The organism is Streptomyces griseoflavus (assembly GCF_014649995.1).
In the GTDB taxonomy this organism is placed as follows: Bacteria; Actinomycetota; Actinomycetes; order Streptomycetales; family Streptomycetaceae; genus Streptomyces; species Streptomyces griseoflavus.
The window spans coordinates 57,484-111,494 of record NZ_BMUC01000010.1 but is presented as its reverse complement, the minus strand read 5'-3'; the positions used below and the strand labels follow the sequence as shown (position 1 = coordinate 111,494).

The following is a 54,011-nucleotide window of genomic DNA, read 5'->3' as shown; positions in this document are numbered from 1 at the left end:
GGCAGGTCAGGGCAGGATCTTGTCCAGGGCGGCGGGCCCTTCCTCGGCCAGCTTCCGCTTGGCCCACTCGAGGTTCTGCGGGGTGAGGTCCTTGCCGGAGGCGAGAACCAGGTCCTCCGGTGACACCTCGGTGCCGGTGCGGGCGTGGAGCATGCTGTCCGGGGTGGCGCTGTCCTCGGGCTGCCGGGACGCGTCGGGCTGGGACGTCGACATCTTCTGGCTCCTCGGGTCCGGATCGCTGTTGCGGCCCCGGTGCTGTCATCGGGTCCGATACTCACCATTCATCGCGGATGCCCGCCGTGCATCCGGAAGCGCTCGCGGCATCGCGGTGAAGGGCCGCCTCCTGGATGCCGGAGTACCTTCCCGGCCCCGGGGGAAACCCCCGCCCCGCGCGCGGTCCTAGAAGGGCGTGAGGGTCAGCCGCAGGCCCGTCGGCGCGGTGTCCTGGATGTACGAGGCGAAGTCGGCCACGTCGTCGAAGGCGAAGCCGTAGGCCCGGCCGTCCTCGGTGGCGGTGTGGACGGCCCGGGAGTAGTGGTTGGTGAGTTCTGTCCGGTAGAAGACCGAGGCGTCGGCGGTCGGCTGGTCGGGGTGGCTGAGCAGCGTCGACCGGTTGAAGCCGGCGCCCAGCACCGCGGCGACCGGACCGGTGGTGCCGTCGTTGGGGGCGGCCAGCGCCCCGTCGCAGAAGAGGACGTCCCGGGTGGACGGCTTGGCGAAGGAGACCTGGGCGGGCCCGTCGAAGGTGAACCGCTCCCCGCGGACCCGGCCGGTGAAGGTCCCGGCGTTGGTGGTGACCCTGAGATCCCGGCCGGTGTACGTGCTCCACACCTCGTCGATGTACGGGGCGAGGTAGTCACCGGCGAACAGACCGGCGTCCAGTCCGTGGCCGGGGGCGATGATCCGGGTGTCGTCCACGACCAGCCGGGAGAACGCCTCGACCTCCCTGAGGGCGGCGAACGCCGCCGCGCGGCCGCCCGCGCGCACCGTGCCCGTCGTCCGGTCGGCGGAGCCGGTGAGCCGGATGCTCAGCGGCACGCTGAACATGTCGACCATCGTGGTGTTGCAGAACATGCCGGCGGAGTTGTGGGTGAACTCCGCGCAGTCGTGCAGCACGCCGTAGTTGGGGTCGGAGGTGACCCAGCCGGCCGGGTACTGCAACGCCGCGTCGCCGTTGCCGTCGGTGACGGCCTTGAACTTCAGCTTGGCGCCCAGGGAGACGTAGATCCGGCCGGACATGTGGGGCAGGGACAGCCTGGTCTCGCCGCCGGACAGGCTGATCGCGTAGTCGGTGAACCCGTCGGGGCCGTTGTCCGAGGCGGAGATCGGGACGACGTTCCCCTCGGGGGTGAGCCGGACCTGCCGGCCGTCCGCGTTGCCGACGACGTACAGGTGCACGTTGGCGTTGTCGAAGGCACCGCTGTTGTTGACGATCGTCAGCGGCAGCGAGGCCGCCGCCGGGCCGGCCTCCCGCCCGGCGGACTGGTCCGCGAGGGCGTGCGGGGCGATGACCGCCGCCGCGGGCAGGGCCACGGCGGCTCCACCGAGGGCGAAGAGGACCTTGCGGCGGCCGAGGGTGCGCTGATGACGAGGAGTCATGTGGGGGTCTCCAGGGTGCTCGTGCGGGTTCCTGACCGCACCGGCCGACGCGGGGGGGAGGAGCGGAGAGAGCGCTCTCAGGCTGGACGTCGGGACCGGCGCGCGACATCGATGCTAGGGACACCGACGCCCCCCGCCAACGGTCCGACTTGTCCGCCGACACCCGCTGACCTGCGATGACGTGAAGTGCAGGCTGTCTCCCCACGATCGCTTAACCGGCCTTTAAGGGCCGCTTAAGCCGCCCCGGGCACCCGCGGCACACAGCGCGTCCGGAGCGTTCCGCTGCGCAGTCGCCGGACACGTCACGACGGGCGGCTCCCGCTGTGCAACAAGGTCTCCGCCGTGGCCAGCACCCGCGTCACCCGGAGGGCGAACTCCGCGTCGCAGACGTGCGGAACGCCGGTGCGGGCCGCGGTGAGCAGGGCGTCCACGGCCCGGCCGAGGACCGGGACGATGCCCTCCGAGGACTGCGGGAGCACCGTGACCCCCGCCTCGCCCCGCAGTTCGACCATGGCGCCCGCGGCGGCCGGGGGCGCGGTCAGGCTCAGGGTGAGACTGCTCGACGCGCCGCTCGCGTGGTCGAGGACGAGATGGACGGTGTCGCCGGGCCCGTAGGCGGCCGCCGTCACCTGCCGCGGCTCGCCGAGCACCGGGAGGAGTACGGACAGGGCGTGCGGGCCGACGTCCCACAGCGCGCCCTTCTCCCGCCGCCACGGTGAGGCGGCGAATGGACTGGCCGCGTCGCCGAACACCGCCCCGAGCCACTGCGCCCGCCCGGTGAACCAGCCTCCCGCGCGCGCCTGTTCGGTGATCCACGTTTCCGGCTCCGGCTGGAAACGGGTGGTGAAGAAGACCACCGAGGCGACCCGGGCCTCCTCGACCGCCGCGACCACCGCCAGCCCTTCCTCGACCGTCGGCGCGAGCGGCTTGTCGAGCAGCAGGTGGCAGCCCGCCCGTGCGGCGCGCACCGCCAGCCCCGCCTGCACCGCCGGCGGCAGGGCGACGGCGACCGCGTCCACGTCGGCCAACAGCGCGTCCACGTCGTCGTAGGCCCGGGTGCCGTGCAGGGCGGCCAGTTCCCCGGCGGCGTCGGCGCGACGGCCCCATATCCCGGCGAAGTCGAGGTCTCGGTGCCCGCTCAGCGCGGGCGCGTGTGCCGCCCGGGCCCAGGGTCCGGTGCCGAGCAGTCCGATCCGCATGCCGCCGCCTCTCCCGTGGCCCGCCGCCGGGCCGGTGCCCCTCGCGCCCTGCCGACGCGTCACTCCGGGTCAGAACGATGATCCCTGCCGAAATGACCTGTCAACAGCCCGGTCGCCGGGAGAGGTGCCTGCGGTCGCCGCCCTCCACCGGGCCGGCGCCGGTCGGGCCGGGGCCCGGCTCAGTCCCCGGGCTTGTTGATGTTGACCATCCACGGGACGCCGAAGCGGTCGGTGCACATGCCGAACACATCGCCCCACATCTGCCGCTCCAGCGGCACGGACACCGAGCCGCCGCCGGAGAGCCGCTCCCAGTAGCCCCGCAGGGAGTCCTCGTCCTCGCCGCTGATGCTCACGGCGAAGTTGTTCCCGGCGGCGTACTCCATGCCCGGCGGTGTGTCCGCGCCCATGAGGGTGAAGCCGTCGGTGGTCGTCAGCATGCCGTGCATGATCTTGTCGGAGCCCTCGGCGCCGGGGTGCCCCGCGTCACCGAAGGTGTTGAGGCGCAGCTCACCTCCGAAGACCTCCTGATAGAACTCCATCGCCTGCCGGGCGTCCCCGTCGAAGCTCAGATACGGGTTGAGGAGTGAACCCATCGATACCTCCTGAAGCGCTGCGAACGGTCGGCTGCGCGCAGGCTAACGCCGGGGGCCGCCCTCCGCGCGTCGGACCGGACCCGATTCAGTGCCCCGTCCGCTGAATGCGTTCACGTTCTTCTATTGGATTTCCGGCCGCTCCGCGACCAGGCTGGTACGCGCTTTCTACGAACGCCGAACAGACGTCCCCCAGGGGAGGGCCACCGCCGATGGCGACCACGCCGGAACGACCGCTCGACCACCGGTACCGGGGCGAGCACCCGATCCGCACCCTCGCCTACCTGTTCCGGGCGGACCGCGGCCGCCTGGCCGGCGCCGTGGTCGTCTTCACGGTCAAGCACAGCCCCGTGTGGCTGCTGCCGCTGATCACCGCCTCCATCATCGACACCGTCGTCCAGCACCAGCCGGTCTCCCGGCTGTGGACCAGCACCGGCGTCATCATGGTCATCCTGCTGGTCAACTACCCGCTGCACGTGCTGTACGTCCGCCTGCTGTACGGCAGCGTCCGCCGCATGGGCACCGCCCTGCGCTCCGCCCTGTGCACGCGCATGCAGCAGCTCTCCCTCGGCTACCACTCGCGCGTCAGCGCGGGCGTGCTCCAGGCCAAGGTCGTCCGGGACGTGGAGACGGTCGAGCAGATGGTCCAGCAGACCGCGGAGACCGGCCTCGGCGCGCTCACCGTCCTCACCGGCGGGTTCGTCATCATCGCCGTCCGCACCCCGGAGTTCCTCCCCGTCTTCCTCATCGTGGTGCCGGCGGCGGCACTGCTCGTCGCCAGGCTGAGGGCCCGGCTGCGCACGCACAACGAGCAGTTCCGCCACGAGGTGGAGACCCTCTCCTCCCGGGTGACCGAGATGACCCGGCTGATCCCGGTCACCCGCGCCCACGGCCTGGAGGGCAAGGCGCTGCGCCGGATGGACGGCACGCTGGACCGGCTGCTCACCTCCGGAATGCGCCTGGACCTGGTCAACGGCCGGTTCGGGTCGCTGGCCTGGGTGGTGCTCAACGTGGTCGGCGTGAGCGTACTGGCGGGCGCCGCGCTCATCTCGTACTACGACGTGTGGGGCGTCACCGCGGGCGACGTCGTGATGCTCAGCGCGTTCCTCACCACGCTCACCAACTCGACGACCACACTCGCCGGGCTGGCCCCGGTCATCACCAAGGGACTGGAGTCCGTCCGCTCGGTGGGCGAGGTCCTGCAGGCGCCGGAGCTGGAGGACAACGAGGGCAAGACGGAACTCACCGCGCTGCGCGGCGCGATCACCTTCGAAGGCGTCGGCCACGCGTACGAGAGCGACGGGCGCCCCGCCGTGCGGGACTTCACCCTCGACGTCGCCCCGGGGGAGACCATCGCGCTCGTGGGGGCGTCGGGGGCGGGCAAGTCCACGGTGCTCAACCTCGTCATCGGTTTCATCCGGCCGACCTCCGGCCGGCTGCTGCTCGACGGCACCGACATGAACGGTCTCGACCTGCGCACCTACCGGCGCTTCCTGTCGGTGGTGCCCCAGGAGTCCATCCTGTTCGACGGCACCGTCCGGGAGAACGTCGCCTACGGCATAGACGACGCCGACGAGGAGACGGTACGGTCCGCGCTGCGCGACGCCAACGCGCTGGAGTTCGTCGACCGGCTGCCCCGGGGCCTCGACACCCTGGTCGGGGAACGCGGCGCCCGGTTGTCCGGCGGTCAGCGCCAGCGCCTCGCCATCGCCCGTGCCCTGATCCGGGACCCCAAGGTGCTGGTGCTGGACGAGGCGACCTCCGCGCTGGACACCCGCTCGGAGGCGCTGGTGCAGGAGGCCCTCGCCCGGCTGCTGCGCGGGCGCACCACGTTCGTGGTGGCGCACCGGCTGTCCACCGTGCGCGGCGCCGACCGGATCGTGGTGATGGGGGACGGCCGGATCCGGGAGGTCGGCACCCACGAGGAACTGCTGCGCCGCGGCGGGGCCTACACGGACCTGCACAGCGGCCAGGCGGCCTGACCTCCTCCGCCTTCCCGCGCCGAGGGGCGGTGCGGGGTGGAGCCCTTCGTCTGCGCGCCGACGCGATCGGTCGGGATGCGAGTGTTTTCGGTCAATTGCGGTCACATGGGTGCGAGGGGTGAGTGCTTCCGCCCGATGCGGGCATACGCAGCGGAAACCAGAAAGGGGCGCTTCGTGCTCGTACCGGACCCGAAGGTCGTCAGGCAGTTGCTGACGCGGTATGCGACGCTGCGGATCGCGCAGGCGGAGCGGCACTCGCCGGCGGCGGCGCGTGAACTGGAGGACGTCAGCTACACGCTCTGCGTGATGATGGCGACGTCCGGCATCGACGAGGCCATAGCGCGGGCGGACGCCCTGCTGGTCCGTCCCGTGGCCGGGCCCGCGCCCGGCCGGACCCCGGAGGCGGACGGCGGGACCGGCCTGTCCCTGGCCGTCTGAGTTTCCGGCCGCCGACCGGCTACGGGGCGCTCGCGCCGGCGGCGGACCGCCCGTTGAACGACGAGCGGTAGGCGTGCGGAGTGGTGCCCACCACCTTGCGGAACCGCTCACGGAACGCCGTGGGCGAGCCGAAACCGGACTGCTGGGCGATGCGTTCGATCGTGTGGTCGCTGTTCTCCAGCAGGTACTGGGCGCGCCGCACCCGGGCCCGCAGCAGCCACTGCAACGGCGTGGTGCCCGTCTGCTCCCGGAACCGGCGGCTGAAGGTGCGCTCGCTCATACCGGCGCGCGCCGCCAGCGCCCCGAGCGTGACCTCGTGCGCCAGATTGTCCTCGATCCACTCCAGCAACGGTTCCAGGGCGGATCCGCGGGGCACGGGCGGATGGTCGTGCACGATGAACTGGGCCTGCCCGCCCTCTCGTTCGAGGGGCATCACCGACATCCGGGCCGCGTTCGCGGCCACGGCCGAGCCCAGGTCCCGGCGGATCATGTGCAGGCACATGTCCAACGCGGCGGCGGCGCCGGCCGAGGTGAGGATCTGGCCGTTGTCGACGTAGAGCACGTCCGGCTCCACGTCGATCAGCGGATGGTCGCGGGCCAGCCGGCCGGCGGCCACCCAGTGCGTGGTGGCGCGCAGACCGTCCAGCAGGCCGGCCTCCGCCAGCACGAAGGCGCCCACGCACACCGAGGCGATCCGGGTATCCGCTTCGGCCGCCCGCCGCAGCGCGGCGACGACCGCGGGGGAGAGCGGGGCGTCCTCCGTGCGGCCCGGCACGATGACCGTGTCGGCGTCCGCCAGTGCCTCCAGGCCGCGGTCGACGCGCAGGGCGAAACCGCCGTCCGCGGCCACCTCGGGCCGCTCGGCACACAGCCGGACCCGGTAGGGACGCCGGCCGTCGGGCAGCCGGGTCCAGTCGAACACCTGGAGGGGGGCCGCCATGTCGAACGGCACGACCCCATCGAGAACCAGAACCGCCACGGAGTGCATGAAGGCCACGATAGGCGGATCCCCGCCACGCCCCGGAACCGGTGCGTCGATGTGGCGGCACGCCGACACCGTGGTGGGGGCGTTGGCGAGAACCCGTGGAAACCTGTCGTTCCAGCCTCTGGGTGATCATCGGGCGCACTCCTAGCGTGGGCCGGGCACCGCCGACCACACCAAGGAAAGAGCCCCGGTGACGAAGCTCCTGCTGTCCCTCCACGTCCTGGCCGCGATCATCGCCATCGGTCCCGTGACCGTCGCCGCCAGCATGTTCCCGCCCGCCGTGCGCCGGGCCGCCCCCGGGGAGGGCGAGGGGCCGGACCGGAGGGAGGTCACCACCCTCGCGCTGCTCCACCGCATCTGCCGGGTCTACGCCCGCATGGGGATCGCCGTGCCCCTGCTCGGCCTCGCCACCGCCCTGGCGATGGGCGTCCTGGGCGACGGCTGGCTCATCGCGTCGATCACCCTGACCGCGGTGGCCGCCGGAACGCTCCTCGCCTTCGTGCTGCCCCGTCAGGACGAACTCCTCGGACAGGTGAGCGAACGCCGGCCCGTCGACCGGCGGAGCACCGTCCAACTCGCGATGTTCACCGGGGTGTTCAACCTGCTCTGGGCCACCGTCACCGTCCTGATGATCGTCCGCCCCGGTTCCACGACGGGCGCCTGACCGCCCCGAACGCCCCCTTCACCCCGAACGGGCGCCTACACTCGGCAGTCGCGACCCCGCACCGGGGCCGCCGGGAAGAAAGGCACGTTGACGGGTGTTCCAGGATTCTCCCATCTACGACCGACTCATCGCGGAGTGCGGCGACGTGCCCGCACAGGTCCGCCGCGAAGCCGAACGCGTGAGCAGGGAACTGGAGCTGGTCATGCGGCCCCTGCAGTCCCCCGGTCACGGCCCCGGCCTCGACCGGCCGCACGCCCCGGGCAACGGCTGGCAGCGCACCGCCCTGCTGCCCGGGCCGCGACCGCACTGACCGTCCCCCACTGACGCCCCCTCAGCGCACCCCGGTGCTCGCCCCGTCGAGCTCCGCGGGCTCGTCGGGAACGGGACGGGACAGCCACTCGGCGATGCTCCGCGCGATCGGCTGTTCCGTCTCCACTTCGACGAACCCGAACTGCCCCGACTGGTTGCACTCCAGGAACCACCACGTCCCGTCCGCGTCCTCGGCGAAGTCAAAGGCGCCGTAAGCCAGTTCGGCCCGACGCACATAGGTGCGAACGGCGTCGGCGGTGCGCACGGGGACCTCGACCGGCTCCCAGGGCGAACCGGGCGCGGCGAAACGCACGTCCACCTCCCGCGGGTCCGCGTCCGGGGCCGTGGCCTTGCGCGCGGCCAGCAACCGCTCACCCACCACGGTCAGCCGGATGTCCGCCCGTTTGGCGATCCGCCGCTGAAGCAGCGTCGGGCCGTACGCGACCGCCGAGAAGTCCGTGTCCGGAGCCACCCTGCTGGTCGGCACCGCGCGCGGCGGATCCTGCGGATGCGCCCCCGACACCGGCTTGACCACCAGGTCCGGGAAACGCTCGGCGAACTCCCGCGCGGCCCTCGGGAACGTGGTGATCACGGTGGCCGGCACGGGCAGACCGCAGCGCTGCGCCAACCGCAGCTGCCACGGCTTGTGACGCGCCTGCCGGGCCGCGTCCGGATGGTTCATCCACCGCGCGTCGCAGCCCCGCAGCAAGCCGTAGAGCGCCTGCGAGGCCTCCTCGGACAGCCACGCCGACGGCTGCGGCGCACGCCCGGCGGGGGTCCCGGGCCGGCGCACCCACACGGACCGCAGTCCTCCGAGGCTCACCAGCCGCCCGCCGGCCGACAGATGGCCGCGGAAGCGGCCGTGGACGAACTCGCCGGACAGCGAGACGCCGCCGGTGAGGTCCGCGGGATCGAGGCGCACCACCGGCACGCCCGAGCCGTTCAGATGCACCACCACCATGTCGGCGGTCACATCCTCCTCGCAGGTGAGGATCAGCACGGTCATGGTCTACGGTCCGCGTTCAGTCGTCGAAGTGGGTCTTGGAGCCCGCGGTGGACGTCGTCGTCCCCACCTCGCGCAACAGCGCGTGGTCGCAGGCCGCGATCCGACCGTCACCGAGGACGTTCAACTGCATTCCGGAGTCATACGCGTACGGAGTGGCAACGGCCAACTCAACTGCCGGACGTGCGTAGTTGAGCGCGAACGGTTGCATCGTCTCTCCCTCGTCGGTGCTGCGCCGACCGAGCAACGGCCCCCTGTGCGCCGCCGCTTGGTCCGCCGACTTCTTTTGGCTTCCAGAGACTTATACGAATCGAACGGGTGGTTGGTTTCCTTACGGAGCGTAGTCACCGGCGGGTCGCCGTTCCTGCCGCCGCGAGGGCGCCGGCGACAGGGCCTTGCCGGAGGAGCCACGCATGGTGCGCAGTGCGAGAAGGAGGACGCCCACGTCATCCAGGTAGACCGGGTCGGGCAGCAGGTCGGCCGGCAGCACCAGGTAGAGGACCGCGCCCCAGAACACCCAGCGCGGACCCGTGGGCAGTCCCGCCCGCCGCAACTCCCGCCGCGTACGGACCAGACGGACCAGGACGGCGACGGCGCCGGCCAGCACCGCGGCCGCGAGGACCGCGGCGACGGTCAGCAGTACGGTGGTCGACTCCAACGCCACTGCCCTCCTGCGGGTGAACCGGAGTGCCGCGGCCCGTCGCCGCGGCACAGCCTTCTTTGACCGGATGCCCGCTGACGGCCCCGGTATGGCGGCGGGGACCAGCCATGCGCGCACGCGTCCGATGCCCCGTCGCGATCCTGTGAAACACGGAATCCCCGCAGGTCATCCCCGTGGAGCAGTCGAGTGGCAACGAGATGCGGGGACGCCTAGTAATGGTCATCAGCCTTCCCAGGGAGCCGATCATGACCACTTCCCCCTCCTCGCCTCGCCCGAACCAGCCGGTCATACCCCCCGAGGCGGCCGGGACCCGGCCCGCCGCCCCCACGGTCACCGCGACCGGCACGCGCCATCCGGACCAGCCCCGCCCCCGGCCCCTGGCGGGGGACCGGGCGGATCCGGCGGTGCACCCCCGCGATCCGGTCGCCACGGTCGATCTCGTCGACCCCCTCGACAGCGCACCGCCCCCGGAAGCACCGGACCCGGCGCGCGCCGACGCCGTCGCGACCGGGAAGCCGTACGGCGATCCGGTCAGCGACCTCGTGCACGCCGCCGTGGCGGACCGGCCGCTCGAAGAGGTCGCCGACCTGATCACCGCGCTGGAACGGTCGCCCGAGCACACCAGGGCCGTGGTCGACGCGCTGCGCGCCGCGGGGATCGACCGGTCCGTGGAGGACGTCACCCGTCTCGTGGCCCTCCTCACCCGGCCGCCCCGCGACGCCGCGAGCGCCGACGAGACCATCCGCGCGGCAGCGGCGCACCGGTCCGTCGACGACGTCACCCTCCTGGTGGCACTGCTGCACAACGAGCCTGTGGCACCCCACTGCCGTGAGGAGGCGCTGCGCGCCGCCGCGACCGGACGCTCCGTCGACGAACTGGTCGAGCTGATCGACCGCCTGGCCCTCCACCGGCCCCCCGAACACCTCCGCCGGCCCGAGGCGCCGACGCCCGGGCCGGAAGCCGAGGACCGGCCGGCCGCGGCGGAGGAGCACCGGCCCGGCACGCGCGCGGCCGTCCCGCACGGCGGCTTCCGGCTCGGTCGCCTGCGCCCCGCCGGCCGCCGGACGCGGCCCCCGCGCCGCAGCGCCCCGCGCGAGCGCACGCCCCGGCCGGTCGCCCTCCCCGTGATCTGGTCGAGCTGGCTGGCCGCGGTGGCCCTCGCCGTGTGCGCCGTGACCCACTTCCCGCTGCGCAGCGACGGTGTCCCCCTCGGCCTGCACGCCTTCACCGTCGGCCTGTCGGTGCTGTGCACGGTGCTGGCGCTGGTCCTGGTCGTGCGTCCCGGCGCGCTGGTGCTGACGGGAGCGGTCACCGTCCCCGCCGTCCTGGCCGGCAGCCACGCCTACGGCGGTTCCTACCCGTCGTCGACCCTCTCCCGTGCGGTGGACCTCGCCCTGGCGCCGGCCTGGCTCGCCACCTCCGCCGCCGTCGCGGCTGCCCTGCTGGCCCTGGCGGCCCTGGTCGTCCGAGTGGCCTCTCCCCTCCCCGGCACCCGCTGGTCCCCCTGGCCCCCTCCCAGTCCCACCGAGTGAGTGGCGGGCCGGTCCCCAGCCGGACGCCGACCGGCGGGGGAGCGGCCCTCGGGGCAGCCCCGGTGCGTGCGGCGCCGCACCGGGGAGGCGGACCTCAGAGATCGGACGTCGACGGCTCCCGTTCCGGCGCCGGCTCCCCGGGGCGGCGGGGTTTGGCGGCCCCGCCCTTCAGGCGCTCCAGCGTGCGGGTCAGGTGCTGGAGCGGGGAGGAGGGGGCCGTACGGGGCGACGGCGGCTTCCCGGTGGAAGGAGACGCCAAGGCCGCGTCCTGGTACGCGGCCAGAGCCTCGTGGGCGCGTTCGGCCGCCTCCCGGTACAGGTCCCGGGACTTCGTCATCGCCTCGAGGGCCTCCGCGTACATGGCCACCAGCGCGCGCTCACGCTCGAGTTCCTCCGCGAGGGTCAGCAGGTGCCAGTCCTCCCGCAGCGCGGTCAGCGCCTCCCGCGCACCGTCCGGCAGCGTGCGCGGCAGCGCGTCGAAGCGGTTCACCGCGTCCACCAGGCCGGCCGGTTCCGTACCGTCCAGGAACACCGCCCGCACGGCGAAGGCGTCGGCGTCGTAGCCCTCGCGGACCGGGGCACCCGGCAGCACCACGGCGCCCCCGCGGGGAACCTGCACCCCGTGCTCCCGCAGCGCCCAGTTCGCCACCCGGAACTGCTGCGGGGTGGCCCGGTGTTCCACGACCCGGTGCCGCAGTCCGGGGGGCAGCCAGTGCGCCAGCGGCACCCGGCCGCGTTCGTCCGTGGTCATCGCCTCGTGCACGACGACATGGACGTGCCACGGGTCGCGGGCGCAGTCGCGCAGCAGCCGTCGTACGGCCTTGTCGTCCTCCGGGAGCGGATTGATCTCCCCAGGGCGCAGTCCCGTCGACGCGTCCCGGTGCCACTCGGTGTCCTGCTCCGGCTGCCAGAACATGCCGGCCGGGGACGGCCAGCCCTGCTCCCAGGGCCGCTCCGCCTCCGCGACCAGGATCCAGTCCCGTCCCTCGGCCGTGCCGGGGGCGAGGCTCAGCCGGGCGCGCACGGTGACCTCACCGGCCACCCGGGTCCGGGACTCGAACACCCGGTCGTCAGTGGTGTCGGTGGCCGGGACCTCGAGGAAGTCGTCGATGTCCCGGCTCTCCTTGAGGCGGAGCAGGGCGCGCCGGAGCGTTTCCTCCGCCCGGCCACCGGTGTGGCGGCCGCGGGCCAGCCAGACCGTGGGAGGGACGGCGGCGGGGGGTGTGGGAGAGGTCGGCATGGGTCCAGTGGTGAGCGGGGGCACGTGCTCCTGCCAGTATCGTCGCCGGCGGCCGGCGAAGTGACGCGGGGTTCCGCCGGGCGGCGGTCCAGGCCTGCGCCTACCCGCCCCGGACGGCCCGCATGTGGGGGGAGAACTCCGGCGTGTCGCGCGCGGGGTGTGTGCGACGCACACCTGATGACCCCGCCTCACCCGTGGTCCCGGCGGTGCGGGCCTCACCACAATGACCCGGCGGGCGGGACCGGCCCGCCATCCGCACCGGGGCCGGTCCCGCCCGCGCCGGCGCCGGTCGGGACGGCCCGCGCCGGCGAAGCGGAAGCGCGGACCCTACCAGCGGCCCGTCACCCCTGTCGCATATTCCCCCGGAAAACACCGAAGCCCTCACCTCGGCCGAGCACACACCGTAGCGTCGACGTCACGTTCGCGGTACAGCCGTGCGAGGAGGGGGATCCGGCGTGCCCGGAATCGACGAGAGCCTGCTGGAAGCCATGCGACTGCCCGGGGCGCGCGGTGCCCTGGTGGTCGACTGGATCAGCGGGCTCGCCCTGGGCGCGGTGGGCGAGGCGCCGGGCGGCGACGCGGAGGCCACGGCCGCGGAGACCGCCGAACTCGCCCGCCAGGCCATGGAGAGCAGCACGCTCGCACCGGCCGTCGACGGTGCCGGCTCCGCCGGGAAGGACCGCCCCGCCGAGGACCTGATCCTCACCAGCGCCGACTCCTACCACCTGCTGAGATTCGTCGTCACGACGTTCGACAGCACGGTGTTCCTCTACCTGTGGCTCGACCGCGCCGACGGCAACCTCGCCCTGGCCCGCATCAGACTCGCCGACATGGCGGACCGGCTGGTGCTCGGATGACCACAGCGCCCTGCACCGACGGATCCGCCCCCGACCTGCTCGGCACCCTCGCCGCCGACCACGCCACCGGTGCCCTCTCCACGCACTCCGGCATCTTCTACCTCGCGGCGGGACACGTCGTGCACGTCGAGTCCGCCCACAGCCCCGATCTCGGCGACCTGCTCACCCGCAGCGGCGCCGTCGCCCCGGCCGGCTGGTGGGAGGCCGTCCAGCGGGCGGGCGCCCTGCACCGCGTCGGCCGCCAGCTGGTGGACAGCGGGCGGCTCAGCACCGGCGCCCTGGAACTGTGCCACCTGGGCGCCCTGTTCGACGCCGCGTACTTCGCGCTCGCCCATGACGGCACCGCGCTCCGCTTCCGCCCCGGGGTCGCCCACTGGCTCGGCGCGGTCCGCCCCGTACCGGTGGCGACGGTGCTGCGCGAGTCGCGCCGCCGCCGCGACCTGCTGCACCGCATCTGGCCCGACCCGGCCGTCGACACCGCGCCGCTCCGCCGCGCGGCCGGCGCCGATCCCGCCGAACTGCCACCCCGCCGCGGCCGCACCCTCGCCCTGGTCGACGGCGGCCGCACCGCCGCGCAGATCGCCTCGGCCCTCGCCTGCCGTACCTTCCACACCCTCGTCGAACTACGCCGCCTGGCCGCCGACGGGCTGGTCACGCCCGCGCCACCCCCGCCCGCCACGCCCGTCCACTCCGTCCCCGAGACGGACGGTGCGGCGTGGGACGAGCCCGACACAGCGCTGCTGAGACGGCTCCTGGACGCCTTGGAGGCACTGTGATCCGCGCGCGCCGGCAGCGTGCCGAAAGGAGACTGCTCATGGCCGTCGAGACCGACGTGCTGGACGAACTGCGTCGGCTCCGCACCCGCGTACCCCGACTGGCGGGCACCCTCGCGGCCACCGTCGACGGACTCGTCCTGGCCCACGACGTCCCCGGCACCGAACCGGAGGGGCTGGCCGCGCTCACCGCCGCCGCGCTCGGCGTCGCGCACCGCATGACGGACGCCGCCGCACGGGGCGACTTCCGCGAACTCCTGGTCCGCGGCAGTCAGGGCTACATCGCGACCTACGCGGCCGGCACCACCGCCGTCCTCACCCTGCTCGCCGACGACCGGGTCAACGTCGGCCGGCTGCACCTGGAGGGACGGCGCAGCGGGGCCCGGATCGCGGAACTGGTCGAGACCCACATCGGCCCGGGCGGGGGGAGGCACGCCGACCGGCTCGCGCCCCGGGAACTGCCCGCGCGCCCCCAGGACCCCGACCGCCCCATCGGCACCCTCCCGGTGCGGACCCCGCAACTGCCCGCACACCGGCCCCGGACCCAGCCCGGCGGCTGACCCGGAACCACCCCTTCCCCGGCCGGACGCCCGCGCACCACCCGGCGGCCGGCCCCGAACCGCTCAAACCCTGCAGGAAAGGACACCACTCATGGCCAACACCGAGACCTCGCTCAAGGAGTGCCTCGCCTCCATCGACGGAGCGACGGCCGCCGCGCTCGTCGACTACACCAGCGGCATGGCCCTCGGCACGCTCGGCGGCGGCAAGGACTTCAACCTGGAGGTCGCCGCCGCCGGCAACACCGACGTCGTACGGTCCAAGCTGCGCACCATGGAACACCTCGGGCTCAACGAGGAGATCGAGGACATCCTCATCACCCTGAACAGCCAGTACCACCTGATCCGCCTGCTCAAGGGGCGCGGCGGCAACGGCCTCTTCCTGTACCTGGTGCTCGACGGGGCCCGGGCCAACCTCGCCATGGCACGGCACCAGTTGCGCCGCATCGAGGCGGAACTGGAGGTCTGATCCGGGCCGGGGCCGCGCACCCCGCTCGGGCGCGCGGCCCCGGCCCGGACGGTTCAGGCGGCCTCGGGCAGCCAGAGGTCGGGACCGAACACCTCGTAGTGGACGGACCGGGCGGGCACACCGGCGGCCAGCAGTTCGCCGCGCACGGCACGCATGAACGGCAGCGGACCGCACAGGTACACCGTGGCGTCCGCCGGGACGTCGATCCCCTCGAGACTCATCAGACCACCGCGGGCGTCCGGCTCCTCGGCACCGGGACGCTCGTACCAGAACACCGCCTCCGCGTCGGGCAGAGCCTCCACCGCGTCGCGGGTCTCGGCCCGCAGGGCGTGCTCGGCCGGCGAGCCGTCGGCGTGCAGGACGAGCACCCGCCGGGCCGAACCGGTGGCCTCCAGCCGGGCGAGCATGCCCAGCATCGGGGTGCAGCCGATGCCGGCCGACACCAGGACCAGCGGGGTGTCCGCCTCGTCGAGGGCGACATCGCCGGCCGGCACGGACAGGCTGAGCTCGTCCCCCGTGCCGATCCGCTCGAACAGCAGGTTGGACACCTCGCCGTCGGGGGCGCCCTCCGCTCCCGCGACCCGCTTGACGGTGATGCGGCGCAGCTCGCCACCGGGGTCGGACGAGAGACTGTACTGGCGCAGCTGCCGCACACCGTCCGGCATGCGCATCCGCACGCTGACGTACTGGCCCGCCCGGGCCCGCGGGGCCGGTCCGCCGTCGGCCGGACGCAGCAGGAACGACACCACGTCGTCCGTCTCCTCGTGCCGCTCCACGACCGTCCACGGCCGCCAGATGTCGCCCGGCTCCACTCCGGCCTCCTGGTACAGCCGGGCCTCCCGTGCGATGAGCGCGCCCGCCATCAGCCAGTACACCTCGTCCCAGGCGGCCGCCACGTCCGCGGTCACCGCGTCGCCGAGCACCTCCGCGATCGCGCCGAACAGGTACTTGTGCACGATCGTGTACTGGTCGTCGGTGATCCCGACCGCGACGTGCTTGTGGGCGATCCGGGCCAGCAGGGCGTCCGGCCGGCTGTCCGGGTCGGCGAGCAGTGCCTGGGCGAATCCGGCGATGGAGCCGGCGAGCGCCCGGCGCTGCGCCCCGCTGGCCTGGTTGCCCCGGTTGAACAGGCCGTCCAGGAGCTCGGGCCGGTCACGGAACATCGCACCGTAGAAACGCGTGGTGATCTCGTCGAGGGCTCCGGCCACGGCGGGCAGGGTGGCCCGCACCACTGCGGCGGACTCTTCGGACAGCATGGGGTCTCCCAAAGGCGGGACGTCACGGGAAGGTGGGACCGCGGGTCCGGACCGGCGGCAGCACCTGTATAGCAATCAGGAACACCTGTTCCCATGGGTAACGGGGGCTCCGGCGGCAACGGGGGACCGTCGTCCCGCCCGAAGGGGACCAACGGCCCCCGGGCGGGCCCGGGCGGGAGGGCCGGTCGGCCCCCGAGCCCGGGCGGCGGTTCCCGCCCGGCCCGCGGTCCGGCACATGCCGTACCGTCACCTTTACTGGCCCGTTACCGGGACGCCGGTGGGGAGGCAACCGGCGGCGGTGCGCGGGCGATGGGGACAGGAGGCGCACGGGTGGAAGGCTCCGAGCGGGACGAGGACGCCCGCGTACGGCTCCCGCAACTGAGGCTGGACGAACTGCTGGAGGAGCTCCAGGCCCGTATCGACGCGGCCCGCGGCACCCGCGACCGGGTGCACAGCCTGCTGGAGGCCGTCCTGTCGGTCGGCCGCGAGCTGGATCTGGAGCAGGTGCTGCACAGCATCGTGGAGGCCGCCGCGGCGGTGGTCGACGCGCGGTACGCCGCCCTGGGCGTGATCGGCCCCGACGGCAAGCGGCTGTCCGCCTTCCACACCGTGGGGGTCGGTGAGGAGGAGATCGCCCGCATCGGCCACTACCCCGAGGGCCACGGCATCCTGGGAGAGCTGATCCGCCACCCGGAGCCGCTGCGGGTACCGAAACTCTCCGACCACCCCAGCTCCTACGGGTTCCCCCCGCACCACCCGCCGATGAACACCTTCCTCGGTGTCCCCATCCGCGTCCGCGACCAGGTCTTCGGCAACCTGTACCTGACCGAGAAGAGGGGCGGGGCGCAGTTCGACGAGGAGGACGAGTCGGTCCTGTCCACCCTCGCCGTCGCGGCCGGTGTCGCCATCGACAACGCCCGCCTCTACGAGGAGTCCCGCCGGCGCGAGCGCTGGCTGCGGGCCAACGCCGAGATCACCCACGGCCTGATGTCCGGCAGTGAGCGCGGCACGGCCCTGCAGCTCATCGCCGAGCGCGCCCGGGAGATCACCGGCGCCGCCCTCGCCGTGGTCGCGGTGCCCATGGCCGGAACCGACTCGCTCACTGTGGAACTGGCCATCGGACAGGGCGCGGACACCCACCGCGGACTCGTCGTGCCCGTCGACGACAGCCTGCTCGGCCGGGCCTTCACCACTGCCGCACCGGTCACCAGCCCGGACATCACGAGCGACGACCGGGTCTTTCCCGGCCCCCAGCGCCTCGACGAACTCGGTCCGGCCGCCGCCGTGCCCGTCGGGTCGGGCGCGAGCGTGCGCGGCATCGTCCTGCTGGTGCGGGCCGCCGGCCGCAGCCCGTTCACCGACAAGGAGATCGAACCGCTGCAGGGGTTCGCCGCCCAGGCCGCGGTGGCGATGGAGCTGGCGGAGCGCCGCCGGGACGCCGAGCAGATCGCCGTGCTCGAGGACCGCGACCGCATCGCCCGCGACCTGCACGACCTGGCCATCCAGCGGCTGTTCGCCACCGGCATGACCCTGCAGAGCGCCGGCCGGTTCATCGACCACAAGGAGGCCTCGGAGCGGGTGCTGCGGGCCGTGGACGACCTCGACGAGACCATCAAGATCATCAGGTCGACCATCTTCGGTCTGCGCTCGCCCGCCGGAGAGGGACTGGACGGCCCCGGCCTGCGCGCCCGCGTGGTCCGGGTGGTCGGCGAGGCCGTACCGGTGCTCGGCTTCCCTCCGAGCGTGCGGATGGAGGGCCTGATCGACACCCATGTCTCCAAGGAGGCCGCCGACCACCTGGTGGCCGTGCTCTCCGAGGCCCTGACCAACGTCGCCCGGCACGCCCGCGCCGACCGGGTCCAGGTGTCGCTGGAGACCGACGGGCGCGAGGTGCGGCTCACCGTCGAGGACAACGGCGTGGGCGTCCCGGCCGGGGGCCGCCGCAGCGGGCTGCGCAACATGGCCGAACGGGCGGAGCGGCTCGGCGGCACGTTCGACGTCGCCGGCCCTCCGGGCGGGGGCACCACCCTGGTGTGGCGGGTGCCGGTGGGGGACGCGTAGCGCGCTCCGGGGGCCCGGTGTGTGCCGCACGCCCCGCGGGGGTACTCGTGGACGGCCTTCGGCCGCAGCGGCCGGTTCCGCGGCGGCGGGAGGAGCGTGGCGGTGACGGGCTGGACCTGGGAGTACGAGGGCTACGACCCCGGCGGCGCGCGACTGCGGGAGTCGCTGTGCACCCTGGGCAACGGTTACTTCGCCACCCGGGGAGCGCTGGCGGAGTGCTCCGCGGACGACGTGCACTACCCGGGGACGTACGCGGCCGGTGTCTACAACCGGCTCGCCTCCCACGTCGCCGGGCGGCAGGTCGAGAACGAGGACATGGTCAACCTGCCCAACTGGCTCCCGCTCCGCTTCCGGCTGCCCGGGGAGCGGTGGCTGACCCCCGACACGGCGACGGTGCTCGACCACGCGGTGACCATGCACCTGTCCTCCGGGCTGATGGAGCGCAGGACGCGCTACGGCCTCGGCGCGGGCCGGGCGCTGCTCGTGCGTCAGCTCCGGTTCGTCCACATGGCGGACCCCCACCTCGCGGGACTGCGCACCGAGTTCACCGCCGAGGGGTTCTCCGGCCCGCTGGAGGCGGAGGCGGCGCTCGACGGGGGTGTGACCAACGCCGGCGTGCCGCGCTACGCGGCGCTGGACGGCCGTCACCTGACCGACGTGCTCACCGGGACGACCGCCGCGGACAGGGTGTGGCTGTCCTGTCGCACCCGCACCTCCAGCGTGCGGATCGCGCTCGCCGCCCGGTTCACGTCACCCGCGTCCGTCGCCACCCGGCACGACCGCCCGCGCGCCGTCCAGTCGACCCGGCTGGACCTGGCCGACGGCCGCACCGTCACCGTCGACAAGGTCGTCGCCCTCCACACCTCCCGCGACCCGGCGATCAGCGACCCGCTGCACGCCGCCGTCGACCGGGTGAGCCGGGCGGGCGACTTCGACGCGCTGCTTCAGCCGCACCTGACGGCCTGGGCACAGCTGTGGCGCCGGGCGGAGCTGGACGTGGCCGACGAGGCGGGCCGCATCCTGCGGCTGCACCTCTTCCACGTGCTGCAGACCCTCTCCCCGCACACCGCCGACCTGGACGTCGGGGTCCCCGCACGGGGACTGCACGGCGAGGCCTACCGGGGGCACGTCTTCTGGGACGAGCTGTTCGTCCTGCCGTACCTCAACCTGCACTTCCCCGAGGTCTCGCGCGCGCTGCTGCACTACCGGCACCGGCGCATGGAACGCGCCCGCACCGCGGCCCACGACGCGGGGCTCAGGGGCGCGATGTTCCCCTGGCAGAGCGGCAGCGACGGACGGGAGGAGACCCAGCAGCTGCACCTCAACCCCCGCTCGGGCCGCTGGCTGCCCGACCACTCCCGGCTCCAGCACCACGTGGGCTCGGCCATCGCGTACAACGTGTGGCAGTACTGCGAGGCCAGCGGCGACCAGGAGTTCCTGCACACCAAGGGCGCCGAGACGCTGCTGCAGATCTCCCGGTTCTGGGCGGACACGGCGGAGTTCGACGAGGGGATGGGCCGGTACCGCATCAAGGGGGTGGTCGGCCCCGACGAGTACCACGACGCCTACCCGGACGCCCCGGGACCCGGCCTGGACGACAACGCGTACACCAACGTCACGGCCGCGTGGGTGCTGACCCGCACCCTCCAGGTGCTGCGCGGCCTGCCCGAGCCCAGACGCCGGGAACTCGCCGAGCGGACCGGACTGGACGCCGGTGAGCTCGAGGAGTGGGAGGAGGTCTCCCGCATGCTCCACGTCCCCTTCCACAACGGTGTCATCAGCCAGTTCGAGGGCTACGGCGAACTGGCCGAGCTCGACTGGCGGGGCTACCGGCGCCGGTACGGGGACATCCGGCGCCTGGACCGGATCCTGGAGGCCGAGGGCGACAGCGTCAACCGCTACCAGGCCTCCAAGCAGGCGGACGTGCTGATGCTCGGCTACCTCTTCTCACCCGCCGAACTGCAGGGCGTCTTCCACCGGCTGGGCCTGAGCCTGGACGACCGGACCTGGCGGCACACGGTGGACCACTACCTGCACCGCACCAGCCACGGTTCCACCCTCAGCGGCCTGGTCCACGGCTGGGTCCTGGCCCGGGCCCGCCGCGCGGACGCCTGGACGTTCTGCCAGGAGGCCCTCCAGGCGGACATCGCCGACATCCAGGGCGGCACCACCGGAGAGGGCATCCACCTCGGCGCCATGGCCGGCACCCTCGACCTGGTGCAGCGCGGCCTGACCGGTCTGGAGACCCGCGGCGGGGCCCTGTGGCTCGACCCGGTACCCCTGCCGGAGCTGTCCTCCTACGGCTTCACCCTGCGCTACCACGGCCACTGGGGCGTGCGGCTGCGGCTGGAGCACGGCCTGCTGGAGATCACCGTGCCTTCCTCCGGCCGCTCCCCGATCGACGTGCACCTCCCGGACCGGCGTTCGGTCCGGGTCGAGCCGGGCGAGACCGGCCGGCTGCTGCTGCCGGAGTGACCGGCACGAAGCGCCCGCCCGGTCGTGGACCGGACGGGCGCTCGGGGAGGTGGCCGCGCCGTGCGGGCGGCCGGGGCAACGACGGCCGGAGACGCGGTACCCGGCGGGAAGCGCCGTCCGGCCCCGCGGGCAGCGGGGGAGGACCGCCGGACGCCGCCCCGCCCCGCTCGGCCGGGCCACGCGGCGCCGGGCGCCTCCTTCGCCGGTCGGACGCTACGCCCCGCTCTCCCGCAGCATGTCCTCGCGCTCGACGATCTTCACGCGCGCGCGGCCCTGGGGCTCGCCCAGCGCCTTCTCCGCGGCGTCCAGGCGGTACCAGCCGTCCCAGGTGGTGAAACGGATGCCGCGCTCGGCGAGGAAGGCGTCCACCGCCTCCGGCTCCGGCGCCCCGGGCGCCGGCAGCCGCCCGCCCGCGTAGTCCTCCAGCAGGTTCGCCACCGTCTCGTTGGCGTCGCCCTTGGTGTGACCGATCAGGCCCACCGGACCGCGCCGGATCCAGCCGGTGACGTACGTCGACGGCAGGTGCTCGCCGGTCTCCTGCAGCACCCGGCCGCCCTGGTCCGGGACCGTGCCGGAGTCGAGGTCCCAGGGCAGCTTGGGCAGCTTGTCGGAGAGGTAGCCGACGGCCCGGTAGACCGCGTCGACGTCCCAGTCCTTGAACGCGCCGGTGCCCTTGACGTTGCCGGTGCCGTCGAGCTCGGTGCGCTCGGTGCGCAGGCCCACGACCTTCCCGTCCTCGCCGAGGATCTCCACCGGCGACTCGAAGAAGTGCAGGAACAGCTTGTGCGGACGCTCGCCGACGTCCCGGATCGCCCAGTTCTCCAGGGTCTTGGCGACCATGTCGGCCTGCTTGTTGCCGCGCCGGGTGGCGATCGAGCCCTCGTCGTAGTCGATGTCCTCGGGGTCGACGATCACCTCGATGTTGGGGGAGTGGTCCAGTTCCCGCAGCTCCATCGGGCTGAACTTCGCCTGCGCCGGGCCACGGCGCCCGAACACGTGCACCTCCATGGCCTTGTTCCGCTTCAGGCCCTCGTACACGTTGGCCGGGATCTCCGTCGGCAGCAGCTCGTCGGCCGTCTTGGCGAGGACCCGGGCGATGTCGAGGGCGACGTTGCCGACACCGAGCACGGCGACCTTCTCGGCCTCCAGCGGCCAGGTGCGCGGGACGTCGGGGTGGCCGTCGTACCAGGACACGAAGTCGGCCGCGCCGTAGGAGCCGTCGAGGTCGATGCCGGGGATCGGCAGCGCGCGGTCGGCGGTGGCGCCCGTGGCGAAGATCACGCCGTCGTAGAACGTGCGCAGGTCGTCGAGGTGGAGGTCGGTGCCGTAGTCCACGTTGCCGAACAGACGGATCTGCGGCTTGTCGAGCACCTGGTGGAGGGCCGTGATGATGCCCTTGATCCGCGGGTGGTCGGGCGCGACGCCGTACCGGATCAGACCGAACGGCGCGGGCATCCGCTCGAAGATGTCGATGGACACGCCCGGTTCGGCGGCCACGTCGGACTTGAGCAGGGCGTCGGCGGCGTAGATCCCGGCGGGGCCGGATCCGACGATGGCTACCCGCAGGGGGCGGGGCATGGTCAGGTTCCCTTCGAGCGATGACAAGCGTCTCGTGGGAAAGCCTAAGTTAAGGCATGCCTAACCTGGTACGCGGGTCCGGTCTATGGGCTCATAAGCGTCCCTTATGGCTACTCCCCGGGTCCCCTTATGTGTCAGGGGAGGGGCTGCTCCGCCCAGATGACCTTCCCGGCGGGGAGGTAGCGGGTGCCCCAGCGTTCGGCGAGCTGGGCGACGAGGAACAGCCCCCGCCCGCCCTCGTCCGTCATGGTCGCGTAGCGCAGGTGGGGCGAGGTGCTGCTGCTGTCGTACACCTCGCAGATCAGATTGCGGTCGTACAGCATGCGCACCTGGATCGGGGTGCCGCCGTAGCGGAGCGCGTTGGTGACGAGCTCGCTCAGGATCAGCTCCGTGCCGAACGTCAGCTCCTCCAGCCCCCACTCGGCCAGCTTCCGGGTGACCGCGGCCCGCACCTCGCCGACGGCCGCCGGATCCGACGGCACCGGCCACTCGGCGATCCGGTCGGACGGCAGCGCCCGCGTCCGCGCCACGATGAGCGCGATGTCGTCCCCGGCCCGGGCCGGACGCCGGGACTCCAGAACGGTCCTGCAGGTGTCCTCGGGGGAGTCTCCGGCCCGGGACAGCGCCTCCCGCAGCTGCTCCAGGCCGACGTCGATGTCGTGCTCCCGGTCCTCGACCAGACCGTCGGTGTAGAGGACCAGCCGGCTGCCCTCCGGCAGTTCCAGATCGGCCGCGTCGAACGGCAGACCGCCGAGCCCCAGCGGGGGTCCGGCGGGCACGTCCGCGAACTCCACGCTGCCGTCCGGCCGGACCACGGCCGGCGGGGGATGGCCCGCGCGGGCCACGGAGCAGCGCCGCGAGACGGGGTCGTACACCGCGTACAGACAGGTGGCCCCGGTCACCGGCGCGCTGTGCTCGTCCTGTGCCTCGTCCTGGTCGATGCGGCCGACCATCTCGTCGAGCAGGGCGAGCAGCTCGTCCGGCGGCAGGTCCAGGGCGGAGAAGTTGTGCACGGCGGTGCGCAGCCGCCCCATCGTGGCCGCGGCGTGCAGGCCGTGCCCGACGACGTCGCCGACCACCAGCGCGACCCGCCCCCCGGACAGCGGCAGGACGTCGAACCAGTCGCCGCCCACCCCGGCCTGCGCCGGAAGGTAGCGGTAGGCGATCTCCAGGGCGCTCTGCTCGGGCAGGCTGCGCGGCAGCAGGCTCTGCTGGAGCGTCACCGCCATGCTGTGCTCACGCGTGTAGCGGCGGGCGTTGTCGATGGACACCGCCGCCCGGGTCACCAGCTCCTCCGCGAGCGCCAGCTCCTCGGTGTCGAACGGCTCCGGCTTCCCCGAGCGCCAGAAGCTGACCACGCCCAGCATCAGCGCGCCGGCCCGCAACGGCACGGTGATCAGCGAATGGATGCCGTAGTCCACGACCTGTCCGGAACGCTCCACGTCCTGGGCCTGCCAGCCCGGCGCCTCGCCCAGCCGGGGCTCCAGGACCGCCCGGCCGGTGGTGAGGCTCCGGCCCTGCGGGGAGGACGCGACGAACCGGATCTTCTCGTCCTTCGGGTACAGCGGCGCGTCCTCGGCGATCCCCGTCACGGCCGTGCGCCGCAGCGCCCCGGCCGCGTCCGGGTGGCCGCCGTCCAGCACCTGCTCGAACAGGTCCACCGTGACGAAGTCGGCGAACCGCGGCACGGCCAGCTCGGCGAGCTCCTCGGCCGTGCGGGTGACGTCCAGACTGGTCCCGATCCCCACTCCGGCCTGGTACAGCATGTCGAGCCGCTCGCGCGAGGCCTCGGCCCGGCCGGACAGGGCCCGCAGTTCGGTGGAGTCACGGACCGTGGCGACGCTTCCCGGCGGGCCGCCCGTGCGATCGGTGGGCCGCTGGTTCAGCGCGAGCAGCCGGCCGCCCACCCGGTGCACCTCGTCCGTGGCCACCCTGCCCGACGACAGCAGGTCGGCGGTGGCCGGATCCAGGCCGATGTCCAGCACATGCCGGCCCTCGGCGTCCTCGGGCAGGTCGAACAGCCGGTGCGCCTCGTCGTTGGCGAGCATCAGGGTGCCGTCGCCGTCGACGATGATCACCCCTTCGCGCACCGCGTGCAGCACCGCGTCGTGGTGTTCGTACATCCGGGTCATCTCGTGCGGGCCCAGGCCGTGGGTCTGGCGCAGCAGCCGTCTGCTGACCAGGGCCGCGCCCCCGATGGCCAGGGCGAGCGCGGCGAGCGCCGCGCCCAGCACGAGCGGCAGCTGGTCCTCCGCGGCCCCGCCGACGTTCTCGGTCGTGATGCCCGCCGACACCAGGCCCACCACCGTGCCGTCGGTGTCCTTGACCGGCACCACGGCCTGCACCAGCTCCCCGATGGTGCCGTTGACCTCCTCCACGACCGGTTCGCCGGCGAGCGCGGGCTCGATGGTGCCCACGAACCGCTTGCCGATGCGGTCCGGCTTGGGGTGGGTGTAGCGGATGCCGTCGGTGTTCATCACGACGACGAAGTCGACGTCCGCCAGCTTGCGGGCCGCCTCGGCGCGGGGCTGGAGCACGGCCGTGGGGTCGGGGGACCGGAGCGCCTCGACCACGCCCGGCGCGCTGGCGAAGGTCTCCGCGACGGCGAGCGAACGGTTGCGGGCCTCCTGCGTGCTGTCCCGCTGCACCTGGAGCACCAGGGCCACCACGGCGGCCACCACGAGCAGCAGCACGATCACCAGGTGCAGTACGAACACCTGTCCGGCGACGCTGCGCCCGCTCAGCACCGACCGCAGCCCCGCCACCGGACGCCACCGGGCGCGGCCGCCCCTCCGCTGCCGGCGCCGCGCCGACGCCGCGGCGCCGGGCCGCTGGGGCGACCGGGTCCGGGATCGACCCATGAGTCGGACCATGTGCCATGTCTACACTGCCGGGCCACGTGAGGCGAGGGGCGCCCCCACCCGAGCGGCGGGTCGCCGTGGGGCTTCGCGGGTCGCCGTGGGGCTTCGCGGGTCGCGCGCGGCCTTCCCCCTCGGCCGCGCGCGACCCTCCCCCCGGCGCGCGACTCGTCCCCCGAAGGTCGCGCGCGCTCCCGGCGGGGCCGCCGTCGGCGGGGCGGCCCATGGCTTCAGTCGGCCAGCGCCCGGGCCAGTTCCGTGGTCGCCCGGGCGATCTCGGTGTCCGGTTCGGTCAGCAGCCGGTTCAGGTCGCCGCGCCGGGCGCGCACCGCCTGGCGGGCGGCCCGTTCCCACACCACGGGGTTCTCCCGGCGGCTGAGCAGCTTCGGGTACAGGGCGGCCGTGCTCTCCCACTGCCGGGCGTCGGCGATCGCCTTCAGGAGCTGGATGATCCGGGCCCGGCAGGTGACGTGGGGCAGCTGGGCCAGCTCCCAGAGGAAGGGGACCGTGGCCGCGGTCGCCTGTTCCGTGACGAAGCCGTACTGGCAGATCCGCTTCCGCAGATCCTCCAGGGCTGCCAGGGCGGTGGCGGGGTCTCCCCAGGCGATGCCGTTGAGCAGCAGGGGGATGGCGGCCGCCGATCCGGTGGAGTCCTGCATGTCGGCCCACGGCACGCGGGACACCGCCGTGAGGGGCGTGGTCCGTGCCACGCCGGTGGGGGACGTGTGGCGCACCGGGCGCTCGCTGCCCGGCTGTGTCGAAGCGCTGCGCATGGCGTGGGTGCCTTTCCGCGGCAGTCGTGTCAGATGGGGGGGTGGGCCGACGACCGGGCCCGCGCCGTCTTCCCGGCCGGGACGGTGGGGGTCCGGCCCCACGCCTCGGACAGGGCGTCGACGGTGCCCGGCCCTGGGCCGTGCTCCTGGAGAGCGGCACCGGGCGCCGGGACGGGCGGGTGGCCGTCGGGGACGGTGAGCGGTACGCGCGCCGGTCCCGGCCGGAACACCGGCCGCACGTCCGGCACACCCGCGCACCGCGGTGCCGTACGGGTCGTGGCACCGGCGGCGGGCTCGGTCGTCACCGGCGTGGCGGCCGCCGCGCGGACCGTCCCCGGCGCCGGACGGGATTGCCCGCGCCGCACCGCCGGGAGCGGGGTGTGGGGGAAGGGCGGGGCCGTGCCGGAGCCGCCCGCCGGTTCCACCGTCGGGGCCGGTGGTCGCCGGAGCACGGGAAGCGCAGGTGATGACACGGCATCTCCTCGATGCGACGTCAGGACGGGGCGCCCACACGGGGGTTGACGCCGCGGCTATTATCCACGCTGACAGCGGTCGCGTGCAATTGCACGAGAAATTGCGCGAGATTTTTCGCCACGCACGGAGGGAAGCCGGGCGCGGTGGGACGTGGACAGCAAGGAGACAGCGGTGCCAGGAGTGCGCAACGGAGTGCGGGCCAGCCAGTTGGACGTTCGCTGGATCAAGAGCCGGCACAGCAACGCCGAGGGCAACTGCGTCGAGATGGCCCCCCTGGCCGGCGGGGACGTCGCGATGCGCAACTCCCGTGACCCCGACGGCCCCGCCCTCGTCTACACCGCCGCGGAGCTGGCGGCCTTCCTGGCCGGCGCCAAGGACGGCGAGTTCGACCACCTCGTCTGACCGGCCCGGACGGGCGGCGCGGGCCGCCGGCGCGGCACCGGGGGGAACGGAGCCGGCCCACCCACTTCCGCGGGGCTTGTCCCGCGCCGATGCGGTGAGGCACTGTCAGATGCGATAGTGTGAATCGCCCTTGTGCCCGGTCTGCTGGGAGTCAGGATGTCCGCCGCGTCGCCTCGAATCTCCCGCCTGGAACCCTATCTGGACCGGGCCGAGCCCGCCCCGACCCTGCTGAAGATGCTGGTCGGCGTGCAGCTGTCGGGCTTCCGGGAGGACGCCGGGCTGTCCCAGGACCAGGCGGCGCGCACCGTCGGTTTCAGTGGGGCGAAGCTGTCCCGCATCGAGTCGGGCAAGGGCCGCCGCCCGCCCACCGAGCAGGACGTCCGGGCGCTGCTGAAGCTGTACGGCACCGACGACTACGAGGCCTCGGTGCTGCTCAAACTGCTCAAGCGGGCCGGGGAACCGGGCTGGTGGCAGCGGTACGACAAGCGGCTGATGCCCGAGTGGTTCGACCGGCTGGTCGGTCTGCAGGAAGCCGCCGCGACCATCCGCACCTTCGAGATCCAGTACGTCCCCGGACTGCTGCAGACCGCCGCCTACACGCGCGCCGTGGTCGAGCGGGGCCTGCCCAACGCTCCGGCCGGCGAGGTGCGCCGGCGGGTGGAACTGCGCATGCGGCGCGCCGAACTGCTGCGGCGCGAGGCGGCGCCGCAGCTGTGGGCCATCATCGACGAGTCGGTCCTGTGGCGCGTGCTGGGCTCACCCGCGGTGATGCGGGAGCAGCTCGAGCACCTGGTGACGATGGCCGAGCGGTCCAATGTGACGCTGCAGATCGTGCCGCTGGACGTGACCAACGCGTCCGCCCCCGCGATCCCGGTCACCTATCTGCGCTTCGGCGGGCTCGATCTGCCCGACGTGGTCTACCTGGAGCACATCAGGAGCGCCAACTTCCTCGAGGACCGCGACGAGACCGAGGAGTACCGGATCGCGCTGGACCGTCTCGCCGACGAGGCCCTCCAGCCCCGCGACTCGGTGGCACTGCTGCGCAGGACGATCAGGGAACGCTACGCCACCACCTGAACGGCGGCGGGTCGGCAGCACCGGCCGGGACGCCGGTGCTGCCGGGGGCGCTACAGCGGGAGCCGGCCCACTCCACCGAACTCGATCCACTCCTTGGTGAGCTGACGGGGCGCCACCTCGGTGTCCGGACGCCAGGTGGACACCTCCACCAGACCCGGATCCAGTATCTCCAGACCCTCGAAGTAGGTCTCGACGTCCTTCGGCTCACGCACCCGGCCCCAGTGCCCCTGGGTCGCCTGATCCATGAAGTCGGTGACGAACTCGCGGACCTCCGGGTCCTCGCTCACCAGCTGGCACATCACCATGAAGCTGCCGGGGGCCAGGCGCTCACGGACCCGGCGGGCCACGGCGAGAGGTCCGTCGGTGTCGCTGTCCGGAATGCAGTGGAAGACCGAGTTGAACAGGACGCAGACCGGCTCCGAGAAGTCGATCAGGCGCTGGGTCTCCGGGTGGCCGAGTATCCCGTCGGTGTCCCGCATGTCGGCCTGGATGACCACGGTGCGCTCGTCCTGCTCCAGCAGCGCCCGGCCGTGCACCAGCACCATCGGGTCGTTGTCGGTGTAGACCACGTGGGTGCTGGGATCGATGCGCTGGGCGACCTGGTGGACGTTGTCCTGGGTGGGCAGACCGGAACCGTGGTCCAGGTACTGGCGGATGCCGTACTCCTGGGTGAGGGTGCGCACCACCCGCTGGAGGAAGCGCCGGTTGTTGAGGGCGAGCCGGCGGGTGCTGGGCACCACCTTGTCCAGTTCCTCGACGGCCGCGCGGTCCGCGGCGTAGTTGTCCTTGCCGCCCAGGTAGTAGTCGTACATGCGCGCGGCCGTCGGCACCGTCGCGTCGATCTCGGTGGACAGCTGCTTACCGGTGTGCATCGTTCCCCCTGCGGAGTACCGCGCCAACTGGGCTGGCTGGACAGGGAATACATCCTAGGGAGCGCCGCGCGGCCGCTGCCAGTCCGTCGGCGAAAGCGCTCGAAGGAATGGCGGACGACGGCATCCATTACTGCGTAAGGTGCTTGTTCGGTGACGTTGCGTGAGGGTCTGGCGGTGCGGGGAAGGGGTACCCGCGGGGGTCGACGTCGTCACCCGTGGGAGGCCGGACCTTGGACAGCACGCCGGAGCGGATCGCCGACCCCTGGGGCGCACGCACCCCTTACGCGCCCGGCGCCCCGTGGCCGGCCCGCACCGACATGCATCTGGCGGACGGGGTCGGGGAGGAGGACGTGGAGCGATGGGTGCGCTCCGCCTCGATCCTGCACTCCAACGGCGACGCGCTGGACATCGCGGTGCGCGACGGCCGCATCGTGGGCGTCCGCGGCCGCGCGGTCGACCGCGTCAACCGCGGCCGGCTCGGCCCCAAGGACCTCTACGGGTGGCAGGCCAACCACTCACCGGACCGCCTCACCCGGCCCCTCGTCCGGGAGAACGGACACCTGGTGGAGTCCGACTGGGACACCGCCATGGACCGCGTCACCTCCCGCACCAGGAGCCTGCTGGACGAACGGGGCCCCGGGGCCGTCGGCTTCTACACCTCCGGCCAGCTCTTCCTGGAGGAGTACTACACCCTCGCCGTCCTCGCCCACGCCGGCATCCGCACCAACCACCTCGACGGCAACACCCGGCTGTGCACGGCGACGGCCGCCGAAGCCCTCAAGGAGACCTTCGGCTCCGACGGCCAGCCCGGCTCCTACGAGGACGTCGACCACGCCGACACCATCGCCCTGTTCGGACACAACGTCGCGGAGACCCAGACCGTGCTGTGGATGCGGATCCTGGACCGCCTGGAGGGCTCCGACCCGCCCCGGCTGCTGTGCGTCGACCCCCGGTACACGCCCGTGGCCCAGCGCGCCGAGGTGCACCTGGCGCCCCGCCCCGGCACCAACGTGGCGCTGCTCAACGCCCTGCTGCACGAGATCATCCGCACCGGCCGCACCGACCGCGCCTACATCGACGCGCACACCGTCGGCTTCGACGAGCTCGCCTCCCGCGTCGAACCGTGCACCCCCCGGTGGGCCGCGGCGATCTGTGACGTCCCCGCCGCGCAGATCGAACGGGCGGCGGAGCTCCTCGGCGGGGCCCGGCGGCTGCTGTCCACCGTCCTGCAGGGCGTCTACCAGTCCCACCAGGCGTCCTCCGCCGCCGTCCAGGTCAACAACCTGCATCTCATCCGGGGGATGCTGGGCCGCCCCGGCTGCGGGCTGCTCCAGATGAACGGCCAGCCCACGGCCGAGAACACCCGGGAATGCGGAGCCGACGGCGACCTGCCGGGTTTCCGCAACTGGCAGAACGACCAGCACGTGGCCGAGCTCGCCGCACTCTGGAACGTGGAGCCGGACGCCATCCCGCACTACGGTCCGCCCACCCACGCGATGCAGATCTTCCGCTACGCCGAGCAGGGCTCGCTCGGCATGCTGTGGATCACCGGCACCAACCCGGCCGTCTCCCTGCCCGAACTGGCCAGGATCCGCTCGATCCTCGCCCAAGAGCGGCTGTTCGTGGTGGTGCAGGACCTGTTCCTCACCGAGACCGCCCAGCTCGCCGACGTCGTCCTGCCGGCCGCGACCTGGGGCGAGAAGACCGGCACCTTCACCAACACCGACCGCACCGTGCACCTGTCGGAGAAGGCCGTCGAACCGCCCGGCGAGGCCCGGCCCGACCTCGACATCCTCCTCGACTTCGCCGCCCGTATGGACTTCCGTGACAAGGACGGCGGTCCGCTGATCGGCTGGCGCGACGCCGAGGGCGCGTTCGCCGCCTGGCAGCGGTGCAGCGCCGGCCGCCCCTGTGACTACACCGGCCTCAGCTACGACAAGCTGCGGCACGGCAGCGGCATCCAGTGGCCCTGCACCGAGGACGCCCCCGACGGCACGGCCCGCCTCTACACCGACGGCTTCACCCACGCCCACCCCGACCGCTGCGAGAGCTACGGCAAGGACATGGTGACCGGCGCGACGGTCACCCCGGTCGAGTACCGCTCCCTCAACCCGGACGGAAAGGCCGTGATCAAGGCCGCCGAGTACCTGCCGCCCCACGAGGACAGTTCGCCCGAGTACCCCCTCCAGCTGATCACCGGCCGTACGGTGTACCACTTCCACACCCGCACCAAGACCGGCCGCGTGCCCGAGCTCGACGCCGCCGCCCCCGACGTGTGGGCGGAGATCTCCCCGGCGGAGGCCGCCGCGCAGGGGCTCGCCGACGGCGACCTCGTCCAGGTCACCACCCCGCGCGGGGCGATGCGGGCCCGGCTGCGGACCACCGCGATCCGCGACGGCGTGGTGTTCGTCCCGTTCCACTACGGCTACTGGGACACGCCGGAGGGACACCGGCCGCCCGGTGACCGCCCCGGCCGGGCCGTCAACGAGACGACCGTCACCGACTGGGACCCCCTGTCCAAACAACCCTTGTTCAAGACCTCCGCTGCCCGCATGACGCTGGTCTCCCGCCGCGGCACCGGAACGGACGGCACCGACCGCACGGGGAGCACGGCATGAACGGCGTCGACCTCACCCTGCGCACCCTGCACGACGACGAACGCGACCTGGAACAGGACCTGCTCGCCGCCGCGGAACGCCATCGCGTCGAACACGAGTTCCACCATGTCGCCACCGACGTCGCCCGCTGGTCCAGGGAACACACCACCCGGCTCGCCGCCCTCGGCCGCGACCGCGGCCTCGACCTGTCCGGACCCCGCGAGCACCCCTCTCCCGGCGCGCTCGCCGCGCTGCGGGAGAAGGCCTCGCAGGCCCTCGGACGCCGCCCCCAGGCCGGTCTGCTCCTCCTGCACGACCTGCGGGACCTGCACCTGGCCGCCGTACGCAGCTCCCTGCACTGGGAGATGCTCGCCCAGGCGGCACAGGCCACCCGGGACCGGGACCTCCTGGAGCTGGTCACCTCCTGCCACCCGCAGACCCTGCGCCAGATGCGCTGGACCAACACGATGATCAAGGTGCTGTCCCCGCAGCTCCTCGTGAACGCCTGAGCGCCCGAGCCCACGGCGCCCGGATCCGCGCCGGCGCCTGCGCGAGCGCTTGTGCCCCGCTATCGTCGGTTTCGTCCCACGGGACGTTTCGCCGCCGGCGCGGCAGCGGCCGGCCCATCCGCTTCCCCGGGAGGCAGGCACCCATGGACGACTACTACGACCTCGGCCCCTACGGCCGGCCCGTGACGACGTCCTCCGCCGACGCCCAACTCTGGTTCGACCGCGGGCTGATGTGGACGTACGGCTTCAACCACGAGGAGGCGGTCGCCTGTTTCGAGAAGGCCGCCGACGCCGACCCGGACTGCGCCATGGCCCACTGGGGCATCGCCTACGCCCTCGGCCCCAACTACAACAAGCCCTGGGAAGCGTTCGACGGCGAGGAACTCGCCCACACCGTCGAACGCACCCACCGGGCGGTGGAACGCGCGCACGAGAAGGCCGCCCGCGCCACCCCCGTCGAACGGGCACTCGTCGAAGCCCTGCGCGCCCGCTACCCCCAGGCGCGGCCCACCGACGACTGCTCGGTGTGGAACGAGCCGTACGCCGACCGGATGCTCGCCGTGTACGAGAGCGCCCCCGGCGACCTCGACGTGGCCACCCTGTGCGCCGACGCCCTGATGAACCTCACCCCCTGGCGGCTGTGGGACCTCGGGACCGGGCGCCCGGCCGACGGCGCCCGCACCCTGGAGGCCAAGGCCGTCCTCGACGGCGCGCTCTCCACCGACGCCGGCTCCCGGCATCCGGGCGTCCTGCACCTGTACATCCACCTGATGGAGATGTCCCCCACGCCGGAAGCGGCCCTCACCGTCGCCGACCGGCTGCGCGGAGCCGTGCCCGACGCCGGGCACCTGCGCCACATGCCCTCACACCTGGAAGTCCTGTGCGGCGACTACCGCCGGGTCGTCTCGGACAACACCCTGGCCATCGCCGCCGACGACAAGTACCTCCGGCGGGCCGGCGCCATGAACTTCTACACGCTCTACCGCGCCCACAACCATCACTTCAGAATCTACGGCGCCATGTTCGCCGGTCAGTCGAAGGTGGCCCTGGACGCCGCGGCCCGGCTCGAGGAGGCCGTCCCGGAGAAGCTGCTCCGGGTGCAGAGCCCGCCGATGGCCGACTGGCTCGAGGGGTTCCTGGCGATGCGTGTCCACGTCCTGATCCGCTTCGGCCGCTGGGAGGACATCCTGGCGCTGCCGTTCCCCGACGACCCGGAGCTGTACTGCGTGACCACCGCCATGCTGCACTACGCCCGGGGCGTGGCCCTCTCCGCGACCGGCGCCACCGACCGGGCCGAGGCCGAACGAGAGAACTTCCGCGCCGCCGTGGGCCGCGTCCCCGGGACCCGGATGCTCTTCAACAACACCTGCCACGACATCCTCGCCGTCGCGTCGGCCATGCTGGACGGCGAACTCGCCTACCGCAAGGGCGAGTACGACACCGCGTTCGCCGCGCTGGAACGCTCCGTCGAACTGGACGACAACCTGCCCTACGACGAGCCCTGGGGCTGGATGCAGCCCACCCGGCACGCCTACGGGGCGCTGCTGCTGGAGCAGGGCCGCGTCGCCGAGGCCGAGGCCGTCTACCGCGCGGACCTGGGACTGGACGCCACCCTGCCCCGGCCGCTGCAACACCCGAACAACGTCTGGGCGCTGCACGGGTTCCACGAGTGCCTGCTGCGCACCGGCAGGACGGGCGAGGCCCGCATCGTCGCCCGGCAGCTCACGCACGCGGCCGCGCTGGCGGACGTCCCGATCGAGGCGTCCTGCTTCTGCCGCACGCGGACCCGCCGGCCGGCGGACCCCGGGGACGGGCGTCCCTGTCACTGAGCGGTCCGGCCGGCCTTCACGGCCGGCCGGACCGGGGCACTCCGTACCGGGCGGCGAGCCGGTCCGGTGCCGCACCGGCACGCCGTGGGCCCCTCAGTGGGACGCCACGACGGCCTGGAACGACTGCATGCAGGAGAGGCAGTGCCGGTCCGTGGTGTCACGTCGCGGCGACTCCTCCTCCTTGTCCACTCCGCACAGGGTCGAGGTCTTGTCCGGAGTGAGGACATGCCACACCGGCTCCCCCGAAGTGTCTGCACCGCACCACATCTCGTGCATTCCCAGCTCCCTCCGGGTAGGCATGGAGGCCGCTTCCATACGAGCACGGCGCGTTCCCGGATCGCTCGTCCGGCGGGGCAGTCGGGTGACATGCGGTGCCGGGATGCATACCGGAGGCCGCCCCCCGATGCTGGAAGGATGAGGAAGGCGCCGATCGTGGTGCACCCGCCGCTCGGCTCGGGCGGACGCCGGGTGACGGTACGCGGTGAGATCGTCGGCCTCGCGCTCTGCGACCGCGACGTGGTGGAGTTCCTGCGGCGTGCGGGACTGCCCGACGGCGAACGGCTGCTGGACGATCCCGCCTGGGTGAGGTGGGCGGGCGGCCGGGCCCACGTCTACGACGCGGCCTGACCGGACGCCCGCGAGCCACCCCCCGGCTTCTTCCCCGGACCGGAGCGGCGCCGCGTCCCCGCGCCCGGCGGCCACCGTCGGCGCCGACTCCGACGGTGACCGCACCTGCCCGGGTACCCCCGCTTCCTCCCGCCATGCCCTGACGCGGCCGCCTTCGCCCGCGCACGGACGGTGCGGCGCACGAGACCGGTGACATTGCCGGTCCGCACCGGCCACCTCCTCTCCGACAGTGGCACCGCCAGTCCATCGGCGGCGCCCCCGGCCGGGGCACGGTCCCCAACCACGCCACGATCCCGTGCCCCGGCCGGCCGGGCGGTTCGCCGCGACAGAGAGGACCACTCGTCGTGCAGCAGCACCCCCACACCCGCGGACGCACGTCCGGCCGCTTCGCCGGACTGACCGCGGCCCTCGCCGCCGTCGTCGCCCTGACCACCCTCGGCGGCCCCGGCGCCCACGCGGCGGACAACCCCTACGAGCGCGGCCCGGCACCGACCGAATCGAGCATCGAGGCACTGCGCGGCCCCTACGCCGTGTCGGACGTCTCCGTCTCCTCGCTCTCCGTCAGCGGCTTCGGCGGGGGCACGATCTACTACCCGACCAGCACCGCCGACGGCACCTTCGGCGCGATCGCCGTCTCACCCGGCTTCACCGCCTACCAGTCCTCCATCTCCTGGCTGGGTCCGCGCCTCGCCTCCCAGGGCTTCGTGGTCTTCACCATCGACACCAACACCACCCTCGACCAGCCCGCCTCCCGCGGCGACCAGCTCCTCGCCGCGCTGGACTACCTCACCCAGCGCAGCTCGGTGCGCGGCCGCATCGACAGCAGCCGCCTCGGCGTCATGGGCCACTCGATGGGCGGCGGCGGAAGCCTCGAAGCCGCCAAGGACCGGCCCTCGCTCCAGGCCGCCATCCCGCTGACGCCCTGGAACCTCGACAAGACCTGGCCGGAGGTGCGCACGCCCACGCTGATCTTCGGCGCCGACGGCGACACGGTCGCCCCGGTCTCCACCCACGCCGAACCCCTCTACACCGGCCTGCCGTCCTCGCTGGACCGGGCCTACCTCGAACTGAACGGCGCCACCCACTTCACGCCCAACTCGTCGAACACGACGATCGCGAAGTACAGCATTTCCTGGCTCAAGCGGTTCATCGACAACGACACCCGCTACGAGCGGTTCCTGTGCCCGCTGCCGCAGCGGAGCCTGACGATCGAGGAGAGCCGGGGCAACTGCCCGCACACCTCCTGATGCCGTGACACCCGGTGGCGGTCCGCGCGACGGCGCGGGCCGCCACCGGCGTTGTGCCGGTGCACCGCGGGGCGGCGGGCTCCTTGGGCCGCGGCACACTCCGCCGCCCGCCGGACCGGAGAAGACCCGCTGGTGACAGGGCAGTTGAGCCTTCACCCAGAGGGGACGCGTTCCTTCCGCACGACCTTACGCGTCAGTAAGGTCCCGGGAATGACCGGACAGACGACCCTGCGGCAGCGGGTGATCTCCGAGCTGCTGGACACCCTCCGCGCCGACGGCGGCGTCCGTGTCGTGACCGGTGACCCCGGTTGCGGCCGCACGACGTTCCTCGAACACGCCGCACGCCTCTTCCGCGCCGGACCCGTGCGGCACGTACGGCCCCCTGGCGGTCGCGCGGGGGAGGTCCTGTCCGACGCCCTCGCGACGGCCGGCACGGTGCCGCTCCTGGTGTGCGTGGACGACGCCCACCTGTGGGACGCGGCCTCCCGGGCGGCGCTCGGGCAGGCCGCCGCGCGAGCCCGCTCCGCGCGCGTGGGACTGCTTCTCACCGTTCCCGGGCACCGGCCCGTCGACCCGGAGCTGGCGGCACTGCCCGTGCTGCGGCTCGGCCCGCTCACGGCCGGGGACGCGGCGCGGCTGGTGGACGACGCGACGGACGGCGTCGTCCACCCCGCCGTGCGCGAGGACGTGGTGTCGGCGGCGGAGGGCAACCCCGCGCTGCTGCTGGCACTGGTCCACCGGCTCTCGCCCGCCCAGCTCGCCGGCCACCGGGCCCTGCCGCGGCCCCTGGCCGACGGTGAGGTGCTGGCCGCGGTCGCCCGCGGAGGACTTGCCGGGGTACCGCCCGAGCGCGCCGGTCTGCTGCTGACCGCGGCGGCCGCGCTGCGGGCGACGGGGGAGCCGGACGCCGACGCGGACCTCGTCCTGCGGGCCGACGGGACCGGCGCGACGGAGCCGTTGCCCGAGGTGCTGGTCCGGGCCGGGGACCGCATCCGCTTCCGCAGCCCGCTGCTGGGGCGGGCGGTGTACGCGGGCGCTCCCGCCGAGCGACGCCGTGCCGCTCACCGCGCGCTGGCCGGGGCGCTGCCGGACCCCGACGGCGTCCTCGCGCTGCTGCACCGCTCATGGGCCGTCACCCGCGACGCCCCCGCCCTGGCGGACGCCCTGGCCCGCGCGGCGGCGGCCCCGGCTCTCCCACCCGTCCTGCGCCACCGGGCGCTCACCAGGGCGGCCGCTCTCACTCCGGACGACGCGGCGCGGGTCCACCGCTGCACCGCCGCCGCCGGGCAGGCCGTCCTCGCCGGCCACCCGTCCGAGGCCCTGCGCCTGCTCGACACCGCCCGCAGCCGTCCGGCGCCCCCCTCGGCCCGTGGCGGGGCGGAACTCCTGCGCGGCACGGTGCTCCTGGCCGACGGACCGGTGGACGACGCCCGCGAATCCTTCCTGCTCGCCGCGGCACTGCTGGCCGCCACCGACCCGGAGGCCGCCGCCACGGCCACCCTCGGCGCGGCCGACGCGGCCTGGTCCGCCGGCGACCCCGTCACCTGCCTGGATGTCCTCACCCCCGTACCGGTGGCCCCGGTACCGGGCGCCGGTGCCGCCCCGTCCCACGGGGCCGTGCTGCGTGACCACCGGGACGGGATGCGGGCCGTGCTGCTGGGACGGTTCGACCGGGCCGCCGAACCGTTGCGCCGCGTCGTCGGGCGAGGACTGAGCGGCGACGAGCCGGAGCGGCTGCTGCGGTCCGCCTCCGCCGCCCTCATGCTCGGGGACGTGACCACCGCCCGCCGGGCCGGCGCACGGGCCCTCGCGGCGGCCCGCACCCACGGTCGTACCGCCCTCGAACCGAGGGCGCTGGAGTACCTCGCCTACGCCGAACTGCGGGCCGGACACCACCAGCTCGCCCGCACCCACGCCGAGGAGGGCCTGCGCACCGCCGCGCGGACCGGGCAGCGGAACACGGCCGCCCACCACCACGCCGCCCTCGCGCTCGCCGCGTCGATCGAGGGGGAGAAGGAGGTCGTCGCCGAGCACGTCACCGCCGCGCTGCGCACCGCCCGCCGGCACGGCCTCGCACAGGCGGCCGCCCTCGCCCAGTGGGCCGCCGCCCGCGCCGACCTCGGCGCCGGCCGCCCCCGCGAGGCCGCGGACCGGCTCGGCCCCCTGGTGCGGCCCGGTGCGCGGCGCGGCCACTTCGCGGTGTGGATGCTGGCCGTCCCCTGCTTCGTGGAGGCCGCGGCCGTCGCCGGACGGCCCGAGCACGCACGGGCGGTCGTCGAGGACTTCGCCCTGTGGGCCGCCTGCGGGGCCGACCCGCAGGCTCCCGCCCAACTCCTGCGCTGCCGCGCCCTGCTGGCCGCACCGGAAGCGGCCGACGCGCTGTACCGGCGCGCCCTGGAGCGCCACGAGGACACGGCCGGCGACTTCGAACGGGCGCGCACCGAGCTGCTCTACGGCAAATGGCTGCGGCGCAGACGGCGGCTGCGTGAGGCACGGGCCCGCCTCGGCGAGGCGCTGATGGGCTTCGAACGGTGCGGTGCGCACCCGTGGGTGCGGCAGACCGCCGCCGAGCTGCGGGCGGGAGGCGCGGCCCCGGCCGGGGGCGAGGCCGGGACCCTGTCCCGGCTGACGCCGCAGCAACTGCGTATCGCACGGTGCGTCGCCGAGGGCGCCACCAACCGGGAGGTGGCGCTGAGCCTGTCCGTGAGCACCCGCACCGTCGACTACCACCTGCGGAACGTGTTCGCGACGCTGGGCCTGCGATCCCGGGTCGAGCTTGTCCGGCTGGTCGAACACGCGGAAAAGACCGGTGCACAGCTCTAGGGACCGACCGGACGGTATGCCATCCTTCACGGCAGGACGAGTCCGGTGGCGGCCGGTCCATCCGCTCTCCGGCCGGCCGGGCGCCGGCAGGGAGACCGCCGCACGGGCACCGCCGGGAAGCCGACCCTGGGGGAGATGCGCGATGCCACACGCCGTACGGCCACGTACCCTGCTTCGCCCCGGACCCGTGCCGGCTCCGCGTCAGCGGACGCCGCGCATGCGGTCGCTGATCGACGCCGACGCGCTGCGCGTGCTGCACCGGGCGTCGCGCGTCCTGCTGGAGGACCTGCCGCAGCTCACCGACCGGCTGGTCGCGGTACTGCAGGAACAGGAGCCCGCCTACCGCACCGCGGTGGAGGCGGACGCCACCGCGACCTGGCAGGAGGTGCACCGTTCCCTGCGGCACAGCATCTCCTCCCTGCTCGACCCGAGGGGCGCCCGGGACGGGGCGCGCCGATGCTCCTGGCGGATCGGTGCCACGCGTGCCGAACAGGGGCTGCCGCTGGACGCGGTGCTGCACGCCTTCCGGCTGGGCGGCTCCCTGGTGTGGCAGGGCCTGGTCGACGAGACCTCCAGGGCGGCACCGGAGGACGTGCGGCTGCTGGTGCACGTGGCGTCCGACGTGTGGGACTTCGTCGACGAGCACTGCACGCTCGTCGCGGACGCCTACCGGCAGACCGAGCGGCAGCTGGCGTGGCGCAGGGAGAACAGGGTGCGTCTGCTGGCGGCGGCGCTGCTGGACGGCACGAGCAGGATCGCCGACCTGCCCGAGGCCGCGTCGGCGCTGGGCCTGCCGGAGCACGGGCGCTACCTGGTCGTCGCGGCCGCCGGCGGCAGGCTCGCCGGTTGTCCGGGTGCCCAAGCGGCGCTCGCCCCGGATGTGCGCGTGCACTGGCACACCGGCGCGGACGCCGATTACGGCATCGTTCTGGTCGAGGACGGTGAGGAGTCGATCGTGACGGAGGAACAGCCGCCCGGTACACGGGTGGGGATCGGCAGCGCGGTGGAGGGACTGGCCGCCGTGGGGGAGGCGCGGCGGCTGGCGGACACCGCGCTGACCCTGTGCCCGGAGCCGGGCGGCACCGTCCGGCTGACCGAGCACCTCCCGGCGGCGCTGGTGGCGTCGAGCCCCGAACTCGGCGCCGCGCTCACCGAGCGTCTCCTCGGCCCGCTGGCCCACCTCGAACCCGCCGACGCGGAGGTCCTGCTGGACACCCTGGCCACCTGGCTGGCCTGCGACGGCTCGGCGCAGCGGGCGAGCCGTCGCCTGTACTGCCACCGCAACACCGTCCTCAACCGCCTGCGCCGCTACGAACAGCTGACGGGCCGCTCCCTCTCCCGCCCCTCCGACCTCGTCGAGGTCAGCCTCGCCCTCACCGCCCGCACCCTCCTCAACCGCTGACCACCCCCCTCCAGGGGCGCGGGGAACTGCGCAAGCGGGGTCCGGGGGCGCAGCCCCCGCGGACGGGACGGGAAGGGGCGGCGGGGGCGACAACCTCCTACGACGCCCCCACCACAGAACCCCCGTCGACCGCCGCCACCCCGGCCGCCCACCTGGCCCTGACGCGCAGCCGTACCGCCCCCGCCCTGACGCGCAGCCGTACCGCCCCCGCCCTGACGCGCAGCCGTACCGCCCCCGCCCCCCGCCTGGGCACCCGCACAACCCCCACCCACCCCCGTTGGTACGCCGCAGCGAGCCCCCGCCGAACGCTGTACCGGCCGCTCGCGCCCGTGCTGTCGTGGGCTCCCCTTCCCCCGAAACCGTGCCGCCGCCCGCGGCGCGGTCCCGAGGAGCCGTGATGCCCGAAGCACCACCGGACGGCCTGCCCGCGCTGCACGTCGAGAACGTCGACGTGACGTACGGGCGCGCGCTGTCCGCTCTCCGTTCCGTGTCCCTGACCGTGCCGCCCGGCGCCGTGGTGGCGCTGCTCGGCGCCAACGGCGCGGGCAAGACGACCCTGCTGCGGGCGGTCTCCGGCACGTTGCGCCTGCACCGCGGCGCGGTCACGGCCGGCCGCATCCGCTACGGCGGGACGGTGCTCGACGGCAAGGACCCCGTCGCCGCGGTGCGCGCCGGGGTCGTCCAGGTCCCCGAGGGACGGCGGGTGTTCGCCGGACTCTCGGTCGACGAGAACCTCCGCTCCGGGGGTCTCGGCCTCGGCCGGCGCGGACGCGCCCAGGTCCAGGAGGCCCGCGACCGCGTGTTCGCGCTGTTCCCCCGCCTCGCCGAACGCACCCACCAGGCGGCCGGCCTGCTCTCCGGCGGCGAGCAGCAGATGCTCGCCATCGGCCGCGCCCTGATGGCCGCCCCCCGCCTGCTCCTCCTCGACGAGCCCTCCCTCGGACTCGCCCCGCAGATGGTGTACCGGATCGCCGAGGTCATCCGCGAGATCAACGCCCAGGGCACCGCCGTACTCCTCGTCGAGCAGAACGCCGGGATGGCGCTCTCCCTCGCCGACCACGCGCACGTCCTGGAGGTCGGCGAGACCCGTCTGTCCGGCCCCGCCGACGAACTCGCCCGCACCGACGCCGTCCGCCGCCTGTACCTGGGCGAGTCGGCCGAGGAGCAGGGGGCCGCGTGAACGACCGCACCACCACCGCACCGCCCGTGCTCGAGGTACGGGACGTCACCGTGCGCTTCGCCGGACTCACCGCCCTCGACGGCGTCTCCTTCACCGTCACCCCCGGCTCGGTGCACGCGCTCATCGGGCCCAACGGCGCCGGCAAGTCCACCTGCTTCAACGTCCTGTCCGGCCTGTGCCGCCCGGCCGAGGGCACGGTGACCCTCGGCGGCACCGAACTCTCCCGGCTCGCCCCGCACCGCATTGCCGCACTCGGAGTGGCCCGCACCTTCCAGAACATCGTCACCACCCACGGCACGGTCGCCGACAACCTCATGCTCGGCCGCCACGCCCTGACCCGCGCGGGATTCGCCGCGAGCGCACTGCGCCTGCCGAGCGCCCGGCGCGAACAGCGCGAGCACCTCGACCGGGCCCGCGAGATCGCCGAACTCACCGGACTCGGCCGGCACTTCGACAGCCCGGTCGCCCTGTTGTCGTACGGCGACCGCAAGCGCGTCGAACTCGCCCGTGCCCTCTGCCTGGAGCCGCGCGTGCTGCTCCTGGACGAGCCCGTGGCCGGCATGAACGCCTCCGAACGCGCCCGCACCGCCCAGGTCGTGGGCGAACTCCGCGCCGAACTCGGCCTGTCCGTCGTCCTTGTCGAACACGACATGGGTCTCGTCATGCGTCTGGCCGACGACGTCACCGTGCTCGACTTCGGCCGGCGCATCGCCCACGGCACCCCCGACGAGGTCCGCCAGGACCCCGAGGTGCTGCGCGCCTACCTCGGCACCGACGCGACCGGGGAGGACGCGGCATGACGGTACTTCTCGACAACATCCTCGGCGGACTGGCACTCGGCGCGGTCTACGCGCTGGTCGCCCTCGGCTTCGTCGTCATCTTCAAGGCCTCCGGCGTCCTCAACTTCGCCCACGGCTCCCTGCTGCTGTTCGGCGGCTACCTCGTCGCCGTCCTCCACGACGACCTGGGCTTCGCCGGAGCGCTCGCCCTGGCGGTCCTGACCACGGCCGCCCTCGCCGGCGCGCTCGACCGCTTCCTGCTGCAACGCGGCGGCCAGGACGCCCACTCGGCGCACGTGCAGACCATCGTCACCATCGGCATCGACATCGTCCTGCTCACCGACCTCGCCCGGCGCATCGGCGGCGACCTGCTGACACTCGGCGACCCGTGGGGCGACGCGGTGACCGAACTGGGGCCGCTCACCGTCGCCGACAGCCGGCTCGCCGCGATCGTGGTGTCGGCCGTGGTCATCGGCGGGGTGTTCGCGCTGTTCCGGTTCACCTCCTGGGGGCTGTCCCTGCGGGCCGCGGCCGAGGACCTGGAGGCCGCCGCGCTCATGGGCGTACGGCTCGGCCGGGTCCGCGCGGGCGCCTGGTGCCTGGCGGGCGCGCTCGCCGCCCTCGCGGCGGTGTTCCTCGCCGCGTTCCCCGCACCGGGCCTGGAACGCACCACCGGTCAGATCGCCCTCAACGCCTTCCCCGCCGCGATCCTCGGCGGACTCGCCTCACCGGCCGGCGCCCTCGCGGGCAGCCTGATCATCGGCCTCACCGAGGCGCTCGTCGTCGGCTACCAGTCCGAACTGCACGTCCTCGGCGAGGGATTCGGCGACGTCGCCCCCTACGCCGTGATGCTGCTGGTGCTTCTCGTGCGGCCCACCGGGCTGTTCGGAGCGAAGGGAGCGGCCCGTGTCTGACCGACTCCTCAAAGCCCTGACCCGCCGGCGGGGCAGGCTGCTGCTGCTCGCCGTCGTGCTGTGCCTGCCTCCCTTCTACCTGGACGCCTTCTGGCTGCGCATCGGCCTGTTCTCCATGGCCGCCGCCATCGGCGCCGTCGGGCTGGCCCTGCTCAGCGGCACCGCCGGCCAGCTCTCCCTCGGTCATGCCTTCTTCCTCGCCGTCGGCGCGTACGGCTACGCCTGGTTCGCGGGCGAACCCGGGCCCGGACTGCCACCGGCTCTCGCCGCGCTCCTCGCGGTGCTGCTCGCCGGGGCGGCCGGTGGGCTGTTCAGCCCCGTCGCCGCCCGGGTCAAGGGCATCTACCTCGGGATCGCGACGCTCGCCCTGGTGTTCCTGGGACACCACGTCCTGCTGACCGCGGACTCCGTCACCGGCGGCTTCAACGGCCGCTCCGTGCCCCCGCTCACCCTCGGCGGGTTCGCCTTCGCGGAGAGCGATTCCGAACTGACCGTCCTCGGGGTGCCGTTCGGCGCGGAGGAACGGCTGTGGTTCCTGGGCCTGGCGCTGTTCGCGTTCACCTGGTTCACCGCACGCGGCCTGCTGCGCTCACGCCCCGGCCGTGCGCTGGCCGCCCTGCGCGACAGCGAGACCGCGGCCGCCGTGATGGGCGTCGACGTCGCCCGCCACCGGTCAGCGGCCTTCGTGGTGTCGTCGATGTACGCCGGTCTCGCGGGCGTGCTCCTCGCGCTCGTCTTCCGCCGGGTCGTCCCGGACTACTTCTCCCTGGTGCTCTCCGTCGACTACCTCGCCATGATCGTCATCGGCGGTCTCGGTTCGGTCGCCGGAGCCACCGCCGGCGCCGTCTTCGTCACCGCGCTGCCCCTGCTGATGACCCGCTACGCCGACCAGCTCCCGCTGGTCGCCGCCCCCGGCTCGGCCGAGGGCGCCGTGGGCCCCACCGAGGCCGCCCGCTACCTCTACGGCGCGGCCATCGTCCTGGTACTGCTGTACGCCCCCGACGGTCTGCACGGCCTGGCACGCCGGGCCGGCGACCGCGTACGGCGCCGCCGATCCCGTACTCCCGCCGACCCGACCGACGTCCCCTCGCCCCCGCAGCCGACCGCAGCCGCACGACCCAAGGAGCACACCCCGTGAACACCACGCACCACAGGCCCCGCACCCGGCGCCGCACCGCCGGCACCGTCCTCGCCGGCGCCCTCGTCCTGCTGCTCGCGGCCACCGGATGCAGTTCCAAGGCGGAGGACGGCAAGGGCGGCGGCGAAGCCGCCGACGGTGTCCGCACCGGCCCCGGAATCGGCGCCGACACCATCAGACTGGGCGCCCTCACCGACCTCACCGGCCCCTACGCCACCCTCGGCAAGAGCATCGTGCAGGCCCAGCAGATGTGGGCCGACGAGGTCAACGCCGACGGCGGCATCTGCGACCGCGAGATCGAGATCGTCGTCAAGGACCACGGCTACGACGTGCAGAAGGCCGTCACCGCCTACGCCGACATCGCCCCCGACGTCGTCGCGCTGCCCCAGGTCATCGGCTCCCCGGTGGTCGCGGCGCTCCTCGACGACATCCAGCAGGACAAGGTGCTCACCTTCCCGCAGGCGTGGGCCGCCTCCCTGCTCGGCAAGGAAGCCATCCAGGTGCTCGGCACCACCTACGACGTCGACATGATCGCCGCGGTCGAGTTCCTCACCCGCACCAAGGGCCTGAAGAAGGGCGACACCATCGGCCACGTCTACTTCGAGGGCGACTACGGCGCCAACGCCCTGGAGGGCTCCACCTGGGCGGCCGGACAGGCCGGCCTGAAGGTGACCGGACAGAAGATCAAGGCGACGGACACCGACCTGTCCGCCCAGGTCTCCGCCCTGAGCAAGGAGGGCGTCAAGGCCGTCCTGATCAGCGCCGGCCCCGCCCAGACCGCCTCCCTCGTCGGCGTCGCCGCCTCCCGCGGACTGAAGGTCCCCGTCGTCAGCAGCGCCCCCGGCTTCGCGCCCCAGCTGATGAAGACGCCCGCCGCGCCCGCCCTGGCCGCGATGCTCAGCATCGTGAGCGCCGCGCCCGCCGTCAGCTCCGACCTTCCCGGCGTGCGGCGCATGGTGGCCTCGTACCAGAAGAAGTACCCGGGCTCGCCGGTCGACTCCGGCGTGCTGTCCGGGTACAACGCCGCCCAGCTGATGGGCGCCGACCTGAAGAAGGCCTGCGAGGCGGGCGGCCTCAGCCGCGAGGACGTCGTCAAGGCGCACCGTGCGCAGACGAACGCCGACACCGGCCTCGGCACCCCGCAGAACTTCTCCGACGTCGACCGTCCGGCGAGCGTCAGGACCTATGTGCTCAAGCCCGACGCCAAGGCGGTCGGCGGCGTGGTGAACGCCGAGGACGCGCACGAGGCACCGGGCGTGGAGGACTACCTGTCCGGGCGGTGACGGACGGCGGCCCGGCCGGCCCCGGCGGACCTCAGGGGAGGGGGCCGCCGGGGTCAGTCACCGGCCGCCTCCGGATCGCGGTCGGACGACGGCCACACGTACGGCAGGTCGTCCGGCTCGCCCGGGAACCGCTCCCGGTAGACGTCCGGATCCTTGCGCAGCAGTGCCGAGCGGTGGCTGCGGTGCACGGCTTCCTGCCCGAGCCAGGGCGGCAGCTCACCCGCCTCGGCCAGCTCCCGCTGACCGCGCACCGGCGCACCGGGCCGCACGCCCGCCAGGTCGGCCACGAGGGTGGCGGCGCAGCTGTCCTGGTGGCCCAGGTCGCGCCACACCCGGCAGATGTCCAGGCCGTAGCGGACCAGAGCCTCCTCGTAGCCGGTCCACATGCGCACCGCGGGATGGCGGCGCCACCCGTACCCCGGGACGATCAGACCGCGCAGCACCTGGATCGCCTCGACCCGCTGCTTGCCGAGCCGGCGCCGGTCGAGGACGAGCGCCGACTCCTGGAAGCCGGGGTACGGCAGAAAGGTCTGCATACGTCCGTCCCTGCGGGGCCGGGGGCCGCCGCGCCGTCCGGGCGCGGCTCACCGCACCGCAGTTCCCCGTCCCCGGCGTCCCACACCCCGAGGGCCCGGGCGGATCAGCCCATCGTGCCCAGGCGCGCCTCGCGCCACAGGTCGACGCCGCCCTCGGTGGCGTAGGTGTCGATCTCGGCCAGCTCCTCGGCGGAGAAGTCGAGGTTCTCCAGCGCGGCCACGTTCTGCTCCAGCTGCTCGGTGCGGGAGGCACCGATCACCAGCGAGGTGACCCGCCGGTCCCGCAGCGCCCAGGCGAGCGCCATCTGCGCGAGGGTCTGCCCGCGCCGGGCCGCGATGCCGTTCAGGGCGCGCAGCCGGTCCAGCATCTCCTCGGTCAGCCACCCGCTGTCGAACGACTTGCCCGCCGCCGCCCGGGAGTCGCCCGGCACACCGTCCAGGTAGCGCCCGGTCAGCAGCCCCTGGGCGAGCGCCGTGAACCCGATGACCCCGAAGCCCTCCTCCTGGGCCGCGTCCAGCAGACCGTCCGTCTCGATCCAGCGATTCAGCATGTTGTACGACGGCTGGTGGATCAGCAGGGGAGTGCCGAGGTCGCGGAGGACGGCCGCGGCCTCCCGGGTGCGCTCGGCGTCGTACGAGGAGATGCCCACGTAGAGCGCCTTGCCCTGGCGGACCGCGGTGTCCAGGGCACCCATGGTCTCCTCCAGGGGCGTGGTGGCGTCGAGGCGGTGCGAGTAGAAGATGTCGACGTACTCCAGGCCCATGCGCTTCAGCGACTGGTCCAGGGAGGCCAGCATGTACTTGCGGGAGCCGCCGCCCTGGCCGTACGGGCCGGGCCACATGTCCCAGCCGGCCTTGGTGGAGATCACCAGCTCGTCCCGGTACGGCGCGAGGTCCTCTCGCATCAGCCGGCCGAAGTTGATCTCGGCGGAGCCGTAGGGCGGACCGTAGTTGTTCGCCAGGTCGTGGTGGGTGATCCCCAGGTCGAAGGCGCGCAGGGCGATCTCGCGCTGCGACGCGAAGGACCGGTCGTCGCCGAAGTTGTGCCAGTAGCCCAGGGACAGCAGGGGGAGGTCGAGTCCCGAGCGGCCGGTGCGCCGGTAGCGCATGGTGCCGTCGTAGCGCTCGGGGCGGGCGACGTGGTTCATCGGTGTGTCTCCGGTGGTGCGAGAGGTGGCGTCCCGTGGGATGGTGTGGATCCTTGCCCACACTGCCCCCGAGTGATCCGGAAGTCCAACCGATCCCTTCCATGGAATTCAGCAGTACCGTTTCTGAATCCCCAGGAGGTTCCATGCGCATCCGTACGCTGACCGCCGGTCTGGCCGCGGCACTCGCGGTGTCCGCTCCCGCACTGACCGCACCGTCCGCGGCCGTCCCCTCCGCCCGGGCCGCCCAGCCGCATGCCGCCGACCGGGTGCTCACCTACGACGCGAGGGCCGCCGCGGAGTTCCGGGCCGCCGTCGACCGGGGCGCGGCGATCTGGAACGCGGGCGTCGACGGCGTCGAGCTGCGCCCGGCGGGGGCCGGGCAGCGGGCCGACATCCGGATCGTGACGGACGACGGCTGGCCGCGCTCCCTCCCGGACTCCCTGGGGCAGGGCACCGTCTACATCGGGCGCCAGGCCATCGACCAGGGCCACTCCACGGTCCGCGTCACGGCCCACGAACTGGGCCACATGCTGGGCCTGCCGGACCGCAAGCCCGGCCCCTGCTCCAGCCTGATGTCGGGCGCCAGCGCGGGGACCTCGTGCACGAACGCGTACCCCAGCGCCGCGGAGAAGGCGCAGGTGGAGAAGAACTTCGCGGGAGCCCGCACCGGTGCGTTGATGTGACGATGTGACAACTGAGGCGATCGCCGCTACGGTTGTCACAGGTCAGGGCGAGGGAATCCTCCCGAGCCGGATCGTGCGTTGGTGGTCCAAGGAAAGACGCCCCGCTTCCTGCGGGGAGATGCAGGTGCAAGGCCTGCCCGGCGCTCTGGCCGCGAGCCCCCTCCCGAAGCTTCGGGAGGGGGCTCGCCGCGTTCCCCGCCGGACTCAGCGCTGCACCGGCATGGTCCAGCAGTTGGAGCGCGTCGGCTCGCCCTCGAGCCGGTCGGTCAGCCATTCCACCGCGTCGCCCTGGTCGGTGAGGAGCGGCGCCAGGTGGTTGGTGAGGAGCTTGTCGCCGAGGTTGGGCAGCTGGACGGCCTTGTAGGTCACGTCGCCGCCCTTCTTGCACCAGTCCACGGCCAGTCTGCGCGCCTGCTCGTGGGGGACGATGTCGTCCTGGACGCCGGTGACGACACGGACCGGTCCGGTGGGCCGCATCGTGCCGATGCGCTGCTTGTCCAGGGCCGCCTGGGCGGCCGGCTCCGCGGCGATGATCTCGGCGAGGGACTTCCCGCTCGTGGTCCACTTGGTGCTCTTGGTGAAGCCGTAGCCGAGGATCGCGTCTCCGACGCAGGTGGTCGAGATGTCCTTCAGCGCGGCGCGTCCGGTGGCGTTGACGTTCGCCTCGACGACCCGGCGCAGCTCGGGTTCGGCCTGCGCGAACCCGTTGATCGACCAGCCCAGCGCGCCGGCCAGCGCACTGCCGTCGATGCCCTTCATGACGGCCGTCAGATCGGCGGGCGGCGCCCCGCTGTAGGTGCCGGCGAGCGGTACGTCGGGCGCGTAGGTGCTCTGGAGTTCGGCCGCGGAGGCGCTCGCCCCGCCGCCCTGGCTGTAGCCGTACATGCCCACGCGGGAGGCGGCCGTGACCGACGCGCCCGGAACGGAGCGCGCGACGCGGGCGGCGTCCAGCATCGCGTGGCCCTCGTCGACGCGGTTGACGTAGGTGTGCAGCCGGTCCGTCGCGCCGAGGCCGACGTAGTCGGTGACGACGACGGCCGCCCCGGTGGCGAGCAGCCGGTAGACGGCCAGCGTCTCGTATCCGAACGACACGGTCTGGCCGTTGAGCGTCAGCGGGTTCTGGAGGGCCAGCGAGGGGGCGCACTGGTCGCCCTGGCCCATGGTCCCGGAGCCGACGACCACCAGGGGCCGGGGCCCGGAGCCCTTCCAGGCGGCGGACGGCTCGATGTACGCCCCGGTGACGGCCACCGGCTGCCCCGCCGAGTCGGTGGAGGTGTACATGAGCCGGGTCGCCGTGCCCGGCAGGGTGCGGCCGTCCAGACCGGGCAGGCTCAGGCCGAGGCGCAGCGGCTCGTGACGGACCAGAACGCCGTTGCCCGCGGGGAGTTCGGTGGGAGGGGTGTAGAAGGCCGGGATGGTGACGCCCCGCGAGACCACCGGGTCGGTCGCGGCGGCGGGCGGCGCGGACACGCACACGCAGGCCGTCGTGACGACGACGGTGGTCAGCACGCTGCTGATACGGCTCACGGCTCACTCCTCGCTCTGCTCCAGAAGGTGAAACGTGAAACTAACAGCGCTTGCTTACCGCCGGTAACCCGTGAGTAAGTTACGGCACGGTAACTTTTGTGCCGGGTGCCGGGACGCGGACCCGGGCGCACCGGAACGGGCCCCACCGGTCGTCCGGCGGGGCCCGTTCGCGGTCTGTCGGATGCTCAGGCCGTGTGCAGCCGCAGCCCGTAGCGGTTGAGGATCTCGTTGACCGGCTGGAACCAGGTCTCGCCCCCGCCGGAGCAGTTGCCCCAGCCGCCGGAGGTGACGCCCTGCGCCTGGTCGCCGCTGATGAACGAGCCGCCCGAGTCGCCGCCTTCGGCGCACACGCTCGTCTTCGTCATCTGGTGCACCGCGCCCTGGCTGTAGTTGACGGTCTCGTTCTTGGCGAGCACCCGGCCGCAGTGCCAGCGGGTGGTGGAGCCGGAGCGGCAGATCGACGCCCCGACCGGCGCCTCCGCCGAACCGCGCACGAGCTGGTCCGAGACCGTGCCCCAGCCGAGCACCACCGGCACCGTCCACCAGCCGCTGCCCACGTTCACCCAGGCGTAGTCGTCGCCCGGGAACGAGGAGCCCTGGAAGTTGCCGATGTAGGAGCCGTCCCAGCCCCTGACCTGCTGCCCCGCCCCGCCGCAGTGCCCGGCCGTGACGAAGCCGCCGTGCACCGAGAAGCCTATGGAGCAGCGGACGTTGCCGGTGTAGTAGGGGTCGCCGCCCACGGTTCCGGCGGCGAAGGTCTCGGCCTGCGCGGGCACGGTCCGCACGGTGACCGGACCGGCCTCACGGGCCTCCTCGACGAAGGCTCGGACATCGTTGTCGGACCGTTCGCCGTCGACGACGTTCACGACGACCGTGTTGGCGGCCGGGTCGACGGACCAGCTGCTCACGCCCGCCGGCGCGTCCAGGCGGTCGATGCGGGCCTTGGCCGCGTCCAGCCGCTTCGCGCTGTGCTCGACGGTGCGGACGGCAACGCCGGACGAACGCAGTGCCTCGACCGTGGGCGCGCCGGCGTCCGGAGTGACGGCGACCGTCAGCTTCTCGCCGGCGGCGTCGAACCAGGCGCCGCCGTAGGCCGGTCCCGCGGTCTTCCGTGCCCCGGGCGCCAGATCGGTGGCCCGGCGCTCGGCGGCCAGCCGGTCCTCCGCCTCGGCGCGGGTCAGGCCGAAGTCCCGCTGCATGGCGTCCAGCAGCGCGGTGGAGGCGGGTGCGGAGCCGGTGGCGCGGGCGGCGGGGGAGTCGGGTGCGTCCTGTGCCGAGGCGGGCAGGGTGCCGGCCGCGGTCCAGCTGCCGATCAGGAGCAGGGCGGCGACGCCGGCACGGGTGAGTCTGATGCGTCTCATGGAAGGTTGCCCTTCGTCGTTCCAACAAGGTGGGGGCGGAACAACCGCGGGTGAGAGCGCTCTCACCCGCGAGGTGAGCAGAGCGTAGCGAGGCAGTGGGTGTCAGGTCTATGCCAATGCGCGGAGCAATCGGGCTGACGAGCCGTCAGTCACCCATGGCCGGCCTGTCGTCCCCCCGCCCGGCCTGTCGCCGGACCCCGCCCGGTGCTCCCGGCCCTCCCGTTCAGCGTGCGTCCTGCTCGGCCTGCTCGGCCTCCGCGGCGGCCGCGTCCGCCTCCCGCCGGGCGCGGGCCAGGGAGTCCGCCGCCGTCCGGGCCCGCTTCTCCGCCTCCCGCTGTTCCCGCTCCGCCCGTTCCAGCGCCGCGCGTTCCTCACGGCGCTGCTCCTCCAGCGCGGACACCCGCTCACCGGCCTCCCGATGGAGTTCCCGCGCGGCCGCCAGGGAGGTATCGGCCTCCTCCTGCTCCGCACCCCGGGCACGCAGCCCCTCCTCGGCCGCCCGGGCCGCCTCCCGCGCGCGGGCCAGCCGCTTCGCCCGCTGCTCCGCGAGCCGGTCCTTCCTCCCCGCCGTGACGGACGCGGCACGGGACGCCTGCCGTGCCGGACCCTTCCCGGCGGCCGTCTCCGCCGGGAAGCCCGACGGCGGCGTGAGGGTGCCCTCCACACGGCCCGTGGCCCACAGGCCGGCCGCCTCCGGATCGGCGAGCACGGCGCGCAGGGTCGTCTCGACGTCCCGCCGCACCGGCTCCGACAACGGATGCCCGGCGTCCCGCGCCAGCTCCGCCGCCTGCCGGGACAACTCCGAGACGATGCGCCGCCGCTGGGCCGACAGCTCCTTCAGCCCGCTCGGATCCAGCGTGGCGTGGGCTTCGCGCAGCGCCCGTCCCAGTTCCAGGAACCGTTCCGCCTCGTCCGGCCGGGAGTGCCGGAGCAGGTTCGCCGCCCAGGCCGCGAGGGTGGGGCGGCGGGCGGCGTGGATGCGGCGGGCGTCGCCGGCCCGCCCGGCCGTCCGGGCGGCCGCGGCCCGCTCCTCGCGCCGGGCGACGAAGCCGGACGGCGGCAGCGCGTAGAGCTCGTCGAGGACCGCCTCCACGTCGTCGTCCCCGCCGTCCTTCACGCCCTCGCGCCCCATGATCCTCAGATTCCACCGAACCCGGCGCCCGCGCACGCGGGACGGTGCCGAAGGGGCACCGCCCGGACCGGACCGGGAAACGGCCCGGGGGAGCGCACCGGGCCCCCCGGGCCCGGCAGCCGTCCGGGCAGGCCGTCCCGCCGCCGACCGGGGCGCTGTCCGCGGCGGCGGCCGTCGCCGCGACGCGCACCCGTCTGCCGCACCCGTCAGGATTGAATGCCACGTCATCGGGCACTCAGGGCCGGCGACCGGGGTACACCCCCCACGACCGAACGGGCCGCTGCCGACGGCCGGGTTCCACGAAGGAGTTGGTGCGGTGCTGTTCCTGCTGGCCGCCTACGCGGGAGTCGCGGCGGCGATCCCCTGGTGGCAGCGGCGGCTCGGCCGTGCCGTGTGGACCGTGGCGGCCCTGGTGCCGCTGGCGACGGTGGTCTGGGCGAGTACGCGGGCGGCGGGGGTCCTGGACGGCGGGGACTACCGGGAGTCCCTGTCCTGGGCACCGTCACTCGGACTGACGATCGACCTGAGGCTGGACGCGCTGTCCCTGCTGATGCTGTGGATCGTCGCCGGTGTAGGTGCCCTGGTGCTGCTGTACTGCCGCTACTACGTCGAACGGGACACGGGCCGCCAGGCCGCCCGGCTGCTGGCCTTCGCCGGGACGATGACGGGACTCGTGCTGGCCGACAACCTCCTCGTCCTGTACGTCTTCTGGGAACTGACGACGGTCGCGTCCTTCCTGCTCATCGAGGGCCGCGGCGAGCGCCAGGAGGAACGCCGCGCCGCCCGGCAGGCGCTGCTGGTGACCACGGCAGGCGGCCTGGTCATGCTGCTCGGCTTCATCATGCTCGGGCAGACCGCGGGCACCTACCGCGTCTCGGAGATCCTGGCCGACCCGCCGCGCGGCGGCACGGTGTCCGCCGCGGTGGTGCTCGTCCTGATCGGCGCGTTCGCCAAGTCCGGGCAGATGCCGCTGCACGGCTGGCTGCCCGCGGCGATGGTGGCCCCCACACCGGTGAGCGCCTACCTGCACGCGGCCGCGATGGTCAAGGCCGGGGTCTACCTGGTGGCCCGGCTGGCGCCCGCCCTCGCCGAGGTGCCCCCGTGGCGGCCGATGGTGTTCGCCGTGGGCCTGACGACGATGGTGCTGGCCGCGTGGCGCGCCCTGCGCGCGACCGACCTGAAGCTGCTGCTGGCCTACGGCACGATCAGTGAACTCGGCCTGCTGACCGCCCTGCTGGGAGCCGGCACGCGGACCGCCGCGCTCGCCGGCACGGTGATGCTGCTCGCCCACGCGGCGTTCAAGGCGGCCCTGTTCCTGACGGTCGGGATCCTGGACCACCAGACGGGGACGCGGGACATCCGGGAACTGTCGGGGGCGAGACACCGCATGCCGGTCCTGTGCGCGGTCGCCGTCCTCGCCGCCGCCTCGATGGCCGGTCTCCCGCCGCTCCTTGGCTTCGTCGGCAAGGAAGCCACCCTGGAGGCGTTCTGGTACGGCACCGGCATCGGCCCGCACCAACTGCTCGGAGTGGCCGTGGTCATCGGCTCCGCCCTGACCGTGGCGTACGCCGCGCGCTTCGTGTCGGGCGCCTTCGGCGGGCGCCCCAACGCCGTGGTGGAAGAAGCGGAGCGCCCCGCGCCCGGATTCGTCGCACCGGTGGCCGTCCTGTCGGCCGCGGGCCTGGTGCTCGGCGTGGGCTACGCGGCCACCTCGGCCGTCGCGACCGCCTACGCGGACGTGTACCCGCCGGGACCGCACGGCCCGTACGAACTCGCCCTGTGGCACGGCTTCACACCCGTACTCGGCCTGTCCGCGCTGACCCTGCTCCTCGGCGGTCTCGTGCACACGGTGGGCCGCGACACGTGGACGGTGCCCCGACTGCCGGACGCGCAGCGCGTCTTCGACCACGCGACCGCGGGCCTCGACCGGCTCGCCACGGTCGTCACCCGGCACACCCAGGTCGGATCACTGCCGGTCTACCTGACCGTGCTGCTGGCCACCCTGGTGGCGGTGCCGGGCGTCGCGCTGGCGGCCGCGGCGCCCTCGCCGGGCTCCCCGCCGCTGTGGTGGTCCCCGGTCGAACCGTTCCTCGCGGTGGTGATCCTGGCGGCGGCGGCGGCCGTCGTCTCCGCCCGGCACCGGCTGACCGGAGTGCTCCTCGCCGGAGCCGTGGGCTACGGGGTGGCGGCGGTGTTCCTGGTGCGGGGCGCCCCCGACCTGGCCCTCACCCAGTTCCTCGTGGAGACCATGACGCTGGTCATGGTGGTGTTCGTGCTGCGCCGGATGCCGCCCCGGTTCGGCACGGGCCGCACCGGACGACGCGCGCGCCTGGCGCGGGCCGCGGTGGCCGGCGCCGTGGGCGTCCTCGTCACCTGCTTCGCCCTGGTCGCGTCCGCCGCCCGCACGGCTCCGGCGATCTCGGCCGACTACGCGCGGCGGGCCGCGGAGACCGGCGCCAAGAACATCGTCAACGCGATCATCGTCGACTTCCGCGCGCTGGACACCGTGGGGGAGATCTCGGTGCTCCTGGTGACGGCGATCGGTGTCATCAGCCTGGTACGGGTGCCCGGAGCCGAGCAGCGGATCCCGGGCGGCGGCTCGGGCGGCACGT

47 protein-coding genes (1 of these 47 running past the window's edge) are annotated in these 54,011 nt (G+C 73.7%); 27 read left to right on the top strand and 20 right to left on the bottom strand.

Going from position 1 to position 54,011, the window contains the following annotated elements; genetic code table 11:
* Positions 1-6: 6 nt before the first annotated feature.
* The 4 genes from IE172_RS21495 to IE172_RS21480 form a co-directional block, all read right to left on the bottom strand.
* Positions 7-213, bottom strand: coding sequence for a hypothetical protein (locus IE172_RS21495; RefSeq protein ID WP_190098908.1), 207 nt, complete (start codon positions 211-213; stop codon positions 7-9).
* A gap of 186 nt (positions 214-399) precedes the next feature.
* Positions 400-1,599, bottom strand: coding sequence for a beta-1,3-glucanase family protein (locus IE172_RS21490; protein WP_190098907.1), 1,200 nt, complete (start codon positions 1,597-1,599; stop codon positions 400-402).
* Positions 1,600-1,901: 302 nt separating this feature from the next.
* Positions 1,902-2,798, bottom strand: coding sequence for a Gfo/Idh/MocA family protein (locus tag IE172_RS21485; protein ID WP_190098906.1), 897 nt, complete (start codon positions 2,796-2,798; stop codon positions 1,902-1,904).
* Between the two features lie 179 nt (positions 2,799-2,977).
* Entirely contained in the window at positions 2,978-3,391 is a 414-nt protein-coding gene (locus IE172_RS21480; protein ID WP_190098905.1) for a VOC family protein, read from the bottom strand.
* Positions 3,392-3,600: 209 nt separating this feature from the next.
* On the opposite strand from IE172_RS21480, the gene IE172_RS21475 reads away from it, so the two are divergent.
* Positions 3,601-5,370: an ABC transporter ATP-binding protein gene (locus IE172_RS21475; protein ID WP_190098904.1), complete on the top strand. Its 1,770-nt coding sequence runs from the start codon at positions 3,601-3,603 to the stop codon at positions 5,368-5,370.
* Positions 5,371-5,544: 174 nt separating this feature from the next.
* Entirely contained in the window at positions 5,545-5,808 is a 264-nt protein-coding gene (locus IE172_RS21470) for a DUF5133 domain-containing protein (protein ID WP_190098903.1), read from the top strand.
* Between the two features lie 19 nt (positions 5,809-5,827).
* Here IE172_RS21470 and IE172_RS21465 read toward each other — a convergent pair whose 3' ends face one another.
* The gene (locus tag IE172_RS21465) at positions 5,828-6,796 is read right to left on the bottom strand and encodes a GlxA family transcriptional regulator (RefSeq protein ID WP_190098902.1); all 969 of its coding nucleotides are present in this window, start codon (positions 6,794-6,796) and stop codon (positions 5,828-5,830) included.
* Between the two features lie 187 nt (positions 6,797-6,983).
* Here IE172_RS21465 and IE172_RS21460 point away from each other — a divergent pair, with 187 nt between their 5' ends.
* Both IE172_RS21460 and IE172_RS21455 read left to right on the top strand, forming a co-directional pair.
* Positions 6,984-7,457 carry a hypothetical protein gene (locus IE172_RS21460; RefSeq protein ID WP_190098901.1) on the top strand — a complete coding sequence of 158 codons (474 nt, stop codon included), beginning with the start codon at positions 6,984-6,986 and terminating at the stop codon, positions 7,455-7,457.
* 94 nt (positions 7,458-7,551) lie between these two features.
* Positions 7,552-7,767, top strand: coding sequence for a hypothetical protein (locus IE172_RS21455; protein ID WP_190098900.1), 216 nt, complete (start codon positions 7,552-7,554; stop codon positions 7,765-7,767).
* Positions 7,768-7,788: 21 nt separating this feature from the next.
* Here the strand turns inward: IE172_RS21455 and tgmB are convergent, their stop codons facing one another.
* The 3 genes from tgmB to IE172_RS21440 form a co-directional block, all read right to left on the bottom strand.
* Entirely contained in the window at positions 7,789-8,772 is a 984-nt protein-coding gene (gene tgmB / locus IE172_RS21450; RefSeq protein ID WP_190098899.1) for an ATP-grasp ribosomal peptide maturase, read from the bottom strand.
* A gap of 16 nt (positions 8,773-8,788) precedes the next feature.
* Positions 8,789-8,980 (bottom strand): putative ATP-grasp-modified RiPP, encoded by a 192-nt coding sequence (gene tgmA, locus IE172_RS21445; RefSeq protein ID WP_149548982.1) that lies wholly within the window; start codon positions 8,978-8,980, stop codon positions 8,789-8,791.
* Positions 8,981-9,100: 120 nt separating this feature from the next.
* A complete protein-coding gene (locus IE172_RS21440; protein WP_190098898.1) occupies positions 9,101-9,427 on the bottom strand; it encodes a YkvA family protein in 327 nt (108 codons plus the stop codon).
* Positions 9,428-9,675: 248 nt separating this feature from the next.
* On the opposite strand from IE172_RS21440, the gene IE172_RS21435 reads away from it, so the two are divergent.
* Complete coding sequence (locus IE172_RS21435) at positions 9,676-10,962, top strand: hypothetical protein (RefSeq protein WP_190098897.1); 1,287 nt, start codon at positions 9,676-9,678, stop codon at positions 10,960-10,962.
* Between the two features lie 94 nt (positions 10,963-11,056).
* Here IE172_RS21435 and IE172_RS21430 read toward each other — a convergent pair whose 3' ends face one another.
* A complete protein-coding gene (locus IE172_RS21430) occupies positions 11,057-12,202 on the bottom strand; it encodes a hypothetical protein (RefSeq protein ID WP_190098896.1) in 1,146 nt (381 codons plus the stop codon).
* Positions 12,203-12,657: 455 nt separating this feature from the next.
* On the opposite strand from IE172_RS21430, the gene IE172_RS21425 reads away from it, so the two are divergent.
* From IE172_RS21425 to IE172_RS21410, 4 genes are all read left to right on the top strand, one after another.
* Entirely contained in the window at positions 12,658-13,059 is a 402-nt protein-coding gene (locus IE172_RS21425; protein ID WP_190098895.1) for a hypothetical protein, read from the top strand.
* Positions 13,056-13,835 carry a hypothetical protein gene (locus tag IE172_RS21420; protein ID WP_190098894.1) on the top strand — a complete coding sequence of 260 codons (780 nt, stop codon included), beginning with the start codon at positions 13,056-13,058 and terminating at the stop codon, positions 13,833-13,835. The genes IE172_RS21425 and IE172_RS21420 overlap by 4 nt, the downstream gene beginning before the upstream one ends.
* Before the next feature lie 38 nt (positions 13,836-13,873).
* Positions 13,874-14,392 (top strand): roadblock/LC7 domain-containing protein, encoded by a 519-nt coding sequence (locus IE172_RS21415; protein WP_190098893.1) that lies wholly within the window; start codon positions 13,874-13,876, stop codon positions 14,390-14,392.
* A 91-nt stretch (positions 14,393-14,483) separates the two neighbouring features.
* Positions 14,484-14,858: a roadblock/LC7 domain-containing protein gene (locus IE172_RS21410; RefSeq protein WP_190098892.1), complete on the top strand. Its 375-nt coding sequence runs from the start codon at positions 14,484-14,486 to the stop codon at positions 14,856-14,858.
* Between the two features lie 53 nt (positions 14,859-14,911).
* Here the strand turns inward: IE172_RS21410 and IE172_RS21405 are convergent, their stop codons facing one another.
* Positions 14,912-16,114: a globin domain-containing protein gene (locus IE172_RS21405; protein WP_190098891.1), complete on the bottom strand. Its 1,203-nt coding sequence runs from the start codon at positions 16,112-16,114 to the stop codon at positions 14,912-14,914.
* A gap of 309 nt (positions 16,115-16,423) precedes the next feature.
* Between IE172_RS21405 and IE172_RS21400 the strand changes: the two genes are divergently transcribed.
* Together IE172_RS21400 and IE172_RS21395 are read left to right on the top strand one after the other, a co-directional pair.
* Complete coding sequence (locus tag IE172_RS21400) at positions 16,424-18,175, top strand: sensor histidine kinase (protein WP_306432801.1); 1,752 nt, start codon at positions 16,424-16,426, stop codon at positions 18,173-18,175.
* 102 nt (positions 18,176-18,277) lie between these two features.
* On the top strand, positions 18,278-20,650 hold the full coding sequence (locus IE172_RS21395) for a glycoside hydrolase family 65 protein (RefSeq protein WP_190098889.1): 2,373 nt from the start codon (positions 18,278-18,280) through the stop codon (positions 20,648-20,650).
* A 213-nt stretch (positions 20,651-20,863) separates the two neighbouring features.
* On the opposite strand, the gene IE172_RS21390 is transcribed toward IE172_RS21395, so the two are convergent.
* The 3 genes from IE172_RS21390 to IE172_RS21380 all read right to left on the bottom strand — a co-directional run bounded on the left by IE172_RS21390 (position 20,864) and on the right by IE172_RS21380 (position 25,859).
* A complete protein-coding gene (locus tag IE172_RS21390; RefSeq protein WP_190098888.1) occupies positions 20,864-22,228 on the bottom strand; it encodes an FAD-dependent oxidoreductase in 1,365 nt (454 codons plus the stop codon).
* A gap of 134 nt (positions 22,229-22,362) precedes the next feature.
* Complete coding sequence (locus tag IE172_RS21385; protein WP_190098887.1) at positions 22,363-25,101, bottom strand: SpoIIE family protein phosphatase; 2,739 nt, start codon at positions 25,099-25,101, stop codon at positions 22,363-22,365.
* 215 nt (positions 25,102-25,316) lie between these two features.
* Positions 25,317-25,859 carry a hypothetical protein gene (locus IE172_RS21380; protein ID WP_190098886.1) on the bottom strand — a complete coding sequence of 181 codons (543 nt, stop codon included), beginning with the start codon at positions 25,857-25,859 and terminating at the stop codon, positions 25,317-25,319.
* Positions 25,860-26,504: 645 nt separating this feature from the next.
* Here IE172_RS21380 and IE172_RS21375 point away from each other — a divergent pair.
* Positions 26,505-26,735 (top strand): DUF397 domain-containing protein, encoded by a 231-nt coding sequence (locus tag IE172_RS21375; RefSeq protein WP_190098885.1) that lies wholly within the window; start codon positions 26,505-26,507, stop codon positions 26,733-26,735.
* 156 nt (positions 26,736-26,891) lie between these two features.
* Entirely contained in the window at positions 26,892-27,812 is a 921-nt protein-coding gene (locus tag IE172_RS21370; RefSeq protein ID WP_190098884.1) for a helix-turn-helix domain-containing protein, read from the top strand.
* A 50-nt stretch (positions 27,813-27,862) separates the two neighbouring features.
* Here IE172_RS21370 and IE172_RS21365 read toward each other — a convergent pair whose 3' ends face one another.
* Positions 27,863-28,684, bottom strand: a complete 822-nt coding sequence (locus tag IE172_RS21365) for an SAM-dependent methyltransferase (protein WP_190098883.1) — start codon at positions 28,682-28,684, stop codon at positions 27,863-27,865.
* Positions 28,685-28,914: 230 nt separating this feature from the next.
* Here IE172_RS21365 and IE172_RS21360 point away from each other — a divergent pair, with 230 nt between their 5' ends.
* The 3 genes from IE172_RS21360 to IE172_RS21350 all read left to right on the top strand — a co-directional run bounded on the left by IE172_RS21360 (position 28,915) and on the right by IE172_RS21350 (position 33,619).
* Positions 28,915-31,302 carry a molybdopterin oxidoreductase family protein gene (locus IE172_RS21360; protein ID WP_190098882.1) on the top strand — a complete coding sequence of 796 codons (2,388 nt, stop codon included), beginning with the start codon at positions 28,915-28,917 and terminating at the stop codon, positions 31,300-31,302.
* Positions 31,299-31,790, top strand: a complete 492-nt coding sequence (locus IE172_RS21355; RefSeq protein ID WP_190098881.1) for a hypothetical protein — start codon at positions 31,299-31,301, stop codon at positions 31,788-31,790. Before IE172_RS21360 ends, IE172_RS21355 begins: the two co-directional genes overlap by 4 nt.
* 143 nt (positions 31,791-31,933) lie before the next feature.
* Complete coding sequence (locus IE172_RS21350) at positions 31,934-33,619, top strand: tetratricopeptide repeat protein (protein WP_190098880.1); 1,686 nt, start codon at positions 31,934-31,936, stop codon at positions 33,617-33,619.
* 93 nt (positions 33,620-33,712) lie between these two features.
* On the opposite strand, the gene IE172_RS21345 is transcribed toward IE172_RS21350, so the two are convergent.
* The gene (locus IE172_RS21345) at positions 33,713-33,895 is read right to left on the bottom strand and encodes a hypothetical protein (RefSeq protein ID WP_229886245.1); all 183 of its coding nucleotides are present in this window, start codon (positions 33,893-33,895) and stop codon (positions 33,713-33,715) included.
* Positions 33,896-34,033: 138 nt separating this feature from the next.
* Here IE172_RS21345 and IE172_RS21340 point away from each other — a divergent pair, with 138 nt between their 5' ends.
* The 9 genes from IE172_RS21340 to IE172_RS21300 all read left to right on the top strand — a co-directional run bounded on the left by IE172_RS21340 (position 34,034) and on the right by IE172_RS21300 (position 45,012).
* On the top strand, positions 34,034-34,246 hold the full coding sequence (locus IE172_RS21340) for a hypothetical protein (protein ID WP_190098878.1): 213 nt from the start codon (positions 34,034-34,036) through the stop codon (positions 34,244-34,246).
* A gap of 344 nt (positions 34,247-34,590) precedes the next feature.
* Positions 34,591-35,493, top strand: a complete 903-nt coding sequence (bdeA, locus tag IE172_RS21335; RefSeq protein WP_190098877.1) for a bis(hydroxyethyl) terephthalate hydrolase — start codon at positions 34,591-34,593, stop codon at positions 35,491-35,493.
* 210 nt (positions 35,494-35,703) lie between these two features.
* Entirely contained in the window at positions 35,704-38,316 is a 2,613-nt protein-coding gene (locus IE172_RS21330) for a helix-turn-helix transcriptional regulator (RefSeq protein WP_190098876.1), read from the top strand.
* A gap of 142 nt (positions 38,317-38,458) precedes the next feature.
* A complete protein-coding gene (locus tag IE172_RS21325; RefSeq protein ID WP_190098875.1) occupies positions 38,459-39,718 on the top strand; it encodes an RsbRD N-terminal domain-containing protein in 1,260 nt (419 codons plus the stop codon).
* A gap of 397 nt (positions 39,719-40,115) precedes the next feature.
* Positions 40,116-40,898, top strand: coding sequence for an ABC transporter ATP-binding protein (locus IE172_RS21320; protein WP_190098874.1), 783 nt, complete (start codon positions 40,116-40,118; stop codon positions 40,896-40,898).
* Positions 40,895-41,698, top strand: coding sequence for an ABC transporter ATP-binding protein (locus IE172_RS21315; protein ID WP_190098873.1), 804 nt, complete (start codon positions 40,895-40,897; stop codon positions 41,696-41,698). Before IE172_RS21320 ends, IE172_RS21315 begins: the two co-directional genes overlap by 4 nt.
* Positions 41,695-42,591, top strand: a complete 897-nt coding sequence (locus tag IE172_RS21310; RefSeq protein ID WP_190098872.1) for a branched-chain amino acid ABC transporter permease — start codon at positions 41,695-41,697, stop codon at positions 42,589-42,591. Before IE172_RS21315 ends, IE172_RS21310 begins: the two co-directional genes overlap by 4 nt.
* Entirely contained in the window at positions 42,584-43,729 is a 1,146-nt protein-coding gene (locus tag IE172_RS21305; RefSeq protein ID WP_190098871.1) for a branched-chain amino acid ABC transporter permease, read from the top strand. Before IE172_RS21310 ends, IE172_RS21305 begins: the two co-directional genes overlap by 8 nt.
* Positions 43,726-45,012: an ABC transporter substrate-binding protein gene (locus IE172_RS21300; protein WP_190098870.1), complete on the top strand. Its 1,287-nt coding sequence runs from the start codon at positions 43,726-43,728 to the stop codon at positions 45,010-45,012. Before IE172_RS21305 ends, IE172_RS21300 begins: the two co-directional genes overlap by 4 nt.
* Positions 45,013-45,065: 53 nt before the next feature.
* Here IE172_RS21300 and IE172_RS21295 read toward each other — a convergent pair whose 3' ends face one another.
* Both IE172_RS21295 and mgrA read right to left on the bottom strand, forming a co-directional pair.
* Positions 45,066-45,548, bottom strand: a complete 483-nt coding sequence (locus IE172_RS21295) for an MSMEG_6728 family protein (RefSeq protein WP_190098869.1) — start codon at positions 45,546-45,548, stop codon at positions 45,066-45,068.
* A 104-nt stretch (positions 45,549-45,652) separates the two neighbouring features.
* Positions 45,653-46,696 (bottom strand): L-glyceraldehyde 3-phosphate reductase, encoded by a 1,044-nt coding sequence (gene mgrA, locus IE172_RS21290; RefSeq protein WP_190098868.1) that lies wholly within the window; start codon positions 46,694-46,696, stop codon positions 45,653-45,655.
* 143 nt (positions 46,697-46,839) lie between these two features.
* Between mgrA and IE172_RS21285 the strand changes: the two genes are divergently transcribed.
* Positions 46,840-47,379, top strand: a complete 540-nt coding sequence (locus tag IE172_RS21285) for a snapalysin family zinc-dependent metalloprotease (RefSeq protein WP_190098867.1) — start codon at positions 46,840-46,842, stop codon at positions 47,377-47,379.
* A 204-nt stretch (positions 47,380-47,583) separates the two neighbouring features.
* Here the strand turns inward: IE172_RS21285 and IE172_RS21280 are convergent, their stop codons facing one another.
* The 3 genes from IE172_RS21280 to IE172_RS21270 form a co-directional block, all read right to left on the bottom strand.
* Entirely contained in the window at positions 47,584-48,906 is a 1,323-nt protein-coding gene (locus tag IE172_RS21280; protein ID WP_190098866.1) for a lipase family protein, read from the bottom strand.
* Between the two features lie 185 nt (positions 48,907-49,091).
* The gene (locus tag IE172_RS21275; protein WP_190098865.1) at positions 49,092-50,267 is read right to left on the bottom strand and encodes a S1 family peptidase; all 1,176 of its coding nucleotides are present in this window, start codon (positions 50,265-50,267) and stop codon (positions 49,092-49,094) included.
* A 223-nt stretch (positions 50,268-50,490) separates the two neighbouring features.
* Positions 50,491-51,399 carry a hypothetical protein gene (locus tag IE172_RS21270; RefSeq protein ID WP_190098864.1) on the bottom strand — a complete coding sequence of 303 codons (909 nt, stop codon included), beginning with the start codon at positions 51,397-51,399 and terminating at the stop codon, positions 50,491-50,493.
* Positions 51,400-51,715: 316 nt separating this feature from the next.
* On the opposite strand from IE172_RS21270, the gene IE172_RS21265 reads away from it, so the two are divergent.
* A protein-coding gene (locus IE172_RS21265; RefSeq protein WP_190098863.1) for a Na+/H+ antiporter subunit A crosses the window boundary here: on the top strand, positions 51,716-54,011 show its 5' portion. The gene runs 533 nt beyond the window's last position; 2,296 of the gene's 2,829 nt are visible here — the first part of the coding sequence; it begins with the start codon at positions 51,716-51,718; its stop codon lies off the right edge, out of view.

What these genes read in the sequence shown, in the direction of transcription:
- IE172_RS21495 (WP_190098908.1), bottom strand. Translation starts at nt 213, where the DNA reads ATGTCGACGTCCCAGCCCGACGCGTCCCGGCAGCCCGAGGACAGCGCC.
- IE172_RS21490 (WP_190098907.1), bottom strand. Translation starts at nt 1,599, where the DNA reads ATGACTCCTCGTCATCAGCGCACCCTCGGCCGCCGCAAGGTCCTCTTC.
- IE172_RS21485 (WP_190098906.1), bottom strand. Translation starts at nt 2,798, where the DNA reads ATGCGGATCGGACTGCTCGGCACCGGACCCTGGGCCCGGGCGGCACAC.
- IE172_RS21480 (WP_190098905.1), bottom strand. Translation starts at nt 3,391, where the DNA reads ATGGGTTCACTCCTCAACCCGTATCTGAGCTTCGACGGGGACGCCCGG.
- IE172_RS21475 (WP_190098904.1), top strand. Translation starts at nt 3,601, where the DNA reads ATGGCGACCACGCCGGAACGACCGCTCGACCACCGGTACCGGGGCGAG.
- IE172_RS21465 (WP_190098902.1), bottom strand. Translation starts at nt 6,796, where the DNA reads ATGCACTCCGTGGCGGTTCTGGTTCTCGATGGGGTCGTGCCGTTCGAC.
- tgmB (WP_190098899.1), bottom strand. Translation starts at nt 8,772, where the DNA reads ATGACCGTGCTGATCCTCACCTGCGAGGAGGATGTGACCGCCGACATG.
- tgmA (WP_149548982.1), bottom strand. Translation starts at nt 8,980, where the DNA reads ATGCAACCGTTCGCGCTCAACTACGCACGTCCGGCAGTTGAGTTGGCC.
- IE172_RS21435 (WP_190098897.1), top strand. Translation starts at nt 9,676, where the DNA reads ATGACCACTTCCCCCTCCTCGCCTCGCCCGAACCAGCCGGTCATACCC.
- IE172_RS21430 (WP_190098896.1), bottom strand. Translation starts at nt 12,202, where the DNA reads ATGCCGACCTCTCCCACACCCCCCGCCGCCGTCCCTCCCACGGTCTGG.
- IE172_RS21420 (WP_190098894.1), top strand. Translation starts at nt 13,056, where the DNA reads ATGACCACAGCGCCCTGCACCGACGGATCCGCCCCCGACCTGCTCGGC.
- IE172_RS21415 (WP_190098893.1), top strand. Translation starts at nt 13,874, where the DNA reads ATGGCCGTCGAGACCGACGTGCTGGACGAACTGCGTCGGCTCCGCACC.
- IE172_RS21410 (WP_190098892.1), top strand. Translation starts at nt 14,484, where the DNA reads ATGGCCAACACCGAGACCTCGCTCAAGGAGTGCCTCGCCTCCATCGAC.
- IE172_RS21405 (WP_190098891.1), bottom strand. Translation starts at nt 16,114, where the DNA reads ATGCTGTCCGAAGAGTCCGCCGCAGTGGTGCGGGCCACCCTGCCCGCC.
- IE172_RS21400 (WP_306432801.1), top strand. Translation starts at nt 16,424, where the DNA reads ATGGGGACAGGAGGCGCACGGGTGGAAGGCTCCGAGCGGGACGAGGAC.
- IE172_RS21390 (WP_190098888.1), bottom strand. Translation starts at nt 22,228, where the DNA reads ATGCCCCGCCCCCTGCGGGTAGCCATCGTCGGATCCGGCCCCGCCGGG.
- IE172_RS21385 (WP_190098887.1), bottom strand. Translation starts at nt 25,101, where the DNA reads ATGGTCCGACTCATGGGTCGATCCCGGACCCGGTCGCCCCAGCGGCCC.
- IE172_RS21380 (WP_190098886.1), bottom strand. Translation starts at nt 25,859, where the DNA reads ATGCGCAGCGCTTCGACACAGCCGGGCAGCGAGCGCCCGGTGCGCCAC.
- IE172_RS21370 (WP_190098884.1), top strand. Translation starts at nt 26,892, where the DNA reads ATGTCCGCCGCGTCGCCTCGAATCTCCCGCCTGGAACCCTATCTGGAC.
- IE172_RS21365 (WP_190098883.1), bottom strand. Translation starts at nt 28,684, where the DNA reads ATGCACACCGGTAAGCAGCTGTCCACCGAGATCGACGCGACGGTGCCG.
- IE172_RS21355 (WP_190098881.1), top strand. Translation starts at nt 31,299, where the DNA reads ATGAACGGCGTCGACCTCACCCTGCGCACCCTGCACGACGACGAACGC.
- IE172_RS21350 (WP_190098880.1), top strand. Translation starts at nt 31,934, where the DNA reads ATGGACGACTACTACGACCTCGGCCCCTACGGCCGGCCCGTGACGACG.
- IE172_RS21345 (WP_229886245.1), bottom strand. Translation starts at nt 33,895, where the DNA reads ATGCACGAGATGTGGTGCGGTGCAGACACTTCGGGGGAGCCGGTGTGG.
- IE172_RS21340 (WP_190098878.1), top strand. Translation starts at nt 34,034, where the DNA reads ATGAGGAAGGCGCCGATCGTGGTGCACCCGCCGCTCGGCTCGGGCGGA.
- IE172_RS21330 (WP_190098876.1), top strand. Translation starts at nt 35,704, where the DNA reads ATGACCGGACAGACGACCCTGCGGCAGCGGGTGATCTCCGAGCTGCTG.
- IE172_RS21325 (WP_190098875.1), top strand. Translation starts at nt 38,459, where the DNA reads ATGCCACACGCCGTACGGCCACGTACCCTGCTTCGCCCCGGACCCGTG.
- IE172_RS21320 (WP_190098874.1), top strand. Translation starts at nt 40,116, where the DNA reads ATGCCCGAAGCACCACCGGACGGCCTGCCCGCGCTGCACGTCGAGAAC.
- IE172_RS21310 (WP_190098872.1), top strand. Translation starts at nt 41,695, where the DNA reads ATGACGGTACTTCTCGACAACATCCTCGGCGGACTGGCACTCGGCGCG.
- IE172_RS21295 (WP_190098869.1), bottom strand. Translation starts at nt 45,548, where the DNA reads ATGCAGACCTTTCTGCCGTACCCCGGCTTCCAGGAGTCGGCGCTCGTC.
- mgrA (WP_190098868.1), bottom strand. Translation starts at nt 46,696, where the DNA reads ATGAACCACGTCGCCCGCCCCGAGCGCTACGACGGCACCATGCGCTAC.
- IE172_RS21285 (WP_190098867.1), top strand. Translation starts at nt 46,840, where the DNA reads ATGCGCATCCGTACGCTGACCGCCGGTCTGGCCGCGGCACTCGCGGTG.
- IE172_RS21275 (WP_190098865.1), bottom strand. Translation starts at nt 50,267, where the DNA reads ATGAGACGCATCAGACTCACCCGTGCCGGCGTCGCCGCCCTGCTCCTG.
- IE172_RS21270 (WP_190098864.1), bottom strand. Translation starts at nt 51,399, where the DNA reads ATGGGGCGCGAGGGCGTGAAGGACGGCGGGGACGACGACGTGGAGGCG.